At 61.2% G+C, this 56,589-nt stretch carries 52 protein-coding genes and 2 pseudogenes (1 of these 54 cut by a window edge); 34 read left to right on the top strand and 20 right to left on the bottom strand.

Features of this window, described 5'->3' with window-relative positions:
• Window positions 1-112 precede the first annotated feature (112 nt).
• From K7431_RS03935 to K7431_RS03920, 4 genes are read right to left on the bottom strand one after another with little or no spacing between them, the layout of a single operon-like run.
• Complete coding sequence (locus tag K7431_RS03935; RefSeq protein ID WP_012724733.1) at window positions 113-1,381, bottom strand: NAD(P)/FAD-dependent oxidoreductase; 1,269 nt, start codon at window positions 1,379-1,381, stop codon at window positions 113-115.
• A complete protein-coding gene (locus K7431_RS03930) occupies window positions 1,378-2,130 on the bottom strand; it encodes an amino acid ABC transporter ATP-binding protein (protein ID WP_012724732.1) in 753 nt (250 codons plus the stop codon). The genes K7431_RS03935 and K7431_RS03930 overlap by 4 nt, the downstream gene beginning before the upstream one ends.
• Window positions 2,127-2,795 carry an amino acid ABC transporter permease gene (locus K7431_RS03925; protein ID WP_012724731.1) on the bottom strand — a complete coding sequence of 223 codons (669 nt, stop codon included), beginning with the start codon at window positions 2,793-2,795 and terminating at the stop codon, window positions 2,127-2,129. The genes K7431_RS03930 and K7431_RS03925 overlap by 4 nt, the downstream gene beginning before the upstream one ends.
• Window positions 2,792-3,574, bottom strand: coding sequence for an ABC transporter substrate-binding protein (locus tag K7431_RS03920; protein ID WP_012724730.1), 783 nt, complete (start codon window positions 3,572-3,574; stop codon window positions 2,792-2,794). The genes K7431_RS03925 and K7431_RS03920 overlap by 4 nt, the downstream gene beginning before the upstream one ends.
• Window positions 3,575-3,789: 215 nt before the next feature.
• Between K7431_RS03920 and K7431_RS03915 the strand changes: the two genes are divergently transcribed.
• Window positions 3,790-4,569, top strand: coding sequence for an IclR family transcriptional regulator (locus tag K7431_RS03915; RefSeq protein ID WP_012724729.1), 780 nt, complete (start codon window positions 3,790-3,792; stop codon window positions 4,567-4,569).
• A gap of 134 nt (window positions 4,570-4,703) precedes the next feature.
• On the opposite strand, the gene K7431_RS03910 is transcribed toward K7431_RS03915, so the two are convergent.
• Both K7431_RS03910 and K7431_RS03905 read right to left on the bottom strand, forming a co-directional pair.
• Entirely contained in the window at window positions 4,704-5,948 is a 1,245-nt protein-coding gene (locus K7431_RS03910) for a saccharopine dehydrogenase family protein (RefSeq protein WP_012724728.1), read from the bottom strand.
• A gap of 28 nt (window positions 5,949-5,976) precedes the next feature.
• A complete protein-coding gene (locus tag K7431_RS03905) occupies window positions 5,977-7,074 on the bottom strand; it encodes a carboxynorspermidine decarboxylase (protein WP_012724727.1) in 1,098 nt (365 codons plus the stop codon).
• Between the two features lie 397 nt (window positions 7,075-7,471).
• On the opposite strand from K7431_RS03905, the gene K7431_RS03900 reads away from it, so the two are divergent.
• From K7431_RS03900 to K7431_RS03870, 7 genes are read left to right on the top strand one after another with little or no spacing between them, the layout of a single operon-like run.
• Complete coding sequence (locus K7431_RS03900) at window positions 7,472-8,491, top strand: LacI family DNA-binding transcriptional regulator (RefSeq protein WP_012724726.1); 1,020 nt, start codon at window positions 7,472-7,474, stop codon at window positions 8,489-8,491.
• Window positions 8,475-9,479, top strand: a complete 1,005-nt coding sequence (locus K7431_RS03895) for an ABC transporter substrate-binding protein (protein ID WP_043205474.1) — start codon at window positions 8,475-8,477, stop codon at window positions 9,477-9,479. Before K7431_RS03900 ends, K7431_RS03895 begins: the two co-directional genes overlap by 17 nt.
• A complete protein-coding gene (locus tag K7431_RS03890) occupies window positions 9,480-10,298 on the top strand; it encodes an ABC transporter permease (protein WP_012724724.1) in 819 nt (272 codons plus the stop codon).
• Window positions 10,295-11,089: an ABC transporter permease gene (locus tag K7431_RS03885; RefSeq protein WP_012724723.1), complete on the top strand. Its 795-nt coding sequence runs from the start codon at window positions 10,295-10,297 to the stop codon at window positions 11,087-11,089. The genes K7431_RS03890 and K7431_RS03885 overlap by 4 nt, the downstream gene beginning before the upstream one ends.
• Window positions 11,086-12,117, top strand: coding sequence for an ABC transporter ATP-binding protein (locus K7431_RS03880; RefSeq protein WP_012724722.1), 1,032 nt, complete (start codon window positions 11,086-11,088; stop codon window positions 12,115-12,117). Before K7431_RS03885 ends, K7431_RS03880 begins: the two co-directional genes overlap by 4 nt.
• A gap of 9 nt (window positions 12,118-12,126) precedes the next feature.
• Entirely contained in the window at window positions 12,127-12,960 is an 834-nt protein-coding gene (locus K7431_RS03875; RefSeq protein ID WP_012724721.1) for a phosphodiesterase, read from the top strand.
• A 7-nt stretch (window positions 12,961-12,967) separates the two neighbouring features.
• Complete coding sequence (locus tag K7431_RS03870) at window positions 12,968-14,287, top strand: OprD family porin (protein WP_043205473.1); 1,320 nt, start codon at window positions 12,968-12,970, stop codon at window positions 14,285-14,287.
• Between the two features lie 117 nt (window positions 14,288-14,404).
• Here K7431_RS03870 and K7431_RS03865 read toward each other — a convergent pair whose 3' ends face one another.
• A complete protein-coding gene (locus tag K7431_RS03865; protein WP_012724719.1) occupies window positions 14,405-16,048 on the bottom strand; it encodes a sensor domain-containing diguanylate cyclase in 1,644 nt (547 codons plus the stop codon).
• A 191-nt stretch (window positions 16,049-16,239) separates the two neighbouring features.
• Between K7431_RS03865 and metE the strand changes: the two genes are divergently transcribed.
• Window positions 16,240-18,528, top strand: coding sequence for a 5-methyltetrahydropteroyltriglutamate--homocysteine S-methyltransferase (metE, locus tag K7431_RS03860; RefSeq protein ID WP_012724718.1), 2,289 nt, complete (start codon window positions 16,240-16,242; stop codon window positions 18,526-18,528).
• Between the two features lie 207 nt (window positions 18,529-18,735).
• Here the strand turns inward: metE and K7431_RS03855 are convergent, their stop codons facing one another.
• Window positions 18,736-19,890, bottom strand: coding sequence for a DUF1624 domain-containing protein (locus K7431_RS03855; protein WP_043205472.1), 1,155 nt, complete (start codon window positions 19,888-19,890; stop codon window positions 18,736-18,738).
• Between the two features lie 129 nt (window positions 19,891-20,019).
• On the opposite strand from K7431_RS03855, the gene K7431_RS03850 reads away from it, so the two are divergent.
• The 5 genes and pseudogenes from K7431_RS03850 (at window position 20,020) to yfcF (ending at window position 25,139) form a co-directional block, all read left to right on the top strand.
• The gene (locus K7431_RS03850) at window positions 20,020-20,517 is read left to right on the top strand and encodes a sigma-70 family RNA polymerase sigma factor (RefSeq protein ID WP_043205471.1); all 498 of its coding nucleotides are present in this window, start codon (window positions 20,020-20,022) and stop codon (window positions 20,515-20,517) included.
• Window positions 20,514-21,467 carry a FecR domain-containing protein gene (locus K7431_RS03845; protein ID WP_012724715.1) on the top strand — a complete coding sequence of 318 codons (954 nt, stop codon included), beginning with the start codon at window positions 20,514-20,516 and terminating at the stop codon, window positions 21,465-21,467. Before K7431_RS03850 ends, K7431_RS03845 begins: the two co-directional genes overlap by 4 nt.
• 90 nt (window positions 21,468-21,557) lie before the next feature.
• Entirely contained in the window at window positions 21,558-23,990 is a 2,433-nt protein-coding gene (locus K7431_RS03840; protein WP_043205470.1) for a TonB-dependent receptor, read from the top strand.
• Between the two features lie 192 nt (window positions 23,991-24,182).
• A pseudogene (locus K7431_RS03835) lies at window positions 24,183-24,410 on the top strand (DUF924 family protein); the annotation flags it as partial.
• A 96-nt stretch (window positions 24,411-24,506) separates the two neighbouring features.
• Complete coding sequence (gene yfcF, locus K7431_RS03830; RefSeq protein WP_012724712.1) at window positions 24,507-25,139, top strand: glutathione transferase; 633 nt, start codon at window positions 24,507-24,509, stop codon at window positions 25,137-25,139.
• On the opposite strand, the gene K7431_RS03825 is transcribed toward yfcF, so the two are convergent.
• A complete protein-coding gene (locus K7431_RS03825; protein WP_012724711.1) occupies window positions 25,114-25,386 on the bottom strand; it encodes a hypothetical protein in 273 nt (90 codons plus the stop codon). The genes yfcF and K7431_RS03825 overlap by 26 nt on opposite strands.
• 132 nt (window positions 25,387-25,518) lie before the next feature.
• On the opposite strand from K7431_RS03825, the gene K7431_RS03820 reads away from it, so the two are divergent.
• Both K7431_RS03820 and K7431_RS03815 read left to right on the top strand, forming a co-directional pair.
• The gene (locus K7431_RS03820; RefSeq protein WP_012724710.1) at window positions 25,519-26,163 is read left to right on the top strand and encodes a hypothetical protein; all 645 of its coding nucleotides are present in this window, start codon (window positions 25,519-25,521) and stop codon (window positions 26,161-26,163) included.
• A 46-nt stretch (window positions 26,164-26,209) separates the two neighbouring features.
• Entirely contained in the window at window positions 26,210-26,551 is a 342-nt protein-coding gene (locus tag K7431_RS03815; protein WP_012724709.1) for a hypothetical protein, read from the top strand.
• Window positions 26,552-27,209: 658 nt separating this feature from the next.
• Here K7431_RS03815 and K7431_RS03810 read toward each other — a convergent pair.
• Window positions 27,210-27,956, bottom strand: coding sequence for a creatininase family protein (locus K7431_RS03810; protein WP_012724708.1), 747 nt, complete (start codon window positions 27,954-27,956; stop codon window positions 27,210-27,212).
• A gap of 32 nt (window positions 27,957-27,988) precedes the next feature.
• Entirely contained in the window at window positions 27,989-28,702 is a 714-nt protein-coding gene (locus K7431_RS03805) for a murein L,D-transpeptidase catalytic domain family protein (protein ID WP_012724707.1), read from the bottom strand.
• Between the two features lie 41 nt (window positions 28,703-28,743).
• On the opposite strand from K7431_RS03805, the gene K7431_RS03800 reads away from it, so the two are divergent.
• Complete coding sequence (locus K7431_RS03800; protein WP_043205468.1) at window positions 28,744-30,327, top strand: L,D-transpeptidase family protein; 1,584 nt, start codon at window positions 28,744-28,746, stop codon at window positions 30,325-30,327.
• Here the strand turns inward: K7431_RS03800 and K7431_RS03795 are convergent.
• Window positions 30,308-30,817: an AAA family ATPase gene (locus K7431_RS03795; RefSeq protein WP_012724705.1), complete on the bottom strand. Its 510-nt coding sequence runs from the start codon at window positions 30,815-30,817 to the stop codon at window positions 30,308-30,310. The two genes, K7431_RS03800 and K7431_RS03795, sit on opposite strands and share 20 nt — an antisense overlap.
• Before the next feature lie 74 nt (window positions 30,818-30,891).
• On the opposite strand from K7431_RS03795, the gene dapF reads away from it, so the two are divergent.
• Window positions 30,892-31,695 (top strand): diaminopimelate epimerase, encoded by an 804-nt coding sequence (gene dapF / locus K7431_RS03790; RefSeq protein WP_012724704.1) that lies wholly within the window; start codon window positions 30,892-30,894, stop codon window positions 31,693-31,695.
• On the opposite strand, the gene K7431_RS03785 is transcribed toward dapF, so the two are convergent.
• Window positions 31,683-32,825, bottom strand: coding sequence for a PAS domain-containing sensor histidine kinase (locus K7431_RS03785; RefSeq protein WP_012724703.1), 1,143 nt, complete (start codon window positions 32,823-32,825; stop codon window positions 31,683-31,685). The genes dapF and K7431_RS03785 overlap by 13 nt on opposite strands.
• Window positions 32,815-33,630, bottom strand: a complete 816-nt coding sequence (locus K7431_RS03780) for an alpha/beta fold hydrolase (RefSeq protein WP_012724702.1) — start codon at window positions 33,628-33,630, stop codon at window positions 32,815-32,817. Before K7431_RS03780 ends, K7431_RS03785 begins: the two co-directional genes overlap by 11 nt.
• A gap of 128 nt (window positions 33,631-33,758) precedes the next feature.
• Between K7431_RS03780 and K7431_RS03775 the strand changes: the two genes are divergently transcribed.
• Entirely contained in the window at window positions 33,759-34,958 is a 1,200-nt protein-coding gene (locus K7431_RS03775) for a TPM domain-containing protein (RefSeq protein WP_012724701.1), read from the top strand.
• Between the two features lie 83 nt (window positions 34,959-35,041).
• Here K7431_RS03775 and K7431_RS03770 read toward each other — a convergent pair whose 3' ends face one another.
• A complete protein-coding gene (locus tag K7431_RS03770; protein WP_012724700.1) occupies window positions 35,042-35,536 on the bottom strand; it encodes a DUF1543 domain-containing protein in 495 nt (164 codons plus the stop codon).
• A 106-nt stretch (window positions 35,537-35,642) separates the two neighbouring features.
• Here K7431_RS03770 and K7431_RS03765 point away from each other — a divergent pair, with 106 nt between their 5' ends.
• Window positions 35,643-36,464 carry an aldo/keto reductase gene (locus tag K7431_RS03765; RefSeq protein WP_012724699.1) on the top strand — a complete coding sequence of 274 codons (822 nt, stop codon included), beginning with the start codon at window positions 35,643-35,645 and terminating at the stop codon, window positions 36,462-36,464.
• Between the two features lie 52 nt (window positions 36,465-36,516).
• Here K7431_RS03765 and K7431_RS03760 read toward each other — a convergent pair whose 3' ends face one another.
• A complete protein-coding gene (locus K7431_RS03760; protein ID WP_012724698.1) occupies window positions 36,517-37,032 on the bottom strand; it encodes an Hcp family type VI secretion system effector in 516 nt (171 codons plus the stop codon).
• Window positions 37,033-37,529: 497 nt separating this feature from the next.
• On the opposite strand from K7431_RS03760, the gene tssA reads away from it, so the two are divergent.
• From tssA to K7431_RS03720, 8 genes and pseudogenes are all read left to right on the top strand, one after another.
• Window positions 37,530-39,083, top strand: coding sequence for a type VI secretion system protein TssA (gene tssA / locus K7431_RS03755; protein WP_012724697.1), 1,554 nt, complete (start codon window positions 37,530-37,532; stop codon window positions 39,081-39,083).
• A 31-nt stretch (window positions 39,084-39,114) separates the two neighbouring features.
• Window positions 39,115-39,612 (top strand): type VI secretion system contractile sheath small subunit, encoded by a 498-nt coding sequence (gene tssB / locus K7431_RS03750; RefSeq protein ID WP_012724696.1) that lies wholly within the window; start codon window positions 39,115-39,117, stop codon window positions 39,610-39,612.
• 27 nt (window positions 39,613-39,639) lie between these two features.
• On the top strand, window positions 39,640-41,115 hold the full coding sequence (gene tssC, locus K7431_RS03745; RefSeq protein WP_012724695.1) for a type VI secretion system contractile sheath large subunit: 1,476 nt from the start codon (window positions 39,640-39,642) through the stop codon (window positions 41,113-41,115).
• 14 nt (window positions 41,116-41,129) lie between these two features.
• A pseudogene (tssE, locus tag K7431_RS03740) lies at window positions 41,130-41,489 on the top strand (type VI secretion system baseplate subunit TssE); the annotation flags it as partial.
• Window positions 41,489-42,346: a type IVB secretion system protein IcmH/DotU gene (icmH, locus tag K7431_RS03735; protein WP_043205463.1), complete on the top strand. Its 858-nt coding sequence runs from the start codon at window positions 41,489-41,491 to the stop codon at window positions 42,344-42,346. The pseudogene tssE and the gene icmH, both read left to right, overlap by 1 nt.
• A gap of 15 nt (window positions 42,347-42,361) precedes the next feature.
• Window positions 42,362-44,650 carry a type VI secretion protein IcmF/TssM N-terminal domain-containing protein gene (locus K7431_RS03730; RefSeq protein WP_012724692.1) on the top strand — a complete coding sequence of 763 codons (2,289 nt, stop codon included), beginning with the start codon at window positions 42,362-42,364 and terminating at the stop codon, window positions 44,648-44,650.
• Window positions 44,617-45,360 (top strand): PP2C family protein-serine/threonine phosphatase, encoded by a 744-nt coding sequence (locus K7431_RS03725; RefSeq protein ID WP_052308671.1) that lies wholly within the window; start codon window positions 44,617-44,619, stop codon window positions 45,358-45,360. Before K7431_RS03730 ends, K7431_RS03725 begins: the two co-directional genes overlap by 34 nt.
• Window positions 45,357-46,202: a serine/threonine-protein kinase gene (locus K7431_RS03720; protein WP_012724690.1), complete on the top strand. Its 846-nt coding sequence runs from the start codon at window positions 45,357-45,359 to the stop codon at window positions 46,200-46,202. Before K7431_RS03725 ends, K7431_RS03720 begins: the two co-directional genes overlap by 4 nt.
• A 4-nt stretch (window positions 46,203-46,206) precedes the next feature.
• On the opposite strand, the gene K7431_RS03715 is transcribed toward K7431_RS03720, so the two are convergent.
• Window positions 46,207-46,536: a DUF6388 family protein gene (locus tag K7431_RS03715; RefSeq protein ID WP_012724689.1), complete on the bottom strand. Its 330-nt coding sequence runs from the start codon at window positions 46,534-46,536 to the stop codon at window positions 46,207-46,209.
• A 253-nt stretch (window positions 46,537-46,789) separates the two neighbouring features.
• Between K7431_RS03715 and K7431_RS03710 the strand changes: the two genes are divergently transcribed.
• Window positions 46,790-48,865 carry a PTS sugar transporter subunit IIC/EAL domain-containing protein gene (locus K7431_RS03710; RefSeq protein ID WP_043205461.1) on the top strand — a complete coding sequence of 692 codons (2,076 nt, stop codon included), beginning with the start codon at window positions 46,790-46,792 and terminating at the stop codon, window positions 48,863-48,865.
• On the opposite strand, the gene K7431_RS03705 is transcribed toward K7431_RS03710, so the two are convergent.
• The 3 genes from K7431_RS03705 to K7431_RS03695 are packed head-to-tail and all read right to left on the bottom strand — an operon-like array spanning window position 48,862 to window position 52,136.
• Complete coding sequence (locus K7431_RS03705) at window positions 48,862-49,695, bottom strand: metal-dependent hydrolase (RefSeq protein ID WP_012724687.1); 834 nt, start codon at window positions 49,693-49,695, stop codon at window positions 48,862-48,864. The genes K7431_RS03710 and K7431_RS03705 overlap by 4 nt on opposite strands.
• Before the next feature lie 15 nt (window positions 49,696-49,710).
• A complete protein-coding gene (locus K7431_RS03700; RefSeq protein WP_012724686.1) occupies window positions 49,711-50,601 on the bottom strand; it encodes an SDR family NAD(P)-dependent oxidoreductase in 891 nt (296 codons plus the stop codon).
• Window positions 50,598-52,136 (bottom strand): flavin-containing monooxygenase, encoded by a 1,539-nt coding sequence (locus tag K7431_RS03695; protein WP_043205460.1) that lies wholly within the window; start codon window positions 52,134-52,136, stop codon window positions 50,598-50,600. Before K7431_RS03695 ends, K7431_RS03700 begins: the two co-directional genes overlap by 4 nt.
• 266 nt (window positions 52,137-52,402) lie before the next feature.
• On the opposite strand from K7431_RS03695, the gene K7431_RS03690 reads away from it, so the two are divergent.
• From K7431_RS03690 to K7431_RS03670, 5 genes are all read left to right on the top strand, one after another.
• A complete protein-coding gene (locus tag K7431_RS03690) occupies window positions 52,403-53,401 on the top strand; it encodes an alpha/beta fold hydrolase (protein WP_046036950.1) in 999 nt (332 codons plus the stop codon).
• 294 nt (window positions 53,402-53,695) lie between these two features.
• Window positions 53,696-54,976, top strand: a complete 1,281-nt coding sequence (locus K7431_RS03685) for an alkane 1-monooxygenase (protein ID WP_012724683.1) — start codon at window positions 53,696-53,698, stop codon at window positions 54,974-54,976.
• Between the two features lie 133 nt (window positions 54,977-55,109).
• Window positions 55,110-55,604 carry an alkane oxidation protein activator PraA gene (gene praA, locus K7431_RS03680; RefSeq protein ID WP_012724682.1) on the top strand — a complete coding sequence of 165 codons (495 nt, stop codon included), beginning with the start codon at window positions 55,110-55,112 and terminating at the stop codon, window positions 55,602-55,604.
• 132 nt (window positions 55,605-55,736) lie between these two features.
• Entirely contained in the window at window positions 55,737-56,231 is a 495-nt protein-coding gene (gene praB, locus K7431_RS03675) for an alkane oxidation protein activator PraB (protein WP_012724681.1), read from the top strand.
• A gap of 135 nt (window positions 56,232-56,366) precedes the next feature.
• On the top strand, window positions 56,367-56,589 hold the start of the coding sequence (locus tag K7431_RS03670) for an outer membrane protein transport protein (RefSeq protein WP_012724680.1). Its footprint extends 1,232 nt past the window's final position; 223 of the gene's 1,455 nt are visible here — the first part of the coding sequence; the start codon lies at window positions 56,367-56,369; its stop codon lies beyond the right edge, outside the window.

The following is a 56,589-nucleotide window of genomic DNA, read 5'->3' as shown; positions in this document are numbered from 1 at the left end:
GAAGCGGCCCCAAGACGGTTTGCGCGGTATACCTGATGCGGCTCGGTTGTCGGGTTTAAGGGCTGCTGCGCAGCCCAGCGCGAGCAAGCTCGCTCACTACAGGGGACGTATTTCAGCTGATATTGAACCGATCCAACACGCTATACCACGCAACGCCTGCCCCAATGTAAAACCGCTGCAACCCATGCATCGGCAAGCGCTGCAACGGTGTCACCGGGTAGGCGAACTCTGCCTGGCTGTCACACAGCTTGCCCGCCAATTGCTGGCCCAGGCTGGTACACAGTGCGATCCCACGGCCATTGCAGCCCAGTGCTAATGTGAGCCCCGGCGCTGGCTGGTGAACATGGGGCATGAAGTCACGGGTGATTGCGATACGGCCCGCCCAGCGATACTCAAATTCCAATGGCCCCAACTGCGGAAACAGCAACGCCAGCGAGCGTTCCAGGTGGGCGAAATCGGTGGGCGAGGTGGGGTCGTTGAACAGCCCGCGTCCGCCCATCAGCAAGCGGCCATGGCTGTCTTTGCGAAAGTACAGCAACAGCCTTTGCGCGGTGGAGACGGTTTCCTGGCCCGGTAAAATGCTGTCGACTGCATGGCCTTTCAAAGGCTTGGTCGCGACGATAAAACTGTTCGCCGCCAATATGCTTTGAGCCATGCCCGGCCACAGGTCGCCGCTGTAGCCGTTGGTGGCCAGCACGACTTGATCGGCCGTGACCTGTGCACCGTTCGCGGTCTGTAACTGCCAGCCGGAGCCCTGGCGATGCAGGCCCGTCACCGCGCTGTGCCCATGAATCCGCACACCCGCCGCCAGCGCCGCGCCCACCAACCCCCGGGCATACGCCAGCGGTTGAATCGCACCCGCGCGACCGTCCAGCCAGCCGCCGGCAAAAGCGTCGCTGCCCATGCGCGAGGCCACCGCCGTTGCGTTCAAACGCTGCACCGGCACGCCGCGTCTGGCCCATTGATCCGCGCGTGCATGTAACCCTGCCACGCCTTTTTCGGTGTACGACACCTGCATCCAACCCTTGCGCACCGGCGCGCAATCAATGCCGTGCTTTTCGATCAGCCTGAACACCAGGTCGGCCGAATTCGACACGGTTGAGATCAACGGTTCGGCACGCTCCGGACCGTACATTTGCACCAGTTGCTCGGGGTCGTATTTGAGCGTCGGGTTGACCTGCCCACCGTTGCGTCCCGACGCGCCCCAGCCCGGCTCGTTGGCCTCCAATACACATACACTGACGCCACGCTCGGCCAAATGCAGCGCCGTCGACAAGCCGGTATACCCCGCGCCGACAATCGCCACATCCACCTTCACCGATTCGCTCAACGCAGGCGTCGGCACCACCGAGGGCGCAGTCGCTGACCACAAGGACTTCATGACAGGCTCCGCGTATCACCAGTGGGGTGCAGCACCCGCCGCAGGAAATCCTGGGTGCGCGGATGCTGCGGATTGCCCAGCACTTGCTCGGCCGCGCCACTTTCTACGATGTAGCCGCCATGCAGGAAGCACACACGGTCTGCCACCTCCCGCGCAAAACCCATTTCGTGAGTGACCACGATCATGGTCATGCCTTCATCGGCGAGGGTGCGCATCACCGCCAATACATCGCCGACCAGTTCTGGGTCGAGCGCCGAGGTGGGTTCATCGAACAGCATGGCTTCGGGTTTCATCGCCAGGGCGCGGGCGATGGCCACGCGTTGTTGCTGGCCTCCGGAGAGTTGTTCCGGGTAGGCGTCGGCCTTGGCGCTCAGGCCGACTTTTTCCAGCAGTACCAGGGCTTCTTCGCGGGCCTGCTTGGGCGACTCGCCTTTGACGTACACCGGGCCTTCCATCACGTTCTCCAGCACGCTGCGGTGAGGGAACAGGTTGAAGCGTTGGAACACCATGCCCATGCGGCTGCGCAGGGCGTGCACGGTCTTGCTGCCGCGCTGCACGGTTTCGCCGAACACGGTAATCGCGCCACCGTCGTAGGCCTCCAGCGCGTTGATGCAGCGCAGCAGGGTGGATTTGCCAGAGCCCGAGGGGCCGATGAGGCACACCACTTCACCCTTGGCCACGTCCAAGTCGACGCCGTGCAGCACGCGGTGGCTGCCGTAGTGTTTTTGCAGTTGGCGAATTTCGATCATGCTTTTTTCCTCCGGCCCAGGTGCTGTTCCATGCGGCGCAGGCCATACACCAGCGGCAGGCTCATCAGCAGGTAGAGCAGGGCGACCAAGGTGTAGACGGTCATGTTCTGGAAGGTCGACGAGGCGATCAGTTGGCCTTGGCGGGTCATCTCGGCGACGGTGATGGTGGACACCAGCGACGAGTCCTTGAGCATCATCACCAGCGTGTTGCCATACGGCGGCAGCGCAATGCGAAACGCTTGCGGCAGGATCACCCGGCGCATCATCAGCGTCGAGCGCATGCCCAAGGCTTCGGCGGCTTCACGCTGGCCCTGTTCAACGGCAATGATGCCGGTACGGAAGTTCTCGGCCTGGTACGCCGAGTAGGCGATGCCCATGCCGATCACGCCTGCATAAAACGCGGTGAGGTGCACACCCATGTCGGGCAGCACGAAGTAGATGTAGAACAGCTGCACGATGATCGGCAGGCCACGGATCACGTTGATGATGGTGCTCGCCGTCCACGACAGCGCACGGATCGGCGACAGCTTGAGCAACGCCAGCACCAGGCCGATGGCACTGCTGAGCAGGAACGACAGCACGGTGATCTGGATCGTCACCCAGGCGCCTTGCAGCAAAATCGGCAAGAAGTCCTGGGCGTTTTGCAGGAACTCAGCCGGGTTCATGGGCGCACCTGGGTATCGAGTCCCCACTTCTTCAGGATGCTGTCGAGGGTGCCATCCGCCTTGATGCTGGCGATGGCGGTGTTCAGGCGTTCGAGGGTTTTTGTGTCGCCCTTGCGCACCACCAGGCACACTTCGCCGACATTGGTGGGCTTGTAGTCCGGCGCCAGTTTCACGCCTTTGAACAGCTTCTGGCGGATCTGGTAGGCGACCACCGGCTGATCACCCACGGCGGCCTTGATGCGGCCCAGGGACAGGTCACGGACCATCTCGCCGATGGAGTCGTAGGTGCGGATTTCCTTGAAGATGCCGAGCTTGTTCAACTGGTCATAGAAGACGGTGCCGGCCTGTACGCCGACCACCTGATCCTTCAGCGGCATCAGGTCGGGGTAGGCGGTGTTGTCATCGGTGTTGATGATCAGGCCTTCACCGTAGGCATACACCGGGGCGCTGAAGTCGACGACCTTGGTGCGCTCTTCGGTCTTGAGCATGCCCGCGGAAATGAAGTCGAGCTTGCCGGAGGTCAGGGAGGGGATCAGTGCGGCGAAGTTGGTCTGCTCGATCTGGCTGGTGAAACCGCCGGCCTTGCCCACGGCCTCAGCCACGTCGACCATCACGCCCTGGATGCTGTTGCTCTTGATGTCTAGGAAGGTAAACGGCGAACCACTGGCCGTTGCACCGACTTTGTACGAGGACGCACTTTCTGCGTGCGCAGCGCTGACGCAGAACGTGGCGCAAAGACCGAAGGCAAGGCGGCGAAACAAGGGCGAAAGACTGTTCATCGGGTTACTCCAGAAGGAAAACGGAAAGTCAGTACCGCAAGCGGCTGCCGATGAAATCGCAAGCTCTGTGCCATTTCGATTTAAAAAAATCGAATGTCGCTATAGAAAGTAGACAAAATGAACTATTCGTATCGATATGCGATATTTAGTGGTCTATTTTAATGATTTAGAGTAGAAATATCGCCACGCCTGATCGACCTGACCGCGAGTCCTCCATGTCCGAAGAACGCAACAGTCTGCACAACCAATCCCTGGAAAAGGGCCTGTCGGTGCTCAAGGCCTTCAGTGCCCAACGCCGCAGCATGAGCCTTGCAGAGGTGGCCGAGGCCGCCGGCATGACCAAAAGCTCGGCCCAGCGCATGGTGTTTACCCTTGAGAGCCTGGGTTACCTTCGGAAACACTCCCGCACACGGCATTACCAACTCACACCGCACGTGTTGGAGTTGGGCTTCAGTTACCTGGATGCGCATTCGTTGATCGAGGTGGCCAATCCGTTTCTCTCGGAGTTGACGCGATTGACCGGTGAGACCTCGTGCCTCACCGAACCTGCGGGCTACGACATGACCTATATCGCACGGTTCGTCAGCTCGGGCTTTGTGCCGGTGCATATGCCGATCGGCTCGCGGGTGCCGATGTATTGCACGGCGTCGGGGCGAGCGTACTTGAGTGCCTTGCCGCAGGACGAGGCGTTGGTGTTGATCGAGAACAGCCAGCGCATTGCGCACACCAGCCAGACGCTGACTGAAGTCGACAAAATCATGGAGTCGTTGCAGCAAGTGCGCGAGCAGGGCTATGCGGTGAATGGCCAGGAGCTGTTCCTGGGCGACATGACCATTGGTGCGCCGGTGCTGGGCGCCAATGGCCGGCCGGTGGCGGCGGTGCATGTGGTGGCGCCCACCAGTCGGTGGAGCAGGGCTGATGCGGAGCGGCAGTTGGCGCCGGCGCTTTTACAATGTTCGAGGGCGCTGAGCAACTCGGCCCGGAACTTGGAATAACAGACACCCTAAAACCAAATGTGGGAGGGGGCTTGCCCCCGATTGCAGTGTGTCAGTCAATACAGCTGTGACTGATCTACCGCTCTCGGGGGCAAGCCCCCTCCCACCGTTTTGTTCGGTCAGCGATCGCCTATTCAGGCAATTGCATCCCAAGCCCGATCACCGTGCTCGTCTTTAATCCGAGTCGGCAAGCCCATCACGTCCAGCGCTTTCAGGAACGGCTCAGCCGGCAGTTCTTCGACGTTGGCCATGTGCTTCACATCCCATTCGCCACGCGCCACCAGCAGCGCGGCGGCGACCGGTGGAACACCTGCGGTGTAGGAGATGCCTTGGCTGTCGGTCTCGGCAAAGGCTTCTTCATGGCACGCCACGTTGTAGATGAACATCTCGTGGGGTTGGCCGTTCTTGGTGCCTTTGACCAGGTCGCCGATGCAGGTCTTGCCGGTGTAGCCCGGCGCGAGCGAAGACGGGTCGGGCAGCACGGCCTTGACCAGTTTCAGCGGCACGACTTCCAGGCCTTCGGCGGTGGTGACCGGCTTTTCGGAGAGCAGGCCGAGGTTCTTCAGCACGGTAAACACGTTGATGTAGTGTTCGCCGAAGCTCATCCAGAAACGCACGTTGGGCACGTCGAGGTTTTTCGACAGCGAGTGCACTTCATCGTGGCCGGTGAGGTAAAGGTTCTGCGAACCGACGACCGGCAGGTCGTCGGTGCGTTTGACTTCGAACATGGTGTTGCTGGTCCACTGGCTGTTCTGCCAGCTCCACACCTGTCCGGTGAACTCGCGGAAGTTGATTTCCGGGTCGAAGTTGGTGGCGAAGTATTTGCCATGGGAGCCGGCATTGACGTCGAGGATGTCGATCGAATCAATGCGGTCGAAATGCTGTTGCTGCGCCAGCGCGGCATACGCGTTGACGACACCCGGGTCGAAGCCCACGCCAAGGATGGCGGTGATGTTCTTCTGTTTGCACTCTTCCAGGTGGTTCCACTCGTAGTTGCCGTACCACGGCGGGGTCTCGCAGACCTTGCCCGGCTCTTCGTGGATGGCGGTGTCGAGGTACGCAACGCCGGTGTCGATGCAGGCCCGCAGGACCGACATGTTGAGGAACGCGGAGCCGACGTTGATGACGATCTGCGATTCGGTCTCGCGGATCAGGGCCTTGGTCGCTTCCACGTCCAGGGCGTTCAGCGCGAAGGCTTGGATATCGGCGGGAACCTTGAGGCTACCCTTGGCCTTGACGCTGTCGATGATGGCCTGGCATTTGGAGATGTTGCGCGACGCGATAGCAATACGACCGAGTTCGTCGTTGTGCTGCGCGCACTTGTGGGCCACCACCTTGGCGACACCTCCTGCACCAATGATAAGAACGTTCTTTTTCAATTGCTTTATCTCTCCTTTATCCGCCAGCTTACGAAAGGCTGGACAGGTAGTCGTCGTAACCAAATTCACGAACCACCTCGACTGTACCGTCGAGTTGTTTCACTACGATGGACGGCATTTTCAGGCCGTTGAACCAGTTTTTCTTGACCATGGTGTAGCCTGCGGTGTCGATGAACGACAGCCGATCGCCGATGGCCAGCGGACGATCAAATTGATACTCGCCGAAGATGTCCCCGGCCAGGCAGGATTTGCCGCACACCATGACGGTGTGTTCGCCATCGCTCGGCGCCAGCTTGGCGTTGAGGCGATAGATCAGCAGGTCCAGCAGGTGGGCTTCGATGGAACTGTCGACCACGGCGAGGTTCTTGCCGTTGTAGAGGGTGTCGAGCACGGTGACTTCCAGGGAGGCGCTGTTGGTGATCGCCGCTTCGCCGGGTTCCAGGTAGACCTGCACGCCGTACTTTTCGGAGAACGCCTTCAGGCGCGCGCAGAACGCGTCCACGGCATAGTCTTCACCGGTGAAGTGGATGCCGCCGCCGAGGCTGACCCACTCGACCTTGTGCAGCAGCGCGCCGAAGCGTTCTTCGATGGTGCCGAGCATGTTGTCGAACAGGCTGAAATCGCCGTTCTCGCAGTTGTTGTGGAACATAAAGCCGGAGATCTGCTCGATCACGCCTTCGATCTTCACCGGGTCCCATTCGCCCAGGCGGCTGAACGGACGCGCCGGGTCGGCCAGCAAGTAGTCGGAACTGCTCACCTGCGGGTTGACGCGCAGGCCGCGGGTCTTGCCTTCGGAGCGTTCGGCAAAGCGCTGCAGCTGGCTGATGGAGTTGAAGATGATCTTGTCGCAGTTATCCAGCATCTCTTCGATTTCATCGTCGGCCCAGGCCACGCTGTAGGCGTGCGCCTCGCCTTCGAACTTCTGGCGGCCGAGCTTGAGCTCATACAGCGACGACGAGGTGGTGCCGTCCATGTATTGCTGCATCAGGTCGAACACCGACCAGGTGGCAAAGCACTTGAGCGCCAGCAGGGCCTTGGCGCCGGACTGCTCGCGCACGTAAGCAATCTTCTGCATGTTGACCAGAAGCTTCTGTTTATCGATGAGGTAGTACGGCGTTTTGATCATTTTTGAGAGCCTGCGGCGGTGCCTGCCAAAAAAGGACACGCATTGTGCCCGCACTTGGATCGAATCGAAAGGTTAGTGGGCGGATTTTGCTGCCCTTGGTTTACGAGCGTAGCGCCAGAGTGTGACTGTTCAGGGGCCGACACCGTTTTTTTGTAGTGAGCGGGCTTGCCCCGCGCTGGGGGGCGAAGCCGCCCTGAATCCAGGCACCACGATTTTTCTGGAGCTCCGCGGCGTCCTTATTGGGGTGGCTTCGCCACCCAGCGCGGGGCAAGCCCGCTCACCACAGGTGCATGGCAGCAGTCCTTGGCTGACATCAAATCGTCATGTTCTCGGCACTGAACTGCCACATTCCCCCGCTACTGTCCTCGCCAATGAGATCGATCTCAAGCGAGTGACAATGACTGACCTGAAAGACGTTGCGCGCCTGGCTGGTGTATCCCGCGCCACCGCCGCCCGCACCTTTGCCTCCCCCGACCAAGTGCGCCCGACCACCCGCGAGCAGGTGTTCGCCGCCGCCCGTGAGTTGGGCTTCCGGCCGAACCTGCTGGGCCGCCAATTGCGCCTGCAAACCACCCAATTGATCGGCGTGGTGGTGCCTAACCTGCTCAACCCGGTGTTTGCCGAGCAGTTCCAGGCCATGGAGCGCGCTGCACGGTCGCGCGGCTACAGCCTGTTGCTGGCAACCACCGACTACAGCAGTGAACGCGAGTGCATTGTGGTGGAAGAGCTGCTGCGCCAGCGCGTCGACGGCCTGGTGCTGACGGTCACCGATGCCGAGAGCAATAGCGTGCTCAGCAGCCTGAACACCGAACAGACGCCGTTCGTACTGGCCTACCACCAACCTAGCAACCCCAACTACAGCGCCGTGTCGGTCGACAACCGCGCCGGCATGGCCATGGCAACCCGGTATCTGCTGGACGCCGGACACCGGCGCATCAGCATGGTCGCTGGCCCCGCTTTGCAATCGGACCGTGCCCGCCTGCGTTACGCCGGTTACTGCGATGCGATGAAGGAATACGGCCTCAAGAGCCGCCCGGTGATCGAAATGCCGGCCCACACCCAGGCCGAATTCGCTGCTATCGAACCTTTCCTCCAGGGGGCCGAGGCACCCACCGCTTTGGTGTGCTCCAACGATTTCCTGGCAATCAGCCTGATCGCTGAGTTGCGCCGCAACGCTTGGAACGTACCCGAACAACTCTCGGTGATGGGGTTCGACGGCATCAGCCTCGGCACCCAGATGCACCCGACCCTGTGCAGCGTGGTGCAGCCCATTGCGCTGCTTGCCAGCACCGTGATTGACCAGTTGCTGGCGCAGATCGCCGGCAACGCCCCGATTTCCCATTGCCTGCCTTGCCACATTCGACCAGGCGACAGTACCCAACCCCATGAGGAGACCCTTGATGCGCGCACTCAGTAAAACCCTGGCAGCCCTGCTGCTGTGCGGTACGGCCAGCCTGGCCCAGGCCGCCGACACCGCGATTTGCTACAATTGCCCGCCGGACTGGGCCGACTGGGGCACTCAGCTCAAGGCTATTGCCGCCAGCACCGGCGTGCAGGTGCCGCTGGACAACAAGAACTCCGGCCAGTCCCTGGCGCAGTTGGTGGCGGAAAAAGCCGCACCGGTCGCCGACGTCGTTTACTACGGCGTGACCTTCGGTCTGCAGGCACAAAAAGCCCAGGTGGTCGACACCTACAAACCCAAGGGCTGGGAGCAGATTCCGGCGGGCCTCAAAGACCCTGCCGGCCATTGGTTCGCGATCCATTCCGGCACCTTGGGCATCATGGTCAACGTTGATGCACTCGGTGGTTTGCCGGTGCCGCAAAGCTGGGCCGACCTGCTCAAGCCAGAGTACAAAGGCATGGTCGGTTACCTCGACCCGTCCAGCGCCTTCGTCGGCTACGTGTCGGCAGTGGCGATCAACCGTGCCATGGGCGGCGACCTCGACAACTTTGCCCCGGCCATCGACTACTTCCAGAAACTGGCAAAGAACGCGCCCATCGTGCCCAAGCAAACCGCGTATGCACGGGTGCTGTCCGGTGAGTTGCCGATCCTGGTGGACTACGACTTCAACGCCTACCGCGCGCGCTACAAAGACAAGGCCAACGTCGCCTTCGTGATCCCCAAGGAAGGCAGCATCAGCGTGCCTTACGTGATGAGCCTGGTCGCCAACGCGCCGCACCGCGCCAATGCCGAAAAAGTCCTCGACTTCGTGCTGTCGGACGAAGGCCAGGCACTCTGGGCCAAGGCGTACCTGCGCCCTGTGCGCCCGATGAAAATGCCGGCCGACGTCGCCGCGCAGTTCCTGCCCGACAGCGATTACGCGCGCGCCGGGGTGGTGGACTACGAAAAAATGGCCGCTGTGCAGGAAGCCTTCGCCGCCCGTTACCTGAACGAGGTCAAGTAAGTGGCAGCATCGGCAAGACATGCCGCCTGGGCACTGGCCCCGGCGTTTGCGGTGCTGCTCGCGTTCTGGCTGTTGCCGCTCGCGCACTTGGTGCTGCTCGGTGCCGAAAGCCGTGACAGCAACGGCAGCGGTTACTGGCAGGTACTCAGCAGCGCGCAGTACCTGGGCAGCCTTGGGCAAACCCTGGTGCTGGCGGTGGTGGTGACGCTGGTCGCGTTGGTGATCGGCGGCATCAGCGGCGTGTTTCTCGCCCGCCAGCAGTTCTTCGGGCGCTCGGCGCTGGTGGCATTGCTGACGTTTCCGCTGGCGTTTCCCGGCGTGGTGGTGGGCTTCCTGGTGATTCTGCTGGCGGGGCGCCAGGGCCTGTTTGCCGCCCTGGGCCTGCAACTGGCGGGTGAGCGCTGGATCTTTGCCTACTCGCTGGCGGGGTTGTTCGTGGGGTACCTGTATTTCTCGATTCCACGGGTGATCCTCACGGTGATGGCCGCCTGCGAAAGCCTCGACCGCAGCCTGGAAGAAGCCGCGCATTCGCTGGGTGCCGGGCATTGGCGGGTGGTGTGCGATGTGATTGTGCCGGGCCTGGCGCCGGCGCTGGCGTCGTGCGGGGCGATCTGTTTTGCCACGTCCATGGGCGCCTTTGGCACCGCCTTTACCTTGGGCACGCGGCTGAATGTCACCCCGGTGGCGATCTACAACGTGTTTACCAACTACGCCAACTTTGCCGTGGCTGCCGCGCTGTCGGTGGTCCTCGGCGCGGTGACCTGGGCCGTGTTGCTGCTCACGCGCCGCCTGGTGAAAAACGCGGGGACTGTGCTGTGAAACGCTCATCGCTGTTTGTGATGCAACTGCTGTTTACCCTGCTGGTGTGTGCCTTCATGTTGGTGCCGGTGCTCATGTCGCTGCTGGCCGGGCTGACGCGCAACTTCTTTGTGGGCCTGTCCAGCGGCTTGACCTTCGATTGGTTGATCCAGGTGTGGCAGGCCTATTCGCCCACCGTGTGGTTGTCGCTGCAACTGGCGCTGGCCTGTGCCGTGTGCGTCTGCGTGATTGGCGTACCGGCGGCCTACGCATTGGTACGTATGAACAACCGCTTCAGCCGCGCTTTTGAAGAACTGATGGTGCTGCCGGTGGCCATGCCCGGACTGGCCAGTGCGCTGGCCTTGCTGCTCACCTATGGCCAGTTCGGCAGCTTCCGTAGCAGTTGGGTGTTCATTTTGGTCGGCCACGTGTTGTTCACCTTGCCGTTCCTGGTACGCCCGGTGATGGCGGTGATGCAGCGCCAGCAATTGCCGGTGCTGGAGGAGGCGGCGGCCAGCCTGGGCGCCGGTCCGATCAAGCGTTTCTTCAGCGTGGTGGTGCCCAACTGCCGGGCGGGGATCCTGGCCGGTGTGCTGATGGTGGTCACGTTGTCCCTGGGTGAGTTCAACCTGACCTGGATGCTCCATACGCCGATGACCAAGACCTTGCCCGTGGGCCTGGCGGACAGCTACGCCTCGGCGCGCCTGGAAATCGCCAGCGCCTACACCCTTATCTTTTTGCTGATGATCGTGCCGCTGCTGATCGCGCTGCAGGCCATCAGTGCCCGTTTGTCCCGTGGAGAGCGTCGATGACCGCTATCACTATTCGCCTGCAAGGCTGTCGCAAGGCGTTCGCCGACGGCACCGTGGCCGTGCATGACCTGAACCTGACCGTCGAAGGCGGCGAAACCCTGGCGATCCTTGGCCCGTCAGGCTGTGGCAAAACCACGACCTTGCGCCTGATCGCCGGCCTGGAACGCCCGGATGTGGGCCAAGTGTTTTTTGGCGATCAGGACGTGACCCGCCTGCCGATCGAACGCCGCGACGTGGGCATGGTATTCCAGAACTACGCGCTGTTCCCCAACCTGGATGTGGCGGGGAATATCGTTTACGGCTTGAAGATTCGCGGCATGTCGGTGCCTGAGCGCAACAAGCGCTGCGACGAATTGCTGGAACTGGTGGGCTTGCAGCATCACGGCAAGCGCAGCATCCACGAGCTCTCCGGCGGCCAGCGTCAGCGTGTGGCCCTGGCCCGTGCCTTGGCGCCGCGCCCCAAGGTGTTATTGCTGGATGAACCGCTGGCGGCCCTCGATGCGCAATTGCGCGAACGGCTGCGCAGCGAACTGAACGAACTGCTGCGTGGGCTCGGCATCACCTCGGTGTTCGTCACCCACGACCAGGGTGAAGCCATGGCCCTGGGCGACCGCATCCTGGTGATGGAACACGGGCGTGTTGCCCAACTGGCTAGCCCACGGGACATCTACCAGAAACCGGCTAACGCCTTCGTCGCGGGGTTTGTCGGCAACCTCAATGCCTTCGCGGTGATCGAGCCTTCAGCGCATGGCTTGAAAGTCTGCGGCGGCGAGTTGCCGTGGCACGGAGCGGACCTGCCCAGCACGATCTACTGCCGCCCTGAACACTTGCGGGTGATGGAAGGAGAAGGGCACCTGCACGGCCATCTGCTGGCGCAGTTTTTCCAGGGCGCGCAAAGCCGTCTGCTCGTGGACGTGGGCGGCCCGCAACCGCTGCTGGTCGACAGCAGCGACAACCAGCTCTACACCGTCGGCGCGCCGATTGCCTTGGCGATTGCGCCGCACATGTTGTTCACCCTGAATGCTTGAGAATCTATTGTGAATCATCCGTTTCTTGTCGCGCAGATCAGCGACCTGCACCTTAAAGCCGGCCAGCGCCTCACCTATGGCGTTGTCGACACCTTGGGCGCGCTGCGCCGTGCCGTCGACCACCTGAACGCCAGCCACCCGCGCCCCGATATCGTGGTGATCAGCGGTGACCTGGTGGATTTCGGCCGCGCCGATGAATACGCCGTGCTGCACCCTGAACTCGCCCGCCTGCAGATGCCCTGCTACCTGGTGCCCGGCAACCACGACACACGAGGTCCGCTGCTGGAGGCGTTCCGTGATCACCCCTATTTGCCCGCGTCGGCGGATGGCCCATTGGACTGGGTGGTAGACGACCACCCGCTGCGCCTGATCGGCCTCGACTCGACCATCCCGGGAGGTCACGGCGGCCAGTTACTCGACAGCCAACTGCAGTGGCTCGACGAGCAGTTGGCGCTGCGCCCGCACGCGCCAACGCTGTTGATCCTGCATCACCCGCCGTTTATCAGCGGCATCGGCCATATGGACCGTGAACCTTTCATCAACGCCGCCGCCCTCGAGCAAGTCGTTGCGCGCCATCCGCAAGTGGAGCGCCTGTTGTGCGGGCACCTGCACCGGCCGATGCAGCGGCGTTTCGGCGGCAGTGTGAGTTGTGTGTGCCCCGGCACTTCTCACCAGATCGTGCTGGATTTGCAAGAAGCGGCGCCCGCGCATTTCAACCTGGAGCCGGCGGGCTATTTGTTGCATCGCTGGGAGGCGCAACAAGGTTTGATCAGCCACAACGGCGTATTCGGGGACTACCCGGGGCCGTATCCGTTTTATGACGCTCATGGGTTAATTGACTGAGGTTGTGATGAAAGCCACTTTGAATGTGTTAAGCGTATTGACCGGCGGCCTGGGCATTGCCTTGAGCCCCTTGGCTTCGGCTGATTTTTTGGGGGACAGCAAAGCCAACTTGAGCATGCGCAACTTCTACTTCAACAACGACAACCGTGACGGCGCCGCCGCCCCCTCGAAGACCGAAGAGTGGGGCCAGGCGTTTATCCTCAACTATCAATCGGGCTTTACCGATGGCACCGTGGGGTTTGGCCTGGACGCCGTCGGCATGCTTGGCGTGACCCTCGACAGCGGCGCCGGCCGCCATGTGGGCAGCTCGATGATCCCCAACGACGACGGCAAGGCCGTCGACAACTGGGCCCGTGGCGGCGCAACGGCCAAGGCGCGTTTCGCCAAGAGCGAACTGCGCTACGGCTACCTGCGTCCGAACCTGCCGATCCTGGTGAGCAACGACGGTCGCCTGTTGCCACAGTCTTTCGAAGGCGGGCAAATCACCAGCAAAGACATCGATAACCTGACCCTGACCGGCGGCCAGCTGCAACACACCACCGGCCGTGGCTCCAGTGATCGCAGCGGCCTGGCGGCAGCGGGCGGTACCCAGGAAAGCAACACGTTCAACTATGCAGGCGCCGATTACCAAGTGACCAAGGACCTGATGGTCCAGTACTACTACGCCAACCTCGAGGATTATTACCAGCAGCACTTCGCCGGGTTGATCCATGTACTGCCGCTCGGTGATTACGGCTCATTGAAAACCGACCTGCGCTACTTCAAGACCAGCTCCGACGGCAAAAACAGCAGCGCCGCCGGCCGTGCCGAAGGCTACAAAATCAGCGGGTTTACCAAAAACGGCAACGGTGAAATCGACAACAACACCTGGAGCGCGGCGTTCATCTACTCCCTGGGGCCGCACGCGATTACCGCTGGTTACCAGCAAGTCTCGGATGACAGTAACTTCGCCCAACTCAACCAGGGTGGCCTGGTGAACAAAGGGGAGGGCGGCGCCAGCCTGTACCTCTACACCGACCGCACCGTGCAGACCTTTATCCAGGCGGGCGAGCGTACGGCGTTTGCGCAGTACGCCTACGACTTCGCGTCACTGGGCGTGCCCGGCTTGAAGGCCTCGCTGATGTACTTGAAGGGTGATCACATCCTCACCGCCAGCGGCAACGATGCCAGCGAGTGGGAGCGCGATATCTCGCTGGATTACGTGGTGCAGAGCGGTACGTTCAAGAACGTCGGGTTTGGCTGGCGTAACGGCGTGTCGCGCAGTGAAGTGGCGCGGGACCAGGATCAGAATCGGGTGTTTGTGAGTTATTCGATTCCGTTGCTGTAACGGCACTTCAACCCTAACCCTGTGGCGAGGGGGCTTGCTCCTGTTGGGCTGCGCAGCAGACCTGAAAAAGCGGGAGCAAGCTCCCTCGCCACAGCAAGCGGCCTCTTCACAGCAGTGTCAGGCCACGCGATTCCTGCCCGCCGCTTTAGCCTCATACAATTGCATATCCGCCCGCTTGAGCAGCGCCGAGGTGTCGCGGTCCGACGGCTCGGCCACCCCGACGCCGATACTCACGGTCACATGGCCGACGGTTGGGAACACCGCCGCCTCCACGGCGACGCGGATTTTCTCGGCGACCACGTCGGGGCTGTCGGGTTCTTCGACTTCGGGCAGCAGCACCGCGAATTCCTCACCACCGTAGCGCGCGACGAAGTCGGTGGCGCGGGTGGTGTTTTTAATCAGGGCGGCCAATTGGCACAGCACGTCGTCGCCGATGGCGTGGCCGTAGCTGTCGTTGACGCGCTTGAAATAGTCGGCGTCGATCAGCAGCAAGGCGAAGGTGCGGCCGGTGCGTTGGAACAGCAGGCTGTTTTCGGCGAGTTTTTCATCGAAGCGGCGACGGTTGTAGACGCCGGTCAATGCATCGTGGGTCGCGAGCTTGAGCAGCTCGGCATTGGCTTGGGTCAGGTCGGCGGTGCGTTGCGCGACGGTGGCTTCCAGGGAGGCATTGGCGTCCTGCAGCTGACGTTCCTTGGACAGCAGGGACTGGGTCATGCCGGTGAGCGAACGGCCCAACTGGGCGATTTCCAGCACGGGGTGTTCCTGGGGGAAGGCTGCGCCGGGTTGATTGTCTTGCACCTGTTTGGCGGACCGCACCAGGCGTTCGATCGGACGGCTGAGGGTGGACGCCAAGTAATAGGCGACGAGCCCGAACACCAAGGCCGCGATCACGCCCAGCAGCAACAGCTTGTACAGCAGCACGCGTGCCGGTTGCAGCGCGATATCCAGGGGTTGACGCACCACGATGTACCAGCTCACTTTCGCATTCGACGGGCTGGGTACCGCCACCGAGGCGGTGACGTAGCCGTTGCCGGTGGACCAGCCGGACGCTTTGCCCAGGTTGGCTTGCGGCATCGGCTCACCGGCCAGCACTTGTGGGTAGAGCACTTTGCCGTCGAAGTCGACAATCAGGGCTTCAAGGTCGGGCAGGGCATCCTTCTGCATCACGGCGGAGTCGACGATTTGCGTGACCCACCGCCAATGCGCATGGGCGCCCAGTACGCCGATGGTTTCACCTTGTGCGTTGCGGATCGGCGCGGCGAAATCGATAAAGCGCAATGGCTCGCCATTCGTGGCCCCCGGCAACAGCTTGGCCAGCAGCACGGCTTCATGGGGATCGCCGGCGTACTCGCCGCGCATGCCCGCCTGGAACCACGGCCGTTGCTGCACCGACTGATTGACCAGCAACCCGTTGACCGCCTGGTGCACCTTGCCCTCGGCGTCGGCCACCCCCATCCACGCATACTCGGCGCGCGATTGGGTGCGCAGTTCCATCAACGTGAGGATATCCGGCGCGTCCAGATTGCCCTGGCGAAACAGCGGGGCCTTGCTCAGCAACGACACTTCCAGTTGCCGCTCGCGCAGTTGCACGGCCAGCAGCGCCGCCGTGGAACGGGCGGTGCTCAACAGCGTATTGCCGCTGGCCTGCTTCACCTGTTCAGTGGCGATATGGCCCACATAAAAGCCCACGCTCAACAACGTGAGTAACGATAAGCCGGCGAACCAGAGGGTCAGGTGACTGCGCAGGCTGGCTGTGATCATGAGGGCTCATTCGGTTGAGTGTTTTGACCCATGGTATGCGTATTGGACGGGGTGGGGCCAGCGAACGATGGCGTATTCCTGGCTGTAAACATGAATAGATCTTGTGATCATCTCAAATTAAATGAGTTTGTCTCATGATGAGTGTGTGCCGACAATGGCTGCCATCAATATCGACATTGGAGTTGTAAGTCATGGCAGTCGCTCATTCCCTCGGATTCCCGCGTATTGGACGCGACCGTGAACTGAAAAAAGCGCAGGAAGCGTTCTGGAAGGGCGAGCTGGATGAAGCCGGCCTGCGTGCCGTTGGCCGTGACCTGCGCAAGACCCATTGGGACCTGCAAAAACAGGCCGGCATTGAACTGCTGCCCGCCGGTGATTTCGCCTGGTACGACCAGGTACTGGCGCACTCGCTGATGTTCGGCGTGATCCCCGAGCGTTTCCGCCCAGCCGATGGCAAAGCCACCCTGCACACCCTGTTCGGCATGGCCCGTGGTGTCAGCGACAGCTGCTGCGGCGGTGCCCACGCCCAGGAAATGACCAAGTGGTTCGACACCAACTACCACTACCTGGTGCCTGAGTTCAGCGCTGACCAGCAGTTCCACCTGGGTTGGGAGCAACTGTTCGAAGAAGTGCAGGAAGCCCGCGAATTGGGTCACAACGTCAAGCCCGTCGTCATCGGTCCATTGACTTACCTGTGGTTGGGCAAGGCCAAGGGCGGCGACTTCGATAAGCTTGACCTGTTGGAGCGCCTGCTGCCGTTGTATGGCCAGATCTTCCAGCGCCTGGCTGATCTGGGGGTGGAATGGGTGCAGATCGACGAGCCCATCCTGGTGCTCGACCTGCCGCAAGCGTGGAAAAACGCGTTTGAGCGCGCCTACAACCTGATCCAGCGCGACCCGCTGAAAAAGCTGGTGGCCACCTACTTTGGCGGCCTTGAAGAAAACCTCGGTCTGGCCGCCAACCTGCCGGTCGATGGTCTGCACATCGACCTGGTGCGTGCCCCGGACCAGTACCCGACCATTCTCGACCGCTTGCCGGCTTATAAGGTGCTGTCCCTGGGCGTGGTCAACGGCCGTAACGTCTGGCGCTGCGACCTGGAAAAGGCCCTGGCCACCTTGCAGCATGCGCATGAAAAACTGGGGGATCGCCTGTGGGTGGCGCCTTCCTGCTCCTTGCTGCACAGCCCGGTCGACCTGGGCCGTGAAGATAAACTGGATGACGAGCTCAAGCGCTGGCTGGCATTTGCCGTACAGAAGTGCGCCGAAGTGGCGGTATTAGCCCAAGCAGTCAGCGCGCCCGAGGCGCCCAACATACTCGCTGCCCTGGCTGAAAGCCGCGCCGTGCAGGCTGCGCGCGCTGCTTCACCGCGTATCCACAAGCCGGCCGTGCAAGCCCGTGTGGCGGCGATCACCGCCAAGGACAGCCAGCGCCAGTCGCTGTTTGCCCAGCGTATCGAGCAGCAACGTGCCGGCCTCAACCTGCCGCTGTTCCCGACCACCACCATCGGTTCGTTCCCGCAGACCGCGTCGATCCGTCTGGCGCGCCAGTCGTATAAGGCCGGCAAGTTGAGCGAAGCCGAGTACGTCGAAGCGATGCACAGCGAGATCAAGCACGCGGTTGAAGTGCAGGAAAACCTCGGCTTGGACGTGCTGGTCCACGGGGAAGCCGAACGTAACGACATGGTCGAATACTTCGCCGAGCAGTTGGACGGCTACGCGTTCACTCGCTTCGGTTGGGTGCAGAGCTACGGTTCGCGCTGCGTGAAACCGGCGGTGATTTTCGGTGACCTGAGCCGCCCGAACGCGATGACCGTGGAGTGGATCCGTTACGCCCAAGGCCTGACCAGCAAGGTCGTGAAGGGCATGCTCACCGGCCCCGTGACCATGCTGATGTGGTCGTTCCCTCGCGAAGACGTGAGCCGTGAAGTCCAGGCCCGCCAACTGGCCCTGGCGATTCGTGACGAAGTGGTGGACCTGGAAGCCGCCGGCATCAAGATCGTGCAGATCGACGAAGCTGCGTTCCGTGAAGGCCTGCCGTTGCGCCAGGCACAGTGGCAGCACTACCTGGACTGGGCCACCGAAGTGTTCCGCCTGTGCGCCTCGGGCGTGCGCGATGAAACCCAGATCCACACCCACATGTGCTACAGCGAGTTCAACGACGTGATCGAGTCGATCGCGGCAATGGACGCCGACGTGATCACCATCGAGACCTCACGCTCGGACATGGAGTTGCTGGACGCGTTCGAAGCCTTTGCGTACCCGAACGACATCGGCCCGGGCGTCTACGATATCCACTCGCCACGCGTGCCGGATGCCTCGGAGATGGCCAACCTGCTGCGCAAGGCGGCCAAGCGGATTCCGGCTGAGCGGTTGTGGGTGAACCCGGATTGCGGGTTGAAAACCCGTGGCTGGCCGGAGACGGAAGCGGCGTTGATTCACATGGTGACGGCAGCGCGTCAACTGCGGGCCGAACTGGCTTAACGCCTCCTAGAACGGTGTGTACCTGTGGCGAGGGAGCTTGCTCCCGTTGGACTGCGCAGCAGTCCCGGTTTTTTCGAGCAAAGAGCTGGGGCCGCTTCGCGGCCCAACGGGAGCAAGCTCCCTCGCCACAGATTACTTTTTACCCTTTCTACTTCTTAACTGACTGGAGTTAGGGCACGCCCCCTCCCACAGTTGGACGGTGCCGGGTCAGAGGTATTTGAGCCAGGCCAGGTCGCGGCGGCGTGCCTTGAGCGCCGCAAACCAGCGCACCGGTGGATAGAGTGCCAGCGGTAACAGCAGCGCCACCAGCCAGATGGCGGCCATACTGTCGAAGCCGAAGTAGTTGCCGTGATTGAGGCCAAACAGCGCCACGCAGGCGACGTAAAGGACTTTCAATACATACAAGTGCAGCAGGTAGAAGAACATCGGCGCGGCGCCGAACGTGGCCAAGATGCCAATCCAACGTTTTTGTCCCGCACGTTCAAACGCCAGCAACAGCAACAAGCCGATCCCCAACGTCAGCGCCAGGAACAACAGCGAAGGCGGGTACTTGGTGACGTTGAAAAAGCTCATCAGCGTCTGCACGCCACTGTCATACGCCTGCCAAGGCTTCTCGCCATACCCGTTGGCTGTCCGCAACAGCACGAATCCCACCAACGCCCCCACACCGCCGAGTAATAGATAACGTTGGCGCAGCGCCGGCTGCGTGCCATTGGCAAACCACGGGCCCAGGCCGTAACCCAGCGCAATCACGCCAATCCACGGCAGCACCGGGTAGGTAGTGCGCAGTCGCAGCGAATCGCCGACCTCAATCCAACTGCGCTCATGCAGGATCGTCCACGGAATCTGCAAGGCCGAACCCGCCTCGAAGTGCACGCCATCCAACAGGTTGTGCCCGCCAATGATCACCAGGGCCAACCCGATCAACAGCGGGCGCGGCAACCACACCAGCGCGGCCAGCGCGAGCATGCTTACGCCAATCGCCCAGATCACCTGCATATAGATCACGCTGGGCGGCAGTTGGAAGGTCCAGGCGAAGTTGACCAAGGTAAATTCCAGCACCACCAGGAACAACCCGCGCTTGAACAGGAATGCCGACACATCGCGGCGGCCCTGGTATTTCTGGCCGTAGAGCCACGCCGACAACCCCGTGAGCAGCACAAACACCGGCGCGCACAGGTGGGCGAGGGTGCGGCTGACAAACAGCACCGGCTCGGTGCTGTCGATGATCATCGGGTCGCTGACCTGGCGGTGCAGCAGGAAGGTTTCGCGCACGTGGTCCAGCAGCATGAATAGGATCACCAGGCCGCGCAGGGCGTCGATGGAAAGCAGGCGTTGGCGCAAGGGGGCAGCATCGGTCATGGGCGCGATCACAGTGCGGGACGGAAAAGGGGCGTTATCCTATAACATTAATTTGCGCGTTGCCGCGTTTCGTTGTGCAGATTAGAATGCGATCAATTCTTAATTACTCTCTGGTCCCCGGTGATCTGCATGTCGTCTTCGCTCAATCTGCCTGTCGAGGCGCTGTACTGCGAACACCACGGATGGTTATACCGCTGGCTCGACCGCAAGTTGGGCAACGCCAGCGATGCGGCCGACCTGGCCCACGACACCTTCATGCGCCTGCTCACCCGGCAGCACAGTGCGGGTTTCGGCAGCGAGCCGCGTGCGTTGCTTACCCACATCGCCAAGGGCTTGATGATCGACAGTTGGCGCCGCCAGGAAGTCGAGCGCGCTTATCTGGAAACCATTGCCCACTTGCCGGAGCAGGAGGTGCCGTCGCCGGAAACCCGCTGGCTGATTCTTGAGGCGCTGTACCGCATCGAAGCCATGCTGCGCGATTTGCCGGACAAGACCCGCCAGGCCTTCCTGATGTCGCAGATCGATGGCCTGACGTACGCGCAGATCGCCGAGGAATTGAAGGTGTCGCTGGTCTCGGTCAAACGCTACATGCGCGATGCGTTCCTGGCATGCCTGAGCGTGGCATGAACCCGTCCATCGACCCGCTGATCCTCGGCGAAGCCGCCGACTGGATGGTGCAGTTGCAGTCCGGCAGCGCCACCGACGAAGACCGCCGCGCCATCGCCCAATGGCAGGGCCGCAGCGCCCAGCACGCCCAGGCCTGGCAACGGGCGGAGGCGATCCTGGGCGACTTCAACAGTGTGCCGGGCGCGATTGCCGGCGACACCCTCAAGCGCATCGGCCGCAAGCAATCCCTCGGCCGTCGCCAGGCTCTCGGGCTGTTGCTGCTGGCGGGGCCGGCGACCTGGCTGGCTTATCGGCAAAAGCCGTGGCAGCCGTGGACCGCCGACCAACACACCGCCATCGGCGAGCAACGCCACCTCACTTTGCCCGACGGCACGCGCCTGCTGATCAACACCGCCAGCTCGTTGAACATCGCCTTTACCGATCAGGTGCGACGTATCGAGTTGCTGCAAGGCGAAGTGATGATCACCACCGCCAAGGACCCCGCACCCCGCCATCGTGCGTTTATCGTGCAAACCCGCCACGGCACCGCCCGCGCCCTGGGCACGCATTTCAGCGTTCGAGTGGCAGAGCAGAGCAGCCGCGTGGCGGTGCTTGACGGCGCGGTGGAAATGCTCCCGGAGCATGCCCGCCATGGGCTGATCCTCAAGGCCGGTGAGCAAAGCGCATTCGGCAGCGACGGCGTGGCAGCGGTGCAGCCGCTGGAAATCAGCGCAACCACCTGGGAAAACGGCATGCTGCTGGCCCAGCAGATGCGCTTGGCGGACTTGCTCGATGAACTGGGACGCTACCGTCACGGCGTGTTGCGCTGCCACGACAGCGTGGCCGGGCTGACCGTCTCCGGGGCGTTCCCCTTGCGAGACACCGACGCCAGCCTGCGTCTGTTGCAGGAAACGCTGCCGGTCAAGGTCAGCAGCCTGACTGGCTACTGGGTGACCGTTGAGCCTCGCTGAAATTATTGTCGATATTCGCTGATACCTTTTTCGTTGTCGCCCGGTGTAGGGGAGAACCCTCAACTTTGCAGCGCGCCGACAGGAATCCCCATGACCTTCACACCGCACCCCATCCGCCCCTTGAAGGCCTTGAGCCTGGCCGTTGCCCTGGCAGCCATCGCACCGTTGCACAGTGCCGTGGCCGCCGATGCGGCGTCGACCAGTGCGGTGCGCAGCTACACCCTTGCGCCGGGGCCGTTGGGCAACGTACTGGCGCAGTTCGCGGCGTTGTCCGGGGTGCCGTTGTCGTTTGATTCCACACTGCTCAATGACCAGCAAAGCGCTGGCTTGCAGGGCCGTTTCACTGCGCAAGCGGGCTTCATGCAGTTGTTGCAAGGCAGCGGTTATACCCTGCAAAGCACCGGCGCTCACGGCTACACCGTGGTGCCCGAAGAGACGGGCGATGCGTTGCAGCTGGGTGCGACCACCATCAGTGGGGAGGGCGGGGCGCAGGCGGACACCTATGCCGGCGGCCAGGTCGCACGCTCGGCGCGCCTGGGGGTATTGGGCACTCGTTCGATCAATGACGTGCCGTTCAGCGTGGTCAGCTACACCGCCAAGACCATCGCCGACCAACAGGCGCGCACGGTGGGCGATGTGCTGCTCAATGACGCCTCGGTGCGCCAGTCTTCCGGCTTTGGCAACTTTTCCCAGGTGTTCACTATTCGCGGCCTGCCGCTGAGCACCGATGACATTGCCTTCAACGGCCTGTACGGCGTGCTGCCCCGGCAGATCGTCACCACGGAGGCGTTGGAGCGGGTGGAGTTGTTCAAAGGCCCCAACGCGTTCGTCAATGGCGTGTCGCCAGCGGGCAGCGGCATCGGCGGCAGCGTCAACCTGGTGCCCAAGCGCGCCGAAGACGCGCCCACCCGCAGCGTGACCCTCGACACCACCACCGATGGTCAGCGCGGCGGCCACCTCGACCTGGGCCAGCGGTTTGGCGAAGACAACCGCTTCGGCGCGCGGGTCAACCTGGCCAGGCATGGCGGCGACACGGCCATTGAGGATGAATTCAAAAGCTCGCAACTGGTGGCCGTCGCCCTGGATTACCGTGACGATCGCCTGCGCGTGTCCACCGACTTCGGCTACCAGAAAGAGCGCATCAACAACGGTCGCTCGGTGGTCTACCCCAATGGCACCCAAGTGCCGAAGGCGCCGTCAGCCAAGCACAATTACGCCCAGGACTGGAGCTGGTCGGAGCTGGAAGACACCTACGGCATGTTCAATGCCGAATACGATTTGAATGAAAGCTGGACCGCCTATGTGGGCGGCGGCGCCAAGCATACGCGGGAGAATGGCCAGTATTCGTCGCTGTACGTGGGCAATGATGGCAGCGGGCGTGTGGGCTTTTTGTACTCGCCTCACGATGAAGACAACAAGAGCGCCATGGCCGGGTTGAACGGGCATTTCAACACCGGCCTGGTGAGCCATCAGATGAACGTCGGTTTGTCGGGGATCTGGGGCGAGCAGCGTTCGGCCTTCGAGGCGATCCTGCAGGCCAACCGCCGACCGGGCAATCTGTACAACCCGACCCAGATTCCGCGCCCGAGCGTTACTTACTTCGGCAGCGATATCCATGACCCGCGTGTCGTCGGCAAGAATCGCATCAAGAGCGCGGCGGTGTCCGACACCCTGGGCTTTATCGATGATCGCGTGCTGCTGACCCTGGGCGTTCGGCGCCAGACCATCGAGGTGGATGCATGGAACACCACCACGGGAGCGCGCAACGCCAACTATGCCGAAAGCATCACCACGCCGGTGTACGGCCTGGTGGTCAAACCGTGGGAGCACGTGTCGTTCTATGCCAACCGCATCGAGGGGCTGGCCCAGGGACCGACGGCGCCATTGAGCAATGTCACCAACCCCGGCGAGGTCTTTGCGCCTAACCGCAGCAAACAGACGGAAGCCGGGGTGAAGCTGGATTGGGACAGCGTTGGCGCCACCTTGGGCGTGTACCGTATCGAGCAGCCGAACAGCTCCACGTCGCGCCTGCCCGGCAATAGCCTGGACACCTTCAGTGTCGACGGTGAGCAGATCAACAAAGGCGTGGAGCTGAACGTTTTCGGCGAACCGGTTGACGGCCTGCGTCTACTGGCCGGCGCTACCTGGATGAACACCGAATTGAAGAACACCTCCAACGGCCTCAGCGACGGTAACCGCGCTGCCGGCGTGCCGCGCTTCCAATACAATGTGGGCGCCGACTGGGACATTCCCGGCCTCCAGGGCGCCGCCGTCAACGCGCGGATGCTGCGCACCGGGGGCGAATACGTCAACGCCACCAACACCCTGAGCATCCCGGCCTGGACCCGCGTCGACCTCGGCGCCCGGTATGGCTTCAAGGCCGACGACAAGTACATCACCCTGCGCGCCAACGTCGAGAACGTGGCGAACAAGGCCTATTGGGCGTCGGCGTCGACGGCCAATAACTACCTGACCCAGGGCGAGCCGCGCACCGTCAAGCTCTCGGCAACAGTGGACTTCTGATCGGTAACCACGCTTGTCTCTGGCTGGCGGGCTTGTTGTGGTGAGCGGGGCAAGCCCGCTCACCACAATTGACACCGGGTTTCTGCTACCGTCGAGGGATTCGATTGAGAGTAGGTAGCGACAATGAGCAATGACACCCCGCACTCCGTCATCGACTTCTGGAAAAACGCCGGCCCCAAACGCTGGTTCGCATTGCGTGCATTCTGCTACCTGCCCTTCGAACATTCGGAAGACCCGGCGGATCAGCAGCGCTCTCTGGTTCTCAACCAGCCACTGGGCGCCACTACCTACCATTGGGCCAAGGAACATGCCGAGATCATCCAGCGGTTCGGGCGTTTTCCCCATCGTAATGAGGTGCTGGCTCGGGCGACCTCAGACGAAGAGCGCGTTTTCCTGAACAAGGGCGGGTTTGCGGGCTAGCCCGGTATTCCGCCGAGGAATGCCCCCATAAAAACAGCGCATTGTCTTTCTGGCGGCACATCTCGTAGCGTGGTGCTCCCTTCAAGGAGATTCGTCATGAGCCAGCGTCCGTTGCGTCTGTATGTTGATCATCTGTACACCAGCCCCTACGCCATGTCGGTGTTTGTCGCCCTGCGGGAAAAAGGCCTGGCGTTCGACACGCTCACCCTGGACCTGGATGCCGCGCAACAGCACGCGGCCGACTTCGCCCACCTGTCCCTGACTCAGCGCGTCCCCACGTTGGTAGAAAGCGATTTTGCGCTCTCCGAGTCTTCAGCAATCACCGAGTACCTGGAGCAGGTTTATCCCGAGACCCCGGTGTACCCGGCCGACCCCCAGCAGCGGGCGAGGGCGCGCCAGGTGCAGGCGTGGCTGCGCAGCGATTTGTTGCCGATTCGGCAGGAGCGCTCGACCCTGGTGGTGTTCTACGGGCAGAAGATGCCCCCACTGAGCGCCGAGGCTGAAGCGGCGGCCGCCAAATTGATCAGTGCGGCGCAAGCGCTGCTGGCGAATAATCCGCCCTACCTGTTCGGTGAGTGGTCCATCGCGGACGTGGACCTGGCGGTGATGCTCAATCGCCTGATCCTCAACGGCGACCACGTGCCTGCCGAGCTGGTGGAGTACGCGCAGCGTCAGTGGCAGCGGCCGTCGGTACAGGCGTGGGTCAATCAACAACGCCCTGCGCTGTAGCCTGTTCAGTGATGTGCACGACGCGGCGGTCCAGGTCCTCCCAGTCGGCCATGCCCAGCACCCGCGTGGTGTTCAGGCCACGCAGGTAGCCGCGTAATTGCTGGGCGCTGGCGTTGATTTGATCAGCGCCCGCGGCCTCATCCTGCAGCACGTCTTCATAGTCGACCAGGTAATCGGCGACGCGCTCGCGAAACTCCGGTAGGACGGCTTCGCGGATGCGGTCGAAGGTTTTCTGGTGAGGCTTCATAGCGTGGTCCTTATAGGTTTTATGGGTGCACTATCGGTTCAGATAATAGTCACCATCACGGATCGCAAGTTCTGTTTTTGCAGGAAAAGCGGAAAAATCACCCCATCGAAACGCTGTTCAAGGAAATGCGCGATGAGGACGTTTATTCAGCTTGTCTTAATGATGTTGATGCTTGGCACGGTCGCGATCAACAACGCGGCAAGTGCCGATGATCTGCGTTCGGGCCATTTGCTCCCTCTCGGCGCTAGCGTAGAATCCCTGCAGCACGCGCAGTCGGTGGGTGTGTTGTTGAGCGATAACACCCGCGACAACCTCAGCTACCTTGAACGCTACCACGACATGGCCTTGAATGGCGCCAAGGATGCCCTCGACGGACGCATCCGTCAGGCGTTCGTCAACAGCTCCGACCCGGAACTGGCCATCGACTGGTTGATGAGTTCGCTGCAAGGCACTTTTTTGTCGGTGACGGTCTACGACAGCCTGGATGCCTTGGTGCAGGCTCACCCCGATGTGGTGGTGATGCTTGACACCCATAACCAACTGCTGACCCAGCGTAACGACCAGGTCGAGGCGCGGTTCATTGCGCGGTTCTACGACGCGAACCTGCAATACATCGCCAAGGCCGAAGGCTCGGTGCATAAGCAGGTGCCGTCGGTGTGGGTACATGACAAGGCTGCACCGGAAATTGCCGCACAGATCGAGCAGCAGCGGGATGTGCAGCTCGATGCTTTGAAGCAGTTCGATGTGTCGCTCAAGGCGCTGCTTCGCGCTGGATAGTGGGCGGCTTGATGTGAACCTTTATTTTTATTGTCAGGAATTTTTCATGCGCTCTTTTTTCGCCCCGGCCTTGGCCTTTGCTTCCTTGTGGCTGGCCGGTTGTGTGTCCGCCCCCAACGCCCCGACCCTGACCCTGCAAACCAGCAAGGGGCCTGAAGCCTATGTGCAGTGCGTGCTGCCCAAGCTGGAAAAACATGGGATCACCTCGACCGTGACGCAGAACTCGCGCCACGCCAAGGTGGTGTTGACCAGCAAGATTGCGGCCGATGATGTGCTGGAAGTCTATAAGTCCCAGGAGGGCGGCAAGGTGTTTCTGTATGAGCGCAAGCCGCTGGCGTCGGCGATCAAGCCGTCGCGGTTGGAGCAGGCGGCGCAGGAATGCATGTGATTCCAGGCAATACATAGCCAATGTGGGACAGGGGGGCTCCTGATGGCGGTGTGTCAGTCGACTCATGCTGGGTACGACGCTGGCCCTGTGGCGAGGGAGCTTGCTCCCGTCGGCGGCCTGACAGCTGACCAGGATGTTGGATCAGCACGAGTACATATCCGTTATTTAGGTCACGGCTGCTATGGGTTCCGCCCTTACGGCGGGTCACTTTTGGAAGAGCGCCAAAAGTAACCAAAAACGCTTCGCCCCAACACTCGGCACCTCGCCTAGGCTCGGTGTGCCCTCACTCCGGCTTGAATCCGTGGGCCGCCGCCACGCGCCATCCATGGCGCGGGGCGGTTAACCCGGCGTCCTGCCGGGTTACCCACGGATTCAAGCCTGCGTTCGGCCAGCGTGTTTGACGGGGCGCCTCAGATCAAGATCAAAAGCAAGAGCACGGCGGCCTGGTAGCCGACCTGAGTGGTGTAGATCAAAAGCAGGGCTGATTGATCTCTCGGCCTAGAGTGGCGGGCCTGGAGCTGGCCGGGTTCTTACTGTCGATCTCGGTTAAGTGTGGGAGGGGGCTTGCCCCCGATGGCGGTGGGGCAGTCATAGGTGCATTAGCTGACACACTGCTATCGGGAGCAAGTCTCCTCCCACAGTTTGATTCAGATAGGGATCAGGGTTTGGCTTCGTTACTGAAACTGTTGACTGCCTTGACCAACCCTTGCGCCGCCAACGCCACCAACTCCCCACCTTTCTCCACCGTTGCCAGCGCCGGGTCCGAGCCCATGCGCCCGTCGGGGAAGCGTGCGCGGAAGTCCAGTGCTTCACGGATCGGCCCGGTGTTGGCGATTTGCGGCGAGTAGTCGGCGGTCTTGATCGACTCCGGGTATGCCCATTGCGTCACCGCAATCTCCGATGGCGTGGCATGGCTGCCGTGGCCCACCGGGAATTGGCGTTGGGCCAGGTCGGTCACGCCTTCCAGGTCCCACCAGTTCACCAGCTTCAGCGCGAACCCGGCCGGGCGGCGGGCGAAACTGGCTTCGGCGTATAGCTCGGAAAACGCCGCTTCAATGGTGGCGATATTGCCGCCATGGCCGTTCAGAAACAGAATCTTCTCGAAACCATGCCCGGCCAGCGAGCGCACCCAGTCGCCGATTGCGGCGATGAAGGTGGAAGGGCGCAGGGAAATGGTGCCGGGAAAGCCCAGGTGGTGCTGGGCCATGCCGATATTGAAGGTCGGGCCGATCAGGATGTCCGCGTGCTGCTGTGCTTCATGGGCGATGATTTCCGGGCACATCCAGTCGGTGCCGAGCAGGCCGGTGGGGCCATGCTGCTCGTTGGAGCCGATGGGGATTACCACCGTGCGGCTGCGTTCCAGAAACTGGCCGATCTCGATCCAGGTGGATTGATGTAGAAGCATGCGTGGCTCTCTTTTTTATCGATGGGAACAGGCTATCCGCCACGGATTGTACGACTACTCGCCACCTGTTGGGGTTTGCAATTGAGGTACGTCGAGGACTTCAACCAGCGCTGGTCGGGGTACCACGAAAACATGAACTGCCCATCCTTGAGCTTATCCACCACCTGGCGCGCCACCTGCGGGCGCACGGCGGGGCAACCCTGGCTGCGGCCGATACGGCCTTCGCGCTTGCTCCACAGCGGGCTGACGTAGTCGGCGGCGTGGATGACCAGGGCGCGGTCGCGTGCCTGGTCGTTGAAGCCTGGCTCGAGGCCATCCATGCGCAACGAGTAGCCGTGGGTGCCCAGGTAACTCTCCTGGGTGCGGAACAGGCCCAGGCTTGATTGGTGGCTGCCTTCGCGATTGGAGAACTGGGTGGCGAAGTTTTCCCCGGAGTTGGCACCGTGGGCGACCAGGTCGCGCAGCACCAGGGTCTTCTTGCGCAAATCGAAGATCCACAGCCGACGGGCGGTCGAGGGCTGTGAATAGTCAATAACCGCTAGGCGCTCGGAACGTTCCTCGCCATTACTGACGGCACACTGCATGGCGCTCAGGGCGCTTTTCAGTACAGTGGGATTGAGTTCTGGAGCCGAGCGCGCCAGGCTGCTATATAAGTTAGGAGGAATCCCATTGGCCGCGAGCGCAGAATTGCTCAACGTAACCAGGGACAAGGCGATCAGGCCTAAGCGACACAATAAAGTCAGCATCTACAGTACATCCCCCCCGCTGTGGATTGGAGCTAAGCCAATTGTTCAAAAAACACGCATGTTACTTGAGCATTTGCCTGCTCGTTGCACCACTGGTCGCGACAGCCGATGAGCCTTTGCCCGTCGCACCCCCGGCCCTGGTCAATACCGCCCCCGTGCAACAGGCGTTGGCCCAACTGCCCAGCGTCTGCCCCAGCCTCGCGCCGCAGATCGACGGCGCCGCCCAAGCGCGTCTGCAAGCCTTTTATCAGCAGCAGGGTGATGAGCCGCTGTGGTCTGCCGACGAACGCCGGCAAGCCCTGCAAACACAGTTGCTGATGCTCGCCGATGACGGCCTGGACCCCACCCACTATAGCCTCCCTGCGCTGGATGCCACGACCAACGTGCTGTGCAGCGATATCGGTACCAGCCAGCATTACCTGCAAGCGCTCTGGGACCTGCACTACGGACGTCTTCAGCAATCGCGTTTCGAACCGCTGTGGCATTCGCAGCCGCCCACCCGTGACCCCAACACTGAAGTGCTGGCCTTTGCCGCCGCGGGCCTGCAAGACATGGCCCAGGCATTCGACCAGGCACGTCCCAGCGCCGACTTATACCGCAGCCTGCGCAACGCCTATGCCACTGTGCGCCAGCAGCCGTTGCCGCATTGGGACCCGGTCGGCAGTGGCCCGCTGTTGCGCCCCGGCATGGAAGACCCGCGTGTACCGGAGCTGGCACGGCGCTTGATCAGCGGCGGCTACCTGGCCACGGCGTCGAGCGGCAAGCAATACCACGATGAGTTGGTCAAGGCGGTAAAGGCTTTCCAGCTCAGCCACTCCTTGCAAGCCGATGGCGTGATCGGCGCGGGTACTGTGGCCGAACTGAATATCAGCCCGGCGATCCGCCGAGAACAGCTGCGCATCAACCTTGAGCGCTTCCGCTGGCTGGCCCAGGACCTGGAGCCCGAAGGCGTATTGGTCAACGTAGCCGCCGCGCAACTGAGCGTGTACCAGAGCGGCATCCCCGTGTGGCAGACCCGCCTGCAAGTCGGCCGCGCCGAACGCCAGACGCCGCTGCTCAAATCGCGCATCACCCGGCTGACCCTCAACCCGACGTGGACCATCCCGCCTACCATCATGCGCGAGGACAAACTCCCGGCCATCCGCCTCAACCCTGAATACCTGCGCCAACAGAACCTGCAAGTGCTTGACGCCGAAGGCCACCCGTTGGCCCCCGAGCAAATCGACTGGGCGCGTCCCGGCAATATCCTGCTGCGCCAGGAAGCCGGTCCGCGTAACCCGCTGGGCAAGATCGTCATGCGCTTCCCCAACCCTTACTCGGTGTACCTGCACGACACGCCGAGCCAGCCCCTGTTTACCAAAGGTCCGCGGGCGTTCAGTTCGGGGTGTGTGAGGGTCGAGCAACCACTGCTGCTGCGCGATTTACTGGTGAGCCCGGCCGAACGCGCGCGCACCGATGAATTGCTGGCCACCGGCGTGACACATGAGTTCAGGCTTGCCACGCCGGTGCCGGTGCTGTTGGGCTACTGGACGGTTGAGGTCGACCGCCAGGGCGGCTTGGTGTACGCCCCGGATATTTACGCGCGCGATCTGGTGTTGATGAAGGCTATGGGGAGTTTGCTCTGAGGTTCGCCAGCGTCATCGCGACAGCCTCATCCTGGGTCATGAGGGCGGTGTCGACCGTCAGCGGCATCTCGTCCCACGCCTCGAACTCATGCGCCAGGACGGACTGCCAAGTGGGAGGCGTCAGGCCGGGAATATCTGCTTTACGGGTTGCCACCCGCCGTTGATGTTCCTGGCGGTCAGAGCAAATCACCAGAATATCCGTCAACTCGACCGCTGCCATTGCCGCCACAGCCTTCCACGCATCCCGGCTTTCCTTGACCGGGTTCACACAGTCGGCCACCACGCAGTGGCCCAGTTGCAGATTGCTCAACGCCAGCGCGTTTGCCACGCTGTAGCCGCTGGCACCGACATCGCCGGCCAGCACGGCGGCATCGCGGATCGCCTGTTCAATCACATCGATACGCAGGTAAATCGCACCGGTCCGGCGCGCCAGTTCACGGGCTATCGTGGTCTTGCCGGTGCCGGGCAGTCCGCTGAAGACAATTAGCATGGGGGGCTCTCGATAAAGGCGTGCGTGTTCAGGGTATCCTTCAGTTCCCCCATGAGTCGACCACAGGACAGCCCATGCTTTTGCCGTTCGTAAAGATGCACGCCCACGGCGACGACTTCATCATCATTGATCGCCGTGGCTTGGACGATCCGATCACCGCGGCCATTGCCCGTCAGTTGGGCAACCGTCACACCGGTATCGGCTTCAACCAATTGGCCGTTGTGTACGATTGTGAAGAGGCGGCCGCACGTATCAGCTTCTGGAACGCCAACGGCACGCCGCTGGCCACTTGCGGCAGCGCTACCCGTGGCGTGGCCGATCGGTTGATGCATGAAACCGGCAAGGATTCGATCGTGCTGCGTACCGACCGCGGCCTGCTGACCTGCGTGCGTGCGCCGGGGCGGCAAGTGTCGGTGGACATGGGCGAGCCCTCGCTGGAGTGGACGGCCGTGCCTCTGTCCGACGCGATGGACACCTTGACATTGCCTGTCGAAGGCAGCCCGGCGGCGTGCAGCATGGGCAACCCCCACTGTACGTTTTTCGTCGACGACATCGCGGCTGTCGACGTAGCAGGCCTGGGCCCGGCGTTGGAGATTCATCCGCTGTTCCCGGCCAGGACCAATGTGCATTTCGTGCAAGTGCTCGACCGTAGCCATATCCGCCTGCGCATCTGGGAGCGCGGTGGCGGTGTGGCGTTGGGGTCGGGGTCGTGCTGCTGTGGGGCGGTAGTCAATGGGATCCGGCGCGGGCTGCTGGATGCCACTGTGCAGGTGCAGTGCGACGGCGGCACGGTGACCGTGCAGTGGACGGGCGAGGGCGGTGTGGTATTGACCGGCAGTGTGGAGCCGGTGATGCAGGGCAGCGCCTACGTGCCTTGAAATGTCACGGTAAAGGTGGTGCCGCCGGTTGCACAGGAACTCACCGCCACATCCCCACCGTGTACCTTGGCCAACTCGCGCACGATATACAGGCCCAGGCCCACGCTGCGCACATCGCTGCCCTGGTCGGTGCCGCGGGTCATAGGCTCGAACAGCCCGGCCAATAAGGCCTCCGGTATGGCTGCGCCGTGGTTGTGCACTGACACTTCGCAGCGGCCTTCGCCCAGGCGCGAGGTAATACTGATCGGCCGTTGCAAATCGCCATAAGCCACGCTGTTGGCCACCAGGTTGCCGATGATCTGTTGCACGCGGTCTGCGTCCAAATGGGCGTTGCCGCTGCCAATCGCGTGGTGCTCCAGCGTCGCCTTGGGGAACGCCACGCGCAGTTCATCCACGGTGCGATGAATCACGCTATGCAAATCCATGGAGGTGGCCTTGATGACGATGCCCTGGCCGACCCGCGCCTGGGTGAAGTCCAGCAGATCGGCGATCATGCGCTGGGCACGCTCGGACGACTGGCCAATATGCCCGAGCAACTGCTGCTCCTTGGGCGTGCGTTCACCGCGACTGAGGAAGTCGGACGCCATGCGAATGGCCGTGAGTGGGTTTTTCAGGTCATGACTGACAATTGCCACCATCTGCTCGGCGAACAACGCGCGGCGTTGGGAAATGGTATAGGCCTCGCTCAGTTCGGCCTGGGCTTGCTTCAAGGCGAGTTCGGCGGCGGTTTTTTCCTGCAACAGCGCTTCGGACAGGTTGCGCGCGTTGAGCAGCTCGCGTTCGTACTTGTCGCGGTCGGTGGTGCCGAACAGGGCCAGGTCGTACACCACGGCGTCGGCGTGTTCACGCCTGATGCCGTTGAGCAGCACGGTGACCTTGTGCCCGTCATGGTGCAGCATATCGAGCTTCACTTCGGTGACGCTGCCATGCATGCGCAACATGGGGGCCAGGTGCGTCTGGTGGAAGATGCGCCCGCCCATGGTCAGCAAATCCTGGAAACGCTTGCCGCACAGCTCCGTAGTGCTGAACCCCAGCCATTCACTGAAGCGCGCATTGGCTTGCAGGATCATGCCGTCTTCCGAGGTGACGGCCAGGGCGCAGGCCGCGCTGTCGAACAGGTCAGCTTGCACGTGCAGCCGCCCAATGGGCCAGGAAACTGTCCATGGCCGTAGCGCAGGCCTGTGGCGCGCTCATGTGCGGGCAATGGCCGATGTTGTCCACGAGGCAATAGCTGCTGTTGGGCAGCACGCGGTGCAGGTATTCGCCTACGGCCACGGGAGCGATTAGGTCATCGGTCGATTGCAGGATCAGTACCGGGGTAGCCAAGCCGATCACATCCTGGCGGTTATCCGACATAAACGTGACCCGCGCGAATTGCTTGGCGATCTCGGGTTCAGTGCGGCAGAAACTCTCGGTCAACTCTACACCCAGCGCCGATTGACCTTGCGCGCCCATAATCACCGGGGCCATGGCGCTTGACCAGCCGAGGTAGTTACTGTCGAGGGTATCGAGTAAGTCGTCGATATCGCTGTGCTTGAAACCACCGATGTACCCGTCGTCATCGATATAGCGCGGCGACGGCCCGATCATGACATGGGCCGCGACTCGGCCCGGAGCCAGGCGGTCGGCGAGGGCACCGATCATCGCGCTCACCGAATGCCCCACCAGGATCACGGGGCCGACGGCATAGGCATCGATAATTTCATTGAGGTCCCGGGCATAACCGTCCAGCGTGCTGTACTTGGCCTTGTCGAAGGCACTCAGGTCAGACAGGCCCGCGCCTACCAGGTCATACATCACGACGCGAAAGCGTTCTAGGAAGTGCGGCGCCAGGTAGTTCCACATGGCCTGGTTGCAACCGAACCCGTGGGAAAACACCAGGGTCGAGGTCCCGGAGCCCATCACGCTGACATTGTTACGATGGAGTAGGTCCATGGGCTTCCCGGTTATGGCGTATTGCTATGCGTGCGGGCAGTTTAGATAGTCAAACGCTTTGGGTCACGCGTTATAGCGCCGATAAGGTAAAGTCGGCGCCTTCAGGAAGAAACTTCAGGTAACAAAACATGATGCAGCGTGTGCGGCAATCCGTCTTGAGTCTGCTGGTGTTGATCAGCCTGCTTGCCACCGTCCACGCGGATACGTCACCTATCGGTGTAGCCCTCGACCAACGGGTGATTGACCTCACCAACACGCTGGCTGCCGGCACCACCACCCGTCTGAAAAACCAGCTTGCCGACCTTGAACAGCGCAAAGGCGCACAAGTCGCCGTACTGCTGGTACCCAGTACCGGTGGCGCGAGCATTGAGGACTATGCCAACCAACTGTTCCGCGCCTGGAAACTAGGACGTAAGGATGTCAACGACGGCATCCTGCTGGTTGTTGCCAAGGACGACCGCAAGGTGCGCATCGAAGTGGGTTACGGCCTGGAAGGCAGCGTCACCGATTTGCTCGCTCACCGCATCATCGAAGAACACATCACCCCGGCGTTTCGCCAGGGTGACTATGCGGGTGGGGTTGTCCAAGGCGTCAATGACCTGGTCGTGCTGGTGGACGGCGGTGAATTGCCCCCGGTTGCGGGCCCTGCGTTCAATCCCCAGACGATTACCGTATTGCTGGCGTTCATCGTCGGGGCAATTGGCGGTGTGCTGATCGCAGCCGGCAAGTTGCAGTGGCGCCGTGCCTTGATTGCCACCGTGGCAGTCACGGTGCTGCTGGCTATTTTTGGCGGCGGCCGTGACTGGCTGGTGTTTCTGCTGGTGCTGCCCCTGACGCTGCTGATCGGCGGCGCAACATTCGGCGCATTGTGGCTGGCGCGTGGGGTGTTTTACTGCGTGTTAGGACTGCTGGCGTATATCGTCGCGGTGCTGGGAGTGAACCACTTCGTTGAAGTCAACTTGGTCCATTGGCTGGCATGGCCGTTTGGTGGTGCCTTGGTGTTGGGGCTGTACGTAGGGCTGTTTTTCGTTATCCGCGAGTCCTTAAGAAAAAGCCCGCGCTTCTTCATCGTGCGTGTTCTGGCGGTGTTGGCGATTTACGCGGGGGTGGGTGTTTTGCTCGGGCATGGTTATCAAGGTTGGTTACTGGCGATACCGGCCGCGTCAATCGTGGCGTTTATCGTGTTTGTCCAGAGCATCTCCAGTGGGGGCTCGGGCTCGGGCTCGGGTGGCGGTTCCGGTTCAAGCTCCAGCGGCTCCAGTTCCAGTAGCAGTTCATCGGGAGGAGGCGGTTCCAGTGGCGGCGGCGGGGCGTCCGGGAGCTGGTAAAACCGTGAGCGCGGCGTTTAGCCAAACCCTCTCTTGAAGCTCAAACGTATGTTAAACGGCTCGATTCCTTCAACGCCGGTTGTTCAGGCCAGGACGATGTAGTCGTTCTGCTGCAGGATTGGCCGGTGCGGGCCCTGCACCAGGTGGACATATCGACCGTCCACCAGGTCGATGGGCAGGCAGTCGTCGAGGTCCAATACCCCATCGGTGTGGGCCTGGGACCAATGGCGCAGCATCTGTTGCTTGCCCTGGCGGGTGGCCTCCTGTTTATTGCGCGCCACCACCAACAGGTAGTGGTGGGCTTCGCCAAAGCTGTTGGCTTCATAACCGCCGAGGTTAAGGAAGTACAGGTGATGCGCGCCGGCAGCAGGCGCCAGCGGGCTGAACTCGACTTTCCAGCCGTCAACGCCATCCACCCCCATCCATGCATCGATATGCATACCCTTAGGGCTGCCGAACCAGCCGTCACGCAATTGCGGGTAGGTAGCCTCCAGCGTGTCCGCCACAGCAAACACCACATCGTGCACTTCGATTTTCGCCCGTGGGTGCTTGCCCCCGAGCATAACGACAAACAGCATTGCAGGTCCTTCCTGGCATCTTGGCAGAGGGTAACCATACTTCGATTGAACCCTTTTGTCCGGCCAATGCCACACTGTTAATCCGCGAACTCATCAGGAGATTGTCATGCGTACCATTGATCTGGCGGGCGTCCCCGTTCCTGTCATCGGCCAGGGGACCTGGCGCATGGGCGAGAACCCCGACCAGCAGCGCGCCGAAGTCGCGGCGCTGCAACTGGGCATCGATGAGGGCATGACCCTGATCGATACCGCCGAAATGTACGGTGAGGGCGGCGCCGAAACGGTTGTGGGCGAAGCCATCCGTGGCAGGCGCGACCAAGTCTTCCTGGTGAGCAAGGTCTACCCGCACAACGCCAGCCACAAGGGCGTGCCTCATGCCTGTGAAGCGAGCCTCCAGCGGCTGGGTACCGACTATATCGATCTGTATCTGTTGCACTGGCGCGGCCAATATCCCCTTGAAGAAACCGTCGAGGCCTTCGAGCGCCTGCGCGAAGCCGGCAAGATCGGCCGCTGGGGCGTCTCCAATTTCGATGTGGCCGACCTGCAGGAACTCGCCTCTCCGGCCTGCGCCACCAACCAGGTGCTCTACAACATCGAAGAGCGCGGCATCGAATTCGACCTGCTGCCCTGGTGGCAACAGCATCACTTGCCCTTGATGGCGTACTGCCCGATCGCTCAGGGTGGCGAGCTGTTGGCCAGCCCGACCCTGAAGCAGATCGCCCATCGCCACGAGGTGACACCGGCCCAGGTTTCGCTGGCCTGGGTATTGCGCCAGGACGGTGTGATCGCGATCCCCAAGGCGGTCACCCCGGAACACGTGCGACTCAACGCAGCCGCAGCCAAACTCGTGCTGGATGAACACGACCTAGATGCTATCGATCGCGTGTTTGGCGCTCCCAAGCGCAAGCACCCGTTGGCGATGGTGTAGCGGGATGGCAGGTACGGCGCCTTCCCTGGCGCCGTACCTGCGTTAAAGCGGTTTAGCCCGCTACCGGGCTGCGCCAGTCATCCGACCCGGAAGTGCCGGACACTTCGTGGGTCCATACGATCTTGCGATAGGTGAAGTACACATCTTCCAAGTGGGTGAAATGGGCGTTGTCCGGATCCTGGCAGTTGGGCATGCGCGACTGGATGTCGACGATGGTTGCCCCCTCCAGTTCAATCGTGAAGTAGTGCTCTTGGGTGCCGGCCGACGAGGTGCGTAACCATTCGAGCCGGCACTTGACCTCTTCGCCGCTGGTCAACGCGCTGAACAGCAAGGGCGAGGACTTATCGAACACTTTGCTGATCATCAACGGTTTATGGACCCTTTGGCCTGTTGGCTGGCCGGATTGTGGGTCGCGCGGGATGATCACTTGATGAGCAAAAGCCTGGACCAGAATCTGATCCTCATGGCCTTCTTGGTAAATATTACCTACCGAGTCCTGGGTAAACGTGCCTGCCGTAATCAAACCTTGTTTGACACCGGTGATGGAAAGATACGCGGGTGTTGGCATGACGGGTTTCCTTGCCTGATTGATGAGGTAGTTCCAACCGACAACTGCATCGGCTGGGCAAGTGCCTATAACAAGAAACGTGCCTGAAAGTGTGGGGGGCAATAAAACAAGGGTGTTGCATTCTATAAGTTCGAATTTTCAGTGTGATTAGTCAGGATTGATGGGGTTGGTTAAGTATTTGATTGCGCAACGGTGCGCATTTAATTGCTCAGTTAAGTTGTTTTGTAACTGTTGAGGTGGGTGGGGATATCGGGTGTTTATGTGGGTGGTGAGTGCGCAAAATGCTGCGCAGTCCCAGTGTTTAGGCGTTTGTAGGAAAAGGATTAAGTGTGGCTCCGTCGCTTGCTGAATGTTTTAGGCATGGCTAAGGTTCGTGAGCTTCGCAGGAATTCCAGCGATGCGAAGATGACTTTCTGAGGCGCACATTAAATGTGCTTAGTTGGTCTTTTGTGGACTTATTGTCTTGTTTTTTCTTGTTTAGTTGCGTGCGGTGCCAAATGGCTTATTCGGACAAGCTGTATGATTATTACCTTGAACTTGCACGGTCGCCCTGCATGCCAACAAGTTTTGCGGGCAGTGATATGCGCTTTTCGAGTGAATATGAGGTCCTGGAGTTCGAGCTTGCCAAGGCACGATCAATTCATGGCAGTGGTCAACCCGATTGGCATAAGGTCCTGGAAGCTGGCGAAATCCTGTTGCGCCAGCAATCCAAGGACCTGCGGGTCGCCGTTTGGCTGACCTGGGCGCTGCACCAGAGGGAATCCTACCCAGGGTTGTTGGCCGGGCTCGGGTTGTTGCGCTATTTCTGCGAGCATCATTGGTCTGAGGTCCACCCCGGAAAACCACGCACACGTGGCGCGGCATTCGGATGGTTGGTGTTGCGCCTTGAGCCCTTGTTCACGCTAAGCCTGCCGCTCCAGAACCAGCAGCCTTTGTTCCAGGCGGTGCTTGAACACCTGATACGCCTCGATGAGCTGTGGGCCGAGTACTTGGGGGATGCCGCGCCAATGTTGTTGCCGATTCGCAGGCAATTGGCTCAGCGACTGGAGCGCGCTGCGCAGGACGACGCCCCGGTCGCAGGGCTGAGTGGTGTCATTGCGCACGTCAAGCAGGCGACCACCCAATTGCTCAAGCCCGAAGCGCGGGTGGACAACGAAAAAGACGCCCACAGGTTGTTGCGCACCTTGCAGGAACAGGCGCGCACGCTGTGCGTATGGTGGTTGCGTCAGAACGCCACCGACCTGCGCGCTTTTCGCCTGAACCGAACATTGACCTGGCTGGCGCTGGCCAATTATCCGGATGCCGACAACGAACGGCTCACCGCCCTGCGTGGGCCCGCTCCCGACAAGCTCAAGCGTTATCAGGAGCGTTTTGCCCAAGGTCATCACGCCGATCTGGTGCTCGAACTTGAAGCCAGTCTCGCCGGTGCGATGTTCTGGTTCGATGGGCTGCACATGCTCTGGGAATGCCTGGAGGCCATGCAGGCCGAGCAGGCCATGACTGAGCTGGAGGTGACCTTCGCTCTGTTGCTGCAACGTTTGCCAAACCTGGCGGAGTTTCGCTTTCACGACGGGGCTCCTTTTGCCGGCCCCGCGACCCGTGACTGGATAGCGCTGCAAGTTACCCGTCACCTGCAAATACCCGAATCGCCTGCATTGATAGTTGATGCCGACGCCGAGCCGTGGGAGATCGCCTTGCAGGCGGTCGCAACCCGCTTACGCAAGGACGGGCTCAAGGCCGCCATCCATGAACTCAAACAAGGCATGTATGCCGCTCGCAGTGATCGCGCACGTTTTTATTGGCGGTTGGCCCAAGCGCGTCTGTGTGTATTGGCGGGCAAGCATGAGCTGGCGAAGATCCAGCTCGAACAGCTGGACCACGAACTGCAACACACAGGCCTGGAGCGCTGGGAGCCGGAGCTGGCCCTTCAAGTGACACAGCTTCTCTACCGCTGCTGCGACCTGTTGCCACAAAACCACGCCGTGCGCGAGCGCAAGGAAGACACCCATCGCAGGCTGTGCCTCTTCGATCTGGAAGCGGTACTTGAATAGGCTTTCGAGCCACTTGAAAAGGAGAGACACCATGGCCAAAGAAGGTTCGGTAGCCCCCAAGGAACGTATCAATATCACGTTCAAACCCGCCATCGGCGGGGCGCAGGAAGAAGTCGAACTGCCGTTGAAACTATTGGTGCTGGGAGATTTCACCCAACGTGAGGACGCGCGCAAGCTTGAAGATCGCAAACCCATCGCGATCGACAAAAACACCCTTGATGACGTGCTGGCCAAACAGGCGTTGAGCCTGACGCTGAATGTGCCCAATCGTCTGCAGGAGGATGCGCACGTTGAGGAGCTGGCCATTCAGGTACGCATTAACGCCATGAAGGATTTCAATCCCGCGAACCTGGTTGAGCAGGTTCCGGAGTTGCACAAGCTGATGGCGTTGCGCGAGGCACTGATGGCTCTCAAGGGCCCACTGGGCAACACCCCGAGCTTTCGCAAGGCCATCGAACAGGCCCTGGCCGATGACGAGTCCCGCGCGCGGGTACTGGCCGAGCTGGGCCTGGGCAGCCCGGACGCCTGACATTTTCAGTAAAAGGACACTGACCGCATGACCACACCACAACACGCGCTACCGGCACAAACCGCTGATGAATACAGCATCCTCGACAACATCGTTGCCCAGACGCTACTGAGTGCCGATGACGAAGCGTATGGCATTGCCAAACGGGGTGTCTCGGCGTTTATCGAAGAGTTGATCAAGCCGCAGAACCGTGGCGAGCCGGTAAAAAAACGCTTGGTCGACCGGATGATTGCCGAGATCGACACCAAGCTCAGTCTGCAAATGGACGAGATATTGCACCACCCGGACTTTCAGGCCCTGGAAGCGTCCTGGAAAGGGCTCCAGTTGTTGGTGGATCGCACCGACTTTCGCGAAAACATCAAGATCGAACTCTTGAACGTTTCCCGGCAAGACCTGCTGGAAGACTTCGAAGACTCACCGGAAGTGACCCAGTCGGGCTTGTACAAACATATCTACAGTGCTGAATACGGCCAGTTTGGCGGTCAGCCTGTGGGCGCGATCATTGCCAACTATTTTCTGTCGCCCAGCGCGCCTGATGTAAAGCTGATGCAATACGCTTCCAGTGTGGCTTGCATGGCGCATGCGCCCTTTATCGCCGCAGCCGCGCCAGCGTTCTTCGGGTTGGAGAGCTTCACCGGCTTACCGGATCTCAAAGATCTGAAGGACCATTTCGAAGGCCCGCAATTTGCCAAATGGCAAAGCTTTCGCCAGAGCGAGGACGCGCGTTACATCGGGTTGACCGTGCCGCGTTTCTTGCTCCGTACGCCTTATGACCCCCTCGAATGCCCGGTCAAGACCTTTGCCTACCAGGAAAACGTGGTCAACAGCCACGAACATTACCTGTGGGGCAATACAGCCTACGCCTTTGCCACGCGCCTGACCGATAGCTTCGCGCGCTTTCGCTGGTGCCCGAACATCATCGGCCCGCAAAGCGGTGGCGCGGTAGAAGACTTGCCGTTGCATCACTTCCACAGCATGGGGGAGATTGAAACCAAGATCCCGACCGAAGTGCTGGTTTCCGACCGTCGTGAATACGAACTGGCGCAAGAGGGCTTCATTGCCTTGACGATGCGCAAGGGCAGTGACAACGCCGCGTTCTTCTCTGCCAGCTCGGTACAAAAGCCGAAACACTTCGGCCTCAGCCCCGAGGGCAAGGAAGCAGAGCTGAATTACCGCTTGGGAACACAGTTGCCCTACATGATGGTGGTCAATCGCCTGGCCCATTACCTCAAGGTCCTTCAGCGCGAACAACTGGGTTCATGGAAGGAGCGCACCGACCTGGAGCTGGAGCTCAATAAATGGATTCGCCAGTACGTCGCCGACCAGGAAAACCCCAGTGCCGAAGTGCGCGGGCGGCGCCCCTTGCGCGCAGCACGCATCGTTGTCAGTGATGTCGAGGGTGAGCCTGGCTGGTATCGCGTCAACCTGAGTGTGCGACCGCACTTCAAGTACATGGGGGCGGATTTCACGCTGTCCCTGGTTGGCAAGCTCGATAAAGAATGAGCCGAGGCCAGGGAATGCCCCACTACCAAAGCCTTTTCGAGCGACTCGAGCGTCCGGCGACGACCCGGGCGTGTGGCGTGACATCGGTTGCACTCCATCTGGGGAAAATGCTCAGCATCCGTGCGGGCAGTGTGCAGACACTGCCCGACTACGGCTTGCCCGACCTTAATGATATGAATCAGAGCCTGCATGAATCATTGAGTCAGTCGCGCGTGTTGATCGAGCGATTTATCCGCGCCTACGAGCCGCGCTTGAAGCAGGTGCGGGTCAAGACATTGCCACGGGATCATGATCCGTTGGCCCTGGCGTTCGCTATCGAAGCCACACTGGTGATCAAGGGTGCCGAGCAACCCGTGGTGTTTACCGCGCGGTTATGGACAGTGAATACCCGCAGGATGAAAAAACCGTGCTGCTTGACCGTGAAGGGTTGGGCCCGGTGCGGGGCGCCGTCACGGACTACCCGTCGCCGCCTCGCTTCGAGCAGTTGGAAGACCGCATGATCTATACCGCCCACCTGCAGGGCGCACCGCCATTCAAGATGGGTTCGAATATTTTATTGGCAGCCGCCTGGGAGCTCTTGTTGCAGGTTGTTCAGCTCAAGGCCGGTCCTGGTCGGGAAAGCCTGCAGGCACTCAATGAACAGCTGTCATCGGGCGTCAACGCGTTTGAGGCGCGTGCCTTGCACCAAGGCGTAGAGAACAGTCAGGTGATGTCGGCGCGTTATGTGCTGTGCAGTGTCATTGATGAGGCTGTGGTCACGACGTCTTGGGGCAGTCGTAGCGACTGGTCGAAGACCAGCCTGCTGAGCCTCTTCCATAACGAAACTTTCGGCGGTGAAAAATTTTTCCAACTGCTGGAGCGATTGTCCCGCGACCCCGTCAAGCATGTGGCCATGCTGGAGCTTATGTACGTGTGCCTGTCGTTGGGTTTCGAAGGTAAATATCGCGTCATGGAGCGGGGGCGGGTGCAGCTTGAAACCCTGCACGATGCGGTGTACCGCCAGATCAGGCATGTGCGCGGTGATCGGCTGCCGGTATGCATTTCGCCGGAAACGGGTAGGGCCTCTCAGGCGCGGATTCGCCTTGTCTCCACCACCTGGGTCGTCATCTGTGTAGTGGCCTGTTTGCTCGCGATGTATTCAGGGTTCGCCTGGATGTTGGGCCAGGAGCGCATGACGGCGCTGCAACCTTTTCAATCTTCGGTGTCAGTCCCGTCTCGGACGCCCTTGTAACGCTGGGAGCTAGGTATGAACGCATTCTTCAAGGGCGCGGGCGCGGTGCTGCGCAAGAGTTGGGTCTGGAGCCTGTTACTGGTGCTCTCGAGTACGCTGTTGGTGTGGTTTTTGGGGCCTTTGCTGGCGGTGGATGACTACCGTTTCTGGCAAAGCCCGACCTCCCGTTTGCTGACCATCTGCGGGTTGTTGCTGCTGTGGGGGCTGGCGATGGTCGTGGTGGGCGCACGCCGCTCCGCTCGGGCGGATCAGCCTGAACACCTCGACCGTCATCAGCGGCAGGCGTTGGTCAACAACGAAATAAGCCACGTACGGGGGCGTTTCAAGGAGGCCCTGCTGACGTTGAAGACCTCTCGTCGCTACGGTGAGCACCGTCAGGGCTGGCGCAATGAACTGCCCTGGTACCTGTTGATTGGCGAGCGGAGCAGCGGCAAGACCTCGTTGTTGGCCGCCAGTGGCCTGCAGGCTCCGCTCGATCGGACCGAAGCGGCGTTCCCAGGTACTGCGGCTTACTGTGACTGGTATTTTGCCGACGAAGCCGTGATGGTCGAGATGGCCGGCCGCTACCTGGACCAGCCTGACCCCGCGGTAGATGGGGCGGGATGGTCGACATTGCTGGGCCTGCTCAAGGCGTGGCGCAGAACACGGCCGCTCAATGGCGTGGTGGTGACGCTGTGCGTCGACACGCTTTTGCGCAGCAGTGAACACGACCTGGAGCTTCACGCGCGTCACGTGCGTACCCGCTTGCAGGATATCCAGCAGACACTGCATGTGGATGTGCCGGTTTACCTGGTATTGACCCAGGCTGATCGGCTGGCTGGGTTTGCCGAGTTCTTTGATGCGCTGCAGGGCGACAGCACCGAAGATGTGCTGGGTGAGCGCCTGGTTGCAGGCCCGGCCGGCACTGATATTGAGCAGGTGCGCGAGGCATTCGAAGCCCTGCTGCAACGCCTGGGAGCCGAGTTGATCCCGCGCTTGCACCAGGAGCGAAACCTTGAGCGCCGTGGCCGGATGCTGGATTTTCCTCGGCAGGTTGCACGCCTCGGCGACTGTCTGTGCGTGTTTATCGAGGCTGCGTTTTCCGCCCATCGCCATCAGCGTATCAACGGTTTGCGAGGGTTCTACCTGACCGGTGCGAAGAGCGGCGATGTACGTCCCCATTTTGTCCAGGGCCTGTTCAATCGCGTGGTTTTCGCGCAACTGGGTACGGTGAGCCAACAGGTCGCAGAGTCAAGCGAGAAGGTATCCGGCGCGCTGGCCAAGGCGTTACCGCGCCAAGCGTTGCCCGATAATGCCCGGCGCGCGTTGCAACGCCGCTTCGAGCCTCTGCATCAGTTGCTCGATGAAGAGCAGAACCCCGGGGTCGAGTTGACGCAGGCATTGCGCCTGCTCGATGAGCTGTACCTGCAATTGTCGACACTGAGCCGGGACAGTTCACCGGAGCAGGCCGCGTTCAAGCTGGCCAGGCAGCGGATGGATGGGCAGCAGCCGCTATTGGGCAACCTGCGTGATGCGGCAGCGCGCTTGCCGCAACCACTCAGGGGGTGGTTCGAAGGTATTGCCGAGCAAAGCTGGCGCCACCTGCTTGATAACGCCTATGGGTACGTGAATCAGCGTTATCAAAGCGAGGTGTACGGCTTTTATACGAAGGCGATCCAACACCGCTACCCGTTCAACGCCCATGCTGGCAGCGATGTCGCCCTGGACGATTTCCAGGCGTTCTTCAAACCGAAGGGGGCCATGGAGCGTTTTTATGACGGTTATCTGCGGCCGTTTGTCAGTGTCGAGGGCACCCGCTATCGCTTGCGCGCCCTGGAGGGGCGCAGCTTGCCGATGTCACGTTCGTTGCTGGACCAACTGACCAGGGCCCAGACCATTCGCCAAGGTTTTTTCAACGAGGAGCGGGGTGATTGGGCCGTCAGGTTTACGCTGGCGCCCTATAGCCTGGATCAAGCCGTCAGCCGGGCAACGTTGCAGGTGGGCAGTCAGCAGTTGGAGTACCGGCATGGCCCGATCGTGCCGATGGTGTTCCATTGGCCGAACGCGTCCGGAAATGGGCGCACCAGCTTGGTGCTGGAACGCGGCGCCGAGCGGCCATTGGGCATCGAAAAAGACAGTGGCACCTGGTCGTTGTTCCGGTTCTTCGAGCTGATGCAAAGCGAGCCTGCCAGCGGCAGGGACGCGCAGATACTCAAGGCCGACCTGGCTGGCCTCCGTGCTAATTACCTGCTCACCAGCCAGGGTAACCCCAGCCCTTTCCAGATCGCGACATGGCGCACCTTCCGCCTGCCGGAGCAATTGTGAACCGGGCGCTGCGTTGGCGAAGTGCAGGGCGCACGGCGCAAGGCAAGGGCCGTGCGCGCAACGAGGATGCATGGCTTGATTGCCCGCAACACGGGTGTTGGGCGGTCGCCGATGGCATGGGCGGCCATCGTGCCGGGAATGTGGCCAGTCAACGGGTGGTCAGCAGTCTTGCCGCACTGCCAGCCCATGGGGGCTTCGAGCAACGGATCGACGCGGTGCGACGCTGCTTGCGCGACCTCGACAGCCAATTGCAAGCCGCCGATGGCCTGGCGGGCATCATGGGCAGTACGGTGGTTGTACTGTTACTTGAACACGACCGTGCAGCCTGTATCTGGGCAGGTGATAGTCGATGCTACCTCTGGCGCAGTCAGTGCCTGTATCAACTGTCGCGCGACCACTCTTTGCAGCAACAACTGATGGATAAGCAGCAACTGAGCCTGGAACGCGCTCGGGCTCATCCGGACGCCAGGGCCCTCACACGCGCCATTGGTGCCCGACAGCCACTGAGCCTCGAGATACTGGAGTTCTGTGCCCATCCAGGGGATGTGTTTTTACTCTGCAGTGATGGCCTGTATCAGGGGCTCAGCCACAGTGAGCTGGGGAGCGCCATGAGTGCGGGTACGCCGCGCAAGGTGGTGGAGCGCTTGTTCAGCGACGCGTTGCGGGCGGCGGCGAAAGATGACCTGACCGCCGTGGTGGTCCAGCCATGAACGCAGCAGCGGGCCCGCCGAGCCTGCTTGCGGGCCGCTATCAGCTTGAACGGATCCTCGGTTCAGGCGGGATGGGCGTGGTGTATCGCGCCCGGGACCTGCTGCATGAAGCGTTCGGCGAGCCGGACTGCCGTGTGGCGCTGAAGCTGTTGGGCGAGACACTCTCCGCGTGCACCGATGCGCATTTATTGTTGTACAGCGAGTTCGCCCTGACCCGCAGCCTGCGCCATGACCACGTGGTGCGCGCATTTTCTTTCGAGGTAGACACGGCCCACCAAGTGGCATTCTTCACCATGGAAGTGATGCCCGGCCTGACCCTCGACCGCATGCTCCCGGAACGCCCGCAAGGCCTGCCGTGGCAGGAGCTGCAACCGATGGCCGTGCAATTGCTGGATGCGCTGGCTTACACGCATCGGCAAGGCGTCCTGCATGGCGATGTGAAACCGGCGAATATCATGGTGGGGGAGCAGGGGGTGCGCTTGTTTGATTTTGGCCTGGGCCATGCCGAGGCACAGGTAGGGGTTGGTTTACCGGGTTTGAGCCGCAGTCGCTTGAATGCCTGGACGCCTGCGTATGCGGCACCGGAGCTGATGGCCGGAGGGTTGCCGTCAGCCAGCGCGGACCTGTATGGGGTTGCGTGTGTGTTGTATGAGCTGGCCGAGGGACGGCGTCCCGGCGAGCGCCAGCGCAATCAGCGGTTGCCGAGACCTCGGCAACTGCCCAGGCATTGCTGGCCAACGTTGTGCGCCGCACTGGCGATGGACCCGGAGCAGCGAAGGGTATGTGTCGCCGAGTTGCGCGAAGTCCTGGGCGGCAGGCGACGTCGCTGGTTCCTGGGGTAACGCGTCAATCGGCCAGGTCATGCAGTTGGCAGTATTCGACCCAACTCAGGCCGGCCATCTGCGCCACTTCCTTATGCACCTCAAGGCGCTGGGCTTCAAAGGCTTCGCCGGATTCGGCGGTCAGTTTGAGGGTTAACTCCCAGGCAAACAGGCCCTGGCGCTCGGCTTCCGCTTCGAAGGCTTCATGCAGCCGTTCGGCACGGTATTGCGCCAGGGTTTCGCCCTTGGCCTGGGCGGCCAGCGGGTTCAGGGTGTTAAGTTCAGTGGCGACATCGGGATGTTCGTCGAGGAATCTGTCCAGCGCGAGCTGATGGTTATCACCGGGTTGTGACAAGGGCTTACTCCAAACAAAGGCAACGGTAGGGTGACACTCGGATAATGCCCATTGAAGCAGATTCGGACATTGGCCCAGGTCGGAACATTCAATTATTTGGAAAAAACACGGAATTGCCTGTCATCCAATACGGAAAAATCACTTAGATGCGTGGCAAAAGGCTTTCGCTCATCGTGCCTGGACGTGTAGCGTTAGCCCGGTGTTTCCGGCCCTGCCTTCCAAGGACAGTGGGCGATGGGCAGAGGGATGGGTCATGGCGCAAACGCTGTTCAAACTTTTCTTCACCCAGCGCCTGGCCGCCCTGGCCGGCACCGAGTCGCTGCGGGCGATTCGCGAAGGGCTGTTGTGGATCCTGCCGTGCCTGCTGGTGTCGGCGGGCTTTCTGATCTTGTCTGAATCTGCCCGCGTGCTGGGCTTCGACCCGCATTGGGTGACGTTCCTGGCCGGGCTGCACAACCAGATCAGTTCCGTGATCCCGCTGCTGGTAGCCGCTTCGATTGGTTATATGCTGGCGATCCAGCATCGACTCCCACAGCTGCCCGTCGCGTTCCTGTGCCTGGCCCATGTGGTGGTTGCGACGTTTATCCTGCGTGACTACCCCCGGGCCTCAGCCACCTTCGTGCTGTTCATTGCGATTGCCTCGCCGCTGCTGAATGTGCCGGCCATTGCCTGGCTGCACCGTTATCGCTGGACTCGGCTGGTCAACGAAGAGCTGGTAGGGCACAACCTGCGGGGCACCATCAATATGGTCGTGCCGGGCGTCATCACCGCCTTGGCGTTGGTGAGCGTGCTGTCCTTGCTGCTGCAAATCCCTTATGTGGCACAGCTCCAAGGGCCCCAGGTACTCGATGCCCTGGAGTCGCCATACGGCAGCGGTTTGTTTGTGACCTTGATGAATTCACTGCTGTGGTTTTTCGGAATCCACGGCGTGTACGCCATGCAGCCGCTGTTCAATGTGCTGGATCAGGCGGTGGTGCTGAACAGCGCTGCACTGGCGGCGGGTGAGCCGATCAAGTATGTGTTGAACGGCGGTCTGTTGGGCAGCTTTGCGTTTATCGGTGGCTCGGGCGGCGCATTGTGCCTGTTGCTGGCGATCCTGCTGTTCTCCAAGAGCCAGTCCATGCGCCTGTTGGCGGTGGCGAGTTTGCCGCTCTCACTGTTCAATGTAAGTGAAGTACTGTTGTTCGGTTTGCCGATCATCCTTAACCCGCGTTTGTTCATACCGTTTCTGATCGTACCCGCGTTGAACGCCATGCTGGCGTTGACGGTGGTGCAGATGGGGTGGGTGTCGCCGGCGGTGGTCAGCGTGCCGTTTACGGCGCCGGTGCTGCTCAATGCCTATCTGAGCACCCACGGTGATTGGGTAGCGGTGGGCCTTCAAGTGGCGCTGCTGGGGCTGGGCACGCTGGTGTATGCGCCGTATGTGCGCGCGATCCACCGCCAGGCCACCGAAGGGGGCACGGTGTACCTCAAGTCCCTGGACATGACCTTCCGTGGCCTTGAGGAAAAGGGCCGTCTGCGCGAGCTGGACCCGGTGCTCGCGTCCCACAAGACCCTGGCGCGCCAGGCCAATGAACTGAGCCGCATCCAGCAGATCAGCGACTACGAGTTCTATCTTGAATTCCAGCCACAGGTCTCGACCCGCACTGGCTTGTGCACCGGCTGTGAAGCACTGATGCGTGCCCGTGATGCCGACGGCAAAGTGCATTCACCGTGGGAGTTCCTGCAGTGGCTGGCCCAGGCGCATTTGATGCCGGATGTGGATGTATGGGTGGCATCCCAGGCGGTTCGCCAGTACCAGAAGTGGCAGAAACTCGGTTTCAGCTTACCGATGACCATCAATATTTCCAGTGCGACCCTGACCGACGCCGCCTATGGCGAACGCCTGGTGGACATCCTCGCCCAGGCCCGCGGGCAGGTCTCAGTAGAAATCACCGAAGATGCGCTGGTGAGTGATATCCAGGTCACACGCCAGACCATTCAGAAGCTGCAAGCCATCGGTGCCAAGGTCTATATCGATGATTTCGGCACCGGGTTCTCGGCCCTGAGTTACCTGCACCAATTTCCCGTGGACTTCATCAAGATCGACCGTAGCTTTGTGGTGGCGCAGCATGACCCCAAGGGCGCCCAGGTCATGACCGGCATGCTGCGCTTCTGTGAGGCGTTGAATCTGGGCGTGGTGGTGGAAGGGGTGGAGACGGCCGAGCAGCTGGCCTTCCTGAATACGGGTGCCGATTTGATTATTCAAGGCTGGTATTTCAGCAAGGCGCTGCCGGACGATCAGTTGCAAGGCTTTGTGCGTGAGCGCGAGGCCCTGGCGCAGGGCTAGTAACCGCGCCGGACCTGCTCGATGTCCTCGACCAGCGCGTCGATACCGGCCAGGCGCGCACGGTTGTCGTGGTCCCAGGGGTGGAAGCCGGGTTTGAAGTAGTGCAGCCACGGCACCAGCATGCGTGGGAAGACTCCCTTGGGCCCATACAGAAACTTCAGCATGCGCCAGAAGCCTTTCAGGTGCCCGCCCGACTTGCGGTCGGCAATCAGCAGGCGCACGTGGAAGTCGAACACCACCAGCCAGAATAACAACGTGGTGAACAGCATGGTCCCGGTGCGCAGCAAGTAGCGCTTGGGGCCGGGCTTGATCACGCTGTTCCAGACGTCGAACGCCACCGCCTTGTGTTCGGTTTCCTCCAAGGCGTGCCAGTACCACATCTGTTGGTAGCCCTTGAGTGAGTCGCCGAAGCGCGACGGGTCGCTCAACAGGATTTCGGCAAGCATCGCCGTGTAGTGTTCAAGGGCAATGGTCACCGCGAGGTTGAAGGACGCCGGCAAGTGTTTTTTCTGCAGGTCGAGGATGAACTTCAGGCGCCTGTCCAGGGCGTGCGCGGGCAGCCCCGCGGCTTGCAGCAGGTCGTTGTAGGCCACGTGCTCGCGGCTGTGCATGGCTTCCTGGCCGATAAAACCCTGGATCTCTTTCTTCAGCTCAGGGTCGTCGATGCGCTGGCGGTAGTGGCGCACGCTGTCCATGAAAAACAGCTCGCCCTGCGGAAACAGCAGCGACAGGGCATTGAAGAAATGCGTGATGAACGGGCCTTGCTCGTGCCAGTCCTTGATGCGTTCGGCAGGCAGGGTGAAATGGATGTCACGGCGGATCGGCAACATGCTGCGTGCTCCTGTTCAGAGACGGGACTCGTCGTTGGTTTCAAACACCCGCTTGCGGGGCTTCGGGGCCATGCGCCTGCTGGCGAACACCACCAAGGCTTGATAGGCCGCCGGCAGGCAACGGGCGAGGAGGTCGAGGAAATAGGCGTCGCGGCCGATCAGCACGCGACGTTTGTTTTTACGTACGCCGTGCAGGATCACCTTGGCGGCCTGGTCGGCGTCGGTAATGAAGAGCTTTTCGAAGTCGGCGCGGGCCTGCTGTTCGCTGTGGATCAGGAAGCCGGTCATGTTCGCGTCGATACGGCTGCTGCGGCAGATATCGGTGCGAATGCCGCCGGGGTGCACGCAGGTGGCCGAGACACCGCAGCGTTGCATGTCCAACTCCTGGCGCAGGGATTCGGTGAAGCCGCGCACGGCGAACTTGGTCGCGTTGTAGCCGCTCATGCCAGGCTGGGCGAACAGGCCGAACACGCTGGAGGTGTTGATCACGTGGCCCTCGCCGCCAGCTTTCAAATACGGCAGGAATGCCTTGGTGCCGTGCACCACGCCCCAGAAGTTGATGCCGACGATCCATTCCAGGTCGGCGTAGTCCACGCCCTCGACAGTGCTCGACAGGGCAACCCCGGCATTGTTGAACACCAGGTTGACCTTGCCGTGGTCGGCCATGCAGCGCGCGGCCCAATCCTCCATGGCCTGGCGGTCGGACACATCGAGCACCTGGGTAGTGATCAATACGGGCGCCAGGGTTGAGGTCTTGATCAGCGCCAAGGTCTGCTCCAGCCCCTGGCTGTTTTTGTCGGCCAGCGCCAGGTGGCAACCTTCCCGCGCCAGGGCCAATGCCAGCGCTCGGCCCATGCCGGATGCCGCACCGGTAATCGCGGCTACGCGGTCGTTGAATGATTTCATGACAGGCTCCCTTCAGGCGTGGAGTGGGGCGTCGCCAGGGGGCGGTTGGGCGCGTCGCCCGGTTGCCGGTTGGCGACATAATCCTTGAGCGCAAACTGCCGGGTGACCTGCTTGAAACGCCAGGTCGAGCCGGGCCATAGGGTGGTGTTCTTGCCGGTGCGCGGGTCGAGGTACCAGCTTTGGCAACCGCCGGTGCTCCAGATGGTGCGTTTGAGCTTGGCTTGCAACTGCTGGTTGTAGGCGCTCTCCACGCCGGCTTTGACGTCCACTGTGGCGATGCCGTGCCGTTGCATGCGCTGGAGGGCGTCGAGGATGTAGGTCACCTGGGCTTCGATCATCAGGATCATCGAGTTATGCCCCAGGCCGGTGTTGGGCCCGATGATCAGGAACAGGTTGGGATAGCCGGGCACCGTCGTGCCTTTGTAGGCGTGCGCGCCGTCTTGCCAGGTGTCCATCAAGTCCACGCCGCCGCGCCCGATGATGCAGTCGCGGGGCAGGGGATCGGTGGCCTGGAAGCCGGTGCCGAAGATCAGGCAGTCCGCCGGATGCTTGATACCGTCGGCGGTGATTACGCCGTCGGCCTCGATGCGCAGCACGCGCTCGGTGACCACCTCGACATTGCTGCGCGACAGCGCGGGGTAGTAGTCATTGGAAATCAGCACGCGCTTGCAGCCGATGGTGTAGTCCGGGGTCAGGGTCTTGCGCAGGGACGGGCGAGCCACTTGTTTGTGCAGGTGGCGCAGGGCGATTTTCTGCACCATTTTCATCAGCCGTGGGTGTAAGGCAAAGCCGACGACACGGCCTTCCAGTGCCCAGTAAAAAGCGCCGCGTACCAGGCGTTGGGTAAAGGGCAGGTGCTTGAACAGCCAGCGTTCAAAAGGTGAGATCGCCCGGTCGGGTTTGGGCATGATCCACGGTGGGGTGCGTTGGAACAGGTCCAGATGGGCCACGTGCGGCGCGATCTTCGGCACGAACTGAATGGCACTGGCGCCGGTGCCGATCACCGCGACGCGCTTGCCCTTCAAGGCATAGTCGTGGTCCCACTGTTGGGAGTGAAAGCGCTTGCCCTTAAAGCTGTCGAGACCTGGAATGTCCGGCAACGCCGGGCGCGACAGACCGCCCATGCCCGACACCAGCACCCGCGCACTCACCTGGCGGCCATCGCTGAAGCTCAGTTGCCAGCGTTGCTGGGGCTCATCGAACACCGCGCGCTCGAGGCCCATGCCAAAACGCAGGTAGGGCACCAACCCGAAGCGCGTGGCGCATTGCTCCAGGTAAGCACGGATTTCCGCTTGCGGCGCGAACTGCCGTGTCCAGTCCGGGTTGGGCGCAAACGAAAACGAATACACATGGGACTGCACGTCGCAGGCGCAGCCGGGGTAGTGGTTGTCCCGCCACGTGCCGCCGAGGGTGTCGGCCTGCTCGGCGATAAAGAAGTCGGTGAACCCGGCTTCCTTGAGCTTGATCGCCATGCAGAGCCCGGCAAAGCCTGAGCCGATGATGGCGATGTCGATTGAATCACTCTGGGCATTCATAAGCATTCCTTCGTGGGCATCGGGGTGCTCCTTTTCTTGTTGTGTCTTTTAGATAGAACACCATTGCAAAGAAAAATTGAATTACTTATTTTAAAAAAGATTTTAAATAATCTACCTGAAAATATCGCCTACGCTAGTCCCAGGTTCCTCATGTGCGACTTGTCCGACGGACAGGCACGACGTTCGGGTCCAGGGTGTGGACGATGGCTGAGGCCTTGATCAATACCGGTCGGGTCGCCAGCAGCGGGGATGCAGAGGACCGAGCTATGGCTGTTGAATGGGTTATCGCGGCGGCTGTGTTGATAGGCGCGAGCGCCGTTTTATGGGGGTTCAGCGTCTGGATGACGCGGCGCATTGAAGCCGCCGTTCCGAACAATGGGCGTTTTGTGGAGGTCGACGGCGAGCGCTTTCATTATTACGAGGAAGGCAAAGGCCGTCCGTTGGTGATGATTCATGGGCTGATGGGCAGCAGTCGCAACCTGACCTATGCCTTGTCCGGGCAATTGCGTGAGCACTTTCGCGTGATCACCCTCGACCGACCGGGGTCGGGCTATTCCACGCGCCATACAGGCACCGCCGCCGACCTGCCGGCCCAGGCGCGGCAAGTGGCAGCCTTTATTCACACCCTGGGCCTGGATAAACCGCTGGTGCTGGGGCATTCCCTCGGTGGCGCGATTTCCCTGGCGCTGGCCCTTGACCATCCTCACACGGTATCCGGGCTGGTGCTGGTGGCGCCATTGACCCATCCGCAACCCACCTTACCCTTGGTGTTCTGGTCGTTGGCCGTGCGACCGGCCTGGCTGCGGCGGTGGGTGTCCTACACGCTGACTGTGCCCATGGGGCTGTTGACGCGCCGTGCGGTGGTCAAGGGGGTGTTCGCACCGGACAGTGCCCCTGAGGACTTCGCCACCCGCGGCGGCGGGCTGCTGGGCATGCGTCCCGAGAACTTCTATGCCGCGTCCAGCGAGATAGCGCTGGTCAACGACGAGCTGCCGGACATGGTCAAGCGCTACCCGCAACTGACGCTGCCCATCAGCCTGATCTATGGCGCACGCGATAAGGTCCTGGACTTTCGTAAACACGGCCAGGCCCTGGCCGACAAGGTCCCGGGCCTGAAGCTGCAGGTCGTGGAAGGGCGCGGGCATATGCTGCCGATTACCGCCACCGAGAGGGTGGTGGAGGCGGTGCACCAGTTGGCCAAGCGTGCGCGGCCGCTGGAAACAGCCGAGATCCTGCATCCGCCGTTTGCCTTGGCAAACAAATAATCGTGGCCTTTATTGCGGGTTGTACGGTCCGAAATGCTTGCGCTAGAGACCTGACCAAACGGCTGAAAAAGAGACTGCATGGTCACGTAGGAAAGGCCTCGAAAAAATAGTTGACGACCTATCGATTCCGCGCTATTTATTTAAAAAAATATTTCAATGTTTGTTTTGAAATGATTTTTGAAATGCCTAAGAGCGAATAAAAATGAAAAAAACGTCTTTTATCGCATGGTTGATTCCCCGGAGCATTCTGTGCTCCCTGAACCTGCTTTCCGCTGCCCTGCCACGGAGGCTGCCATGAATCAGACACTGGCAGCCCCAAGCATATGGACCGACGGCAAGCGTCATCTGTGGTGGCTGGGCATCATGCCCCTGGCCACTCCATTGCTCTCGGGTGCCCTGGCCATCACCACCGGTATCCAATCCCTCTGGTGGGTCGGTGTGCTGGTGATCTTCGGCTTGATCCCGCTCATCGACGGCCTGCTCGGTGAAGACGTGAGCAACCCGCCCGAATCCGCCGTCGGCCACCTTGAGTCCCAACGCTACTACCGTTGGATCGTCTACACCGGCGTGCTGTTCGTCATCTCCTCTGTGGTGATCACCGGCTGGCTCGCCGCCGGCGGTATCGACTGGATCATCCAGGGTGGCCTGTTGCAGGCTACCGCTAACCTGGAACCGTCCAGCTGGCTGTCCCACGCCGCCAGTTACATCACCGCCCGCACGCAGCTGCATGGCGAACCGAGCTGGTTCACCTACCTGGGCATGGCGATGTCGACCGGTGCCGCCACCGGCATCGCGATCAACACCGCCCACGAACTGGGTCACAAACCCAATGCGCTGGAAGTGTTTCTCGCCAAGGTCACGCTGGCCCCGACCTTCTACGGGCACTTCTACACCGAACACAATCGTGGCCATCACGTGCGCGTCGCCACGCCGGAAGACCCGGCCAGCTCGCGCCTCGGGGAGAGCTTCTGGGCCTTCCTACCACGTTCGGTATGGTTCAGTGCCCGTTCGGCGTGGAACCTGGAGCGTGAACGCCTGCGTAAACTCGGCCTGCCGGCGTGGCACTGGCAGAACGGCGTGCTCAGCGCGTGGATGTACAGCGTGGTGCTGTGGGGGGCGATGATCGCCTGGCTGGGGGGGGCCGTGATTCCGTTCCTGATTATCCAGGGCATCTACGGTTTCTCGCTGTTGGAGGTCGTCAACTACGTCGAACATTACGGGCTTAAACGCCAGAAGTTACCCAATGGGCGTTATGAGCGGTGTTCGCCACGGCATTCGTGGAACAGTAATCGCATTGTTACCAATATCTTCCTGTTCCAGTTACAGCGTCACTCTGATCACCATGCTAACCCGACCCGTAGTTATCAGTCGTTGCGCCATTTTGATGAGTCGCCGCAACTTCCTTACGGTTACGCAAGCATGATTGTCTGGGCGTACGTGCCTTACTTGTGGCGCCGTCGCATGGACCATCGAGTGCTGAATCATTACGGCGGGGATATCACTCTGGCGAATCTTCAGCCGTCACAGCGGTTGAAGTATCTGGAGAAGTACAGCAACAGCGCTACACCGTTCTAAGTTCAAGTAACACGTTGTTTGCGCACTCGGGGCCTGTGTTTCGTGCAGGTTTCTGTCGCCCGAGGTTCTCCAGATCAGTGGCAAGAAAGTTGTTTGACCCGAACAAAAATAATTAAAGGGAAGGACGTACACCATGCAAGCACCTGCCAAGTTCACCACCCATATCGTATTGGCCGCGCTGGGCCTGATCGCCTATCACCAGGCCCAGGCCGCGCGCATCGAACCCGCCGGCAGCGCCTTTACGGCCCAAGGCCCCATCAGTTTTTCCAAAGGCGCGCTGATCAGCGCCGATTGCACCATCAAGGTGGCGGGCAAAGTCGCGGCGGATGGTACTTCGGTGAATGTCGACACCGTCGAATTCGAGGGCGGCCTCAAGTGCAGCCGGGTCGAAGCGATCAACTTGCCCTGGGTATTAGTCGCCAAAGACACCAAAAGTGGCTCCATGTCGAAGATCAGCGTGGACGTGCACGCGTTTGGCCTGGGCGGCAAGTGCGGGCCCTCTACCGCCAACGGCACGTGGGACAACGCCACCGGCAAGTTGGAAGCCGCGAATGTCCCGATCGGCGAAGACTGCAAGATCAAGACGGTGTCGATCAAGATGCCGCCGAACTTCAAGGTTGTTGAATAAGCGTCGAATGCGACTGCGGTAATTGAATTGAAATTTGGCTGGAAAGGGAAGTTCTGCAGTTTCACCGTGACCTCTCGTTCATGGCCATTACCCCTGGCGAAATGACTTCGCCATAACATGTGAGGAAAAACAATGAAAAGCTTGAAAACCCTCGTGTCGTTGACTGCTTTGACTGTTTGCATGGGTGCTGCTTCGATGGCGAATGCCTATAGCATCAGTCCTGTCAGCACAAGCTTCACCGCGCCGGGCACTATCTCGGTGAAGTCGCCATCATCCTTCCAGGCCACCGTGAACTGTGGCGCCACCTTTACCGGAAACGTCGATGCGACCGGTGTTGCCAAGATCACGGGCGTCGCGGTCACCGGTGGCGGCCTTTGTGCGCTGCCTAAGATTACCGGTTTGCCTTGGACGTTGACTGCCACCGGCCCTGCTGTCGGGTCGGTTACAAATGTCGGGTACACCATTGCCGCTTCGATTCTGTACCCAGCCTCCAACTGCGGCCCTTCCACCATCGCTGTGGGCTACAGCGGTGGTGTGCTGACCGCTGCCAACCAGACCCTAAGCGGCAGCTGCACCGTGGTGAGCCTGAGCGTTACCCCAAGCCCTGCGCTGACTATCGTGCCTTGAGGAAAGCGTAAGAACGAAGGGCTGATCACCCGTTGAAAAAAAACTGGCGCCTTGACTGGGCGCCAGTTCATGAATTGCAGGCCGCAAGACGAACCGGCAGGGCTGGCTCAGAGAGATAACAATAAGGAGTGCCGCATGAATAATAAGAAACAACATGTGCAGGTTTTGCTGGGGCTGGCGTTGATTGGCGGGGCTTTGGCGACCGCGCCCGTACAGGCCGGCGGTTTTTCAACACCGACCTACGGGGCGCCGGGCTGGGGGCGGGCATTCGCCGGTGGGTCACTGTTCAAGAACGACCCGAGCTCGGCGTACAACAACCCGGCGGCCATGGCCTTTGTGGAACACAACGTCGCGCAAT

This window comes from Pseudomonas fluorescens group sp. (assembly GCF_020093335.1).
GTDB classification, from domain to species: domain Bacteria; phylum Pseudomonadota; class Gammaproteobacteria; order Pseudomonadales; family Pseudomonadaceae; genus Aquipseudomonas; species Aquipseudomonas petroselini.
The sequence above is the reverse complement of the archived record's forward strand: the minus strand, read 5'-3'. Positions and strand labels throughout refer to the sequence as shown.

Coding starts and splice junctions, on each gene's coding strand:
- K7431_RS03935 (WP_012724733.1), bottom strand. CDS start 1,381: ATGAAGTCCTTGTGGTCAGCGACTGCGCCCTCGGTGGTGCCGACGCCT.
- K7431_RS03930 (WP_012724732.1), bottom strand. CDS start 2,130: ATGATCGAAATTCGCCAACTGCAAAAACACTACGGCAGCCACCGCGTG.
- K7431_RS03925 (WP_012724731.1), bottom strand. CDS start 2,795: ATGAACCCGGCTGAGTTCCTGCAAAACGCCCAGGACTTCTTGCCGATT.
- K7431_RS03920 (WP_012724730.1), bottom strand. CDS start 3,574: ATGAACAGTCTTTCGCCCTTGTTTCGCCGCCTTGCCTTCGGTCTTTGC.
- K7431_RS03915 (WP_012724729.1), top strand. CDS start 3,790: ATGTCCGAAGAACGCAACAGTCTGCACAACCAATCCCTGGAAAAGGGC.
- K7431_RS03905 (WP_012724727.1), bottom strand. CDS start 7,074: ATGATCAAAACGCCGTACTACCTCATCGATAAACAGAAGCTTCTGGTC.
- K7431_RS03900 (WP_012724726.1), top strand. CDS start 7,472: ATGACTGACCTGAAAGACGTTGCGCGCCTGGCTGGTGTATCCCGCGCC.
- K7431_RS03895 (WP_043205474.1), top strand. CDS start 8,475: ATGCGCGCACTCAGTAAAACCCTGGCAGCCCTGCTGCTGTGCGGTACG.
- K7431_RS03880 (WP_012724722.1), top strand. CDS start 11,086: ATGACCGCTATCACTATTCGCCTGCAAGGCTGTCGCAAGGCGTTCGCC.
- K7431_RS03870 (WP_043205473.1), top strand. CDS start 12,968: ATGAAAGCCACTTTGAATGTGTTAAGCGTATTGACCGGCGGCCTGGGC.
- K7431_RS03865 (WP_012724719.1), bottom strand. CDS start 16,048: ATGATCACAGCCAGCCTGCGCAGTCACCTGACCCTCTGGTTCGCCGGC.
- metE (WP_012724718.1), top strand. CDS start 16,240: ATGGCAGTCGCTCATTCCCTCGGATTCCCGCGTATTGGACGCGACCGT.
- K7431_RS03855 (WP_043205472.1), bottom strand. CDS start 19,890: ATGACCGATGCTGCCCCCTTGCGCCAACGCCTGCTTTCCATCGACGCC.
- K7431_RS03850 (WP_043205471.1), top strand. CDS start 20,020: ATGTCGTCTTCGCTCAATCTGCCTGTCGAGGCGCTGTACTGCGAACAC.
- K7431_RS03845 (WP_012724715.1), top strand. CDS start 20,514: ATGAACCCGTCCATCGACCCGCTGATCCTCGGCGAAGCCGCCGACTGG.
- K7431_RS03840 (WP_043205470.1), top strand. CDS start 21,558: ATGACCTTCACACCGCACCCCATCCGCCCCTTGAAGGCCTTGAGCCTG.
- yfcF (WP_012724712.1), top strand. CDS start 24,507: ATGAGCCAGCGTCCGTTGCGTCTGTATGTTGATCATCTGTACACCAGC.
- K7431_RS03825 (WP_012724711.1), bottom strand. CDS start 25,386: ATGAAGCCTCACCAGAAAACCTTCGACCGCATCCGCGAAGCCGTCCTA.
- K7431_RS03820 (WP_012724710.1), top strand. CDS start 25,519: ATGAGGACGTTTATTCAGCTTGTCTTAATGATGTTGATGCTTGGCACG.
- K7431_RS03815 (WP_012724709.1), top strand. CDS start 26,210: ATGCGCTCTTTTTTCGCCCCGGCCTTGGCCTTTGCTTCCTTGTGGCTG.
- K7431_RS03810 (WP_012724708.1), bottom strand. CDS start 27,956: ATGCTTCTACATCAATCCACCTGGATCGAGATCGGCCAGTTTCTGGAA.
- K7431_RS03805 (WP_012724707.1), bottom strand. CDS start 28,702: ATGCTGACTTTATTGTGTCGCTTAGGCCTGATCGCCTTGTCCCTGGTT.
- K7431_RS03795 (WP_012724705.1), bottom strand. CDS start 30,817: ATGCTAATTGTCTTCAGCGGACTGCCCGGCACCGGCAAGACCACGATA.
- dapF (WP_012724704.1), top strand. CDS start 30,892: ATGCTTTTGCCGTTCGTAAAGATGCACGCCCACGGCGACGACTTCATC.
- K7431_RS03780 (WP_012724702.1), bottom strand. CDS start 33,630: ATGGACCTACTCCATCGTAACAATGTCAGCGTGATGGGCTCCGGGACC.
- K7431_RS03775 (WP_012724701.1), top strand. CDS start 33,759: ATGATGCAGCGTGTGCGGCAATCCGTCTTGAGTCTGCTGGTGTTGATC.
- K7431_RS03770 (WP_012724700.1), bottom strand. CDS start 35,536: ATGCTGTTTGTCGTTATGCTCGGGGGCAAGCACCCACGGGCGAAAATC.
- K7431_RS03765 (WP_012724699.1), top strand. CDS start 35,643: ATGCGTACCATTGATCTGGCGGGCGTCCCCGTTCCTGTCATCGGCCAG.
- K7431_RS03760 (WP_012724698.1), bottom strand. CDS start 37,032: ATGCCAACACCCGCGTATCTTTCCATCACCGGTGTCAAACAAGGTTTG.
- tssA (WP_012724697.1), top strand. CDS start 37,530: ATGGCTTATTCGGACAAGCTGTATGATTATTACCTTGAACTTGCACGG.
- tssB (WP_012724696.1), top strand. CDS start 39,115: ATGGCCAAAGAAGGTTCGGTAGCCCCCAAGGAACGTATCAATATCACG.
- tssC (WP_012724695.1), top strand. CDS start 39,640: ATGACCACACCACAACACGCGCTACCGGCACAAACCGCTGATGAATAC.
- icmH (WP_043205463.1), top strand. CDS start 41,489: ATGGACAGTGAATACCCGCAGGATGAAAAAACCGTGCTGCTTGACCGT.
- K7431_RS03730 (WP_012724692.1), top strand. CDS start 42,362: ATGAACGCATTCTTCAAGGGCGCGGGCGCGGTGCTGCGCAAGAGTTGG.
- K7431_RS03725 (WP_052308671.1), top strand. CDS start 44,617: ATGGCGCACCTTCCGCCTGCCGGAGCAATTGTGAACCGGGCGCTGCGT.
- K7431_RS03720 (WP_012724690.1), top strand. CDS start 45,357: ATGAACGCAGCAGCGGGCCCGCCGAGCCTGCTTGCGGGCCGCTATCAG.
- K7431_RS03710 (WP_043205461.1), top strand. CDS start 46,790: ATGGCGCAAACGCTGTTCAAACTTTTCTTCACCCAGCGCCTGGCCGCC.
- K7431_RS03705 (WP_012724687.1), bottom strand. CDS start 49,695: ATGTTGCCGATCCGCCGTGACATCCATTTCACCCTGCCTGCCGAACGC.
- K7431_RS03700 (WP_012724686.1), bottom strand. CDS start 50,601: ATGAAATCATTCAACGACCGCGTAGCCGCGATTACCGGTGCGGCATCC.
- K7431_RS03695 (WP_043205460.1), bottom strand. CDS start 52,136: ATGAATGCCCAGAGTGATTCAATCGACATCGCCATCATCGGCTCAGGC.
- K7431_RS03690 (WP_046036950.1), top strand. CDS start 52,403: ATGGCTGTTGAATGGGTTATCGCGGCGGCTGTGTTGATAGGCGCGAGC.
- K7431_RS03685 (WP_012724683.1), top strand. CDS start 53,696: ATGAATCAGACACTGGCAGCCCCAAGCATATGGACCGACGGCAAGCGT.
- praA (WP_012724682.1), top strand. CDS start 55,110: ATGCAAGCACCTGCCAAGTTCACCACCCATATCGTATTGGCCGCGCTG.
- praB (WP_012724681.1), top strand. CDS start 55,737: ATGAAAAGCTTGAAAACCCTCGTGTCGTTGACTGCTTTGACTGTTTGC.